Raw genomic sequence first — 57671 nt, 5'->3', positions numbered from 1 at the left:
TCCGCGCGGTCGCCGCTCTTCCATACCCGGTAGCTCCGCATCACCTCAGCGAACTCATCCCACGGCGCTGCCGGCCTGTCCCCGGAAACGATCTGGCTCATCAGCAGGTCGAAACCATCCCAGGGCACGGTCAGCGGGTCCATGGCCCGGCTCGGCTCCGGCACAGTCGCCAGCGCCTTCGCGTCGGGGATGTTCTCCTCGTACAGGTGCAGGGAGTCCACATGGTGGTGGTACGCGCCCAGTTCGGCGCCGAGCCAGTGCGCCATCAGCTCATGCAGGATCGTCGCGGTGAACAGGTCGTAGCAGAACCCCAGCCACAGGTCCTGGCTGCGCATCGTGGTGTGCATCTCCAGGCGGCCGTCGCGCAGGTAGAACCGGTAGCCGAGGGTGCAGGGGACGTCGCTGTGGTGCGGGATGTCCCGGTCGGGGTCGTAGAGCTGGATCAGTGCGCGCCGGGAGTCGGGGTCGGCCAGCAGCGTCCGGCGGACGTGGTCGAGTTGGTCGTGCCCCGGCCGCCAGGCCCGTAACCGTGGCCCGTACGCGCCGCGGAGAACACCGCCGTCGGCGTAGCGGGCCATGCGCTGGTTGTAGGTGTAGATCCACGGCTCGTCCGAGCCCGAAAGAATCCACACCGCCTCCGCGGCGGCGAACGCCGCGTTCAGGACGCGCACGGGCGGCAGGCTCACCATGCGGCGCCGCGGATCGGTCAGCGTCAGGTGCGCGCCGATGACCTCGGTGGTGGCCATCCCGCGCGGCTTGACCGTCCGCCCCTCAGCCAGCACAGCGGCACAGGCAGCGGTGAACAGATCGTTCGTGGACCCAGCACTGACGTGGATCATGCGACACCCCCGGCCAGAACCGAGCCGGTGGCCTGGGTCCACTCCCACTGCCGGGCGATCCCCTCCCGCAGCCCCACAAGAGGCCGGTACCCGAGAACCGCGTCGGCCAGGCCCGGATCGGCCTCCGTTGCCTGCGGGTCGCCGGACCTGGATGCCACCTCCACATAGGGGACGAGGCTGCCGGTGACCTCCTTCACCATGTCCAGCAGGTCACGCATCGACACCGTGAGCGGCCCGGCCACGTTCACCGCCCTGCCGGTCTGCTCCGTGTGCGCGGCCTGCATGATCGCGGGGACGACGTCACCGACGTAGGTGAAGTTACGGCGCTGCCAACCGTCCCCGTACAGGCGCATCGGCTGGCCGGTGCGGACCGCATCCAGCATCCGGGATATCGCCATGTCGTCGCGCTGCCGGGGCCCGTACACGGTGAAGAACCGCAGGGCCACCGTCTTGGTGGCGGCATCCGGGCGGGCGGCGTAGGCCAGTGCAAGCTGTTCCGTCGCCATCTTCGACACCCCGTAAGGGGACAGCGGCAGCACGGCGTCGTCCTCGCGGGACGCCCTGCTGGTGGTGCCGCCGTACACGCTGGACGAGGAGGCGACCACAAGCCGGGGAATCCGGGCCTGCTCGCACGCTTCGATCAGGCGGTGGGTCGCGGCGATGTTGTCATGGATGTACGACAGGAAGGCTTTGCCCCACGATCCACGGACTCCGGTGGCGGCGGCGAGGTGGAAGACCACGTCCACTCCGTCGAGAAGATCGGTCAGGCGGGCGTCGTCCACGTCGGCGTGCCGGAACGCGAACGCGGGCGAGGCGAGCGCCGGGGCCAGGTTCCGGGCGGCAACGGCATCCCGCTCCGGAGACCTCCGGTCCAGTCCGGTTACCGGCCAACCGCGTGCGAGGAGTTCGTCCACCAAGTGCGAGCCGATGAATCCTGCGGCTCCGGTCACCAGCGCCTTACGAGCATCTTTGCGGTTCAAGCGTCCTCCAGGGACTGCTCAGCTTCCTCCCGGCGCCTTGCGCGGAAGGTGGTGCACGCCTGCTGTTCGTGGGGGTGCTTCAGCCGGTCCGGCCGGATGCCTCGACGGATCGTGTACGGCCAGGACCGGGAAACCGGCGGCTGTTGCGGGATCCGCAACATCGGATCCGCTACGGCTGCGGAGCGTGGGCGGCGTACCGCATCAGGTAGAAGACGGACTTGCCGAGGAGCTGGAGCATCGCGGCCGGGTCGCCTCCCTGCTCCTCCAGCAGGCCACGGGCGTACGCAACGGTGCGGGAGGCGACATCCCGCGCCCGGCCGTCCGCCAGACTCTCTGCGTATCGCTGGGCCGGGTCGGCACACACCTCGATGTACGAGCGCAGCCGCTTACGCACCTCATCGGCCGCCGGGTCCGTCGGCCTGCCAGTGGCGAGAGCGAGAGCAAGGCCCACGTCCCGCCCCATGTCGATCCAGGTAGGCACCGGAGCCCTGCTCACGACGGTCACCGCCCGGTGTCCTTGGGCGAGACGGGGAGATCCAGGTACTCCTCGATCTCCGCACCGGACCAGCCCTCGGGGCTGCCGTGCTGCTCACGGAACGCGCCGCCCGGAGTGGGGTCCTCGCCCGGCAGCAGGCTAGTCCGCGCGAGGAAGGCGTTCCAGCCGCGGCCGGCGCGCTCGACGAGGGTGGTGGACGGCTGACCGGCCAGGCCGCTCCGGCCGGTACGGGTGGGAAGCGGTGCTCTCTGCTGCTGGCGGTTGGCCATCGCGGGTCTCCGGGGGCTGAGTGGTGGTTGCCGCTGCCCGCCTCCGTCAGGGGACGCGGGGACGGGCAGCGGCCGTCTACGCCGCCCAGCCGGAAGGGGAACGGGATTTCGGGGGTTCCGGCCATTCGGTGTGATCAGTGAACTCCCAACCGGACACGGGGAGTACGGTGTTGGGCACTCACAGCGGTTTACACGGTTTATGGGTCATGAGGGGACGCATGGCATCCGAACGCACGCCCAACGACGCGTTGGCGCAGGTCATCGCCCTGACGGGCATGACGAACCACGCATTAGCCCAGGCCGTGCAGCGTGTCGGTGCCGAGAACGGCGACGAACTCCAGACGAACAAGTCAACCGTCACGCACTGGGTTCGCTACGGTGTCAAGCCATCCGGCAGCGCCGGGAGGTACCTCGCCGAAGCACTGTCGCGACGCCTGGGACGCACCGTCACCCTGGGGGAGATCGGCCTCATCGAGCCCACCCATGATCTGCTGGACTGGCGCACGGATACTCTGAGCGCCCTGGCCGATCTCGGGAGGACCGACACCGTGGACATGGACCGCAGACGGGCCCTGGGGACTGCGGCCTACTCGCTCGCCGGCCTGGCCCTGCCAGGCAGCTCCTGGTGGGACCGCATGGCCGAACAGGGCAACCGACGGCGCGCCGGCCGCGCCGTCGTAGGCCGCGGCGACCTCGACGCCGTCCGCGACATGGCAGCCCTGTTCTCCACGATGGACCAGCGCCACGGTGGAGGCCACGCCCGCACCGCCGTCGTGCAGTACCTCGTTGGCGAAGTCTCCACCTACCTCAACGGCACCTTCACCGACGACCAAGTACGGCGGGGGATGTACTCCACCGCCAGCGAACTCGCCTACCTGTCGGGGTGGATGGCCTTCGACAACGGAGACCACCCGGCCGCACAAAAGCAGTTCACCGTGGCAGTGAAGCTCGCCGCCGAGGCCGACGACGCCGCGATGGCCGCTCACGTCATCCGCGCCATGGCCCACCAGGCAAACGACCTCGGGCATTCCCGGCCCGCCCTGGCCCTCGCCGCCGCCTCGGTCGACGGCAAGCGGTACACCGAGGCCAGCCCCCGCGAACGCGCCCTCCTCGGGGTCGTCCACGCCCGCGCCCTCGCCGCGACCGGGCAGCCGAAGGCCGCCACCCACGCCCTCCTCCACGCCGAAAACGACCTCGCCGCTGCCCGCGAAGGGGACGAAGAACCGAGCCGCGTGTTCTTCTTCCAGGAAGCCTCCCTCGCCCACGAGACCGCCCTCGCCCTGCGCGACATAGGCGACCTCCCAGGTGCCGAGCAGCATCTCCAGCGCAGCGTCCGCACCCGCAAGGCGACGTCCTTCAAACGGACCCACGCGGTGACCCTCGGCCATCTCGGCGGCATCCAGGCCCGCCAGCACCGCATCGAAGAAGCCTGCGCAACGTGGGCCGCCGCCCTCGACGCCATGGACGGAGTCCGCTCTGGCCGCACCCGTCAGGCCGCCACCGACATGCGCACCGCCCTGTCCCCGCTCCGGCAGCGCGGCATCCCCCAGATTGCCGACATCGACCGCCGGGCCGCCGCGTACCTCGCCGCAACCGCCTGACCCTGACCCTGACCCTGACCCTGACCCTGACCCTGACCCGCAGGAAGGAACCCCTGTGCCAGACCGCGAAACGTTCGAAGTGGAAGTCCTCGGTCACGTTATCGGAGGCCGGATAGAGCCCACCGATGACTACTGGGGCGGCACCCAGGCCATCATCCGCCTCGACGGCAGCCGCTTCACCCCGGACGCGACTCAGGGCCTGGAGGAGTTCTCCCACTTGGAGGTGGTCTTCCGCTTCCACCTCAGCGATCCCAACGACATGCCCCTCCAGCCGCGCCGCCCCCGCAACAACCCGGACTGGCCCGCCGTCGGCTTCGTCGGCCACCGCAACATGCGGCGACCGAACTGGCTCGGCATCTCCCGCTGCCGTCTGGTCAAGGTCGACGGCCTGGACCTTCACGTCGAAGACCTCGACGCCGTGGACGGAACCCCCGTCTTGGAAGTGAAGCCCTGGTTCGAGGAGATGGGCCCGCGCGGCAAGGTCCGTCAAGCGCAGTGGACCACCGACATGCTCGGCGACTACTACGCCCCCACCAAGGACTGACCACCGGCTTCGGGGCCGCCCCCAGAGCGCGGAGACAGTACAACGACAGCAGCTCAGAGGGCAGCACGCAGTGAGCTGAAGGGGTGCGGCTGTTGTCCAACACCCCCAACACGTGCATGGATGCTTGAGCGCCGAGTACCGCGCGCCTGGCCGATTTCAGCGTCGACTGGGCGGCGTGGGAACGCACCGGGAGAACCTTCGCGGTCGTGCGCACCCTGGTCTCCGCGGTCAACGACGCCTACGACACGACCACCGGTCGGCCAAGGCCGGGGCGCTGCGGGCGCGGGCGGCGGCGATGCAACGCCTGGAACGACAGCCGGCCGACCGCGGTGTCCCAGACGACGAACTCGCCGCCGAGGACCCGGCCGCCGGGGCGCTGCCCGGCGGCCGCCACCAGGTCCGACCACCGCGGTCCTGGGCTGGCGCCCCTCGCCGGCCTCCTGTCGCTGACCAGGCATGAGCGACGAGAGCGTGATCACGATCGAGATCCGGGGCCACGAGAAGGCTGCGCTCGAAGTGGCCCACCGGATCTCCAGCCTGTTCCTGTCCAGCGGTCCGTGCCGGCTGCGGCGTACGCCCGGCGAGGATGAAGTGGAGGTTCTCGTCCACGCGGACGTCGGCAGGGGTGTCGGTGAGGTGGCTACCTCGACCCTAAGGAGGCGGCGGGCGCAGGTTCGTTTCTGCGGTGAATCGGGCCGTCCGCCAGCGCCTACGACAACGTCGTCGTGACGGACGCGGCCCGGCTCGACGTCGACCATTTCTTATCCGTACCTGCGACGGAAAATTAGGATCAAAAATGCTGGTCATCGCGTCAACGGCATACCGCTGACAGCTTTCCAGCGTCCCAGCTGCTAGGACTGTCAGTGAGGTGGGTGATGCTTTCCCTGTGACGACCCAGGACAAGAACCCGATCGACAGTCAAGCCGCCGGCGACGGCCTGCCTGATCCGCTTTCCTTGATCGAGGACATTGACTGGGCTGGGCTGGAGCATGCCTACGGACCGGCGGAGGACACGCCGGTTCGCCTGATTCAACTTCTAGCCGAAGAGCCGGAGGTCCAGGCCGAGGCGTTGGGGGTGCTCGACATGTCGGTCCTGCATCAGGAGTCCTTGTACAGCGCGACGGCGCCGGCCGCGCTGTTCATCGCTGCGATCCTGCACGACCCCCGCACGCTGGCCCAGCACGAGAGCTACTTTCCGTGGGATGACCGCTCCCGAACGTTGCGCGCCGCCTTGCTTGAGTGGCTGGGCCGGGTAGCGGACTCGGCCGCCTACGGCGAGAGGATCGGTGCCGACGACGGTAACGACCCAGGAGCCACCGATGCCGTAAGGGCCGTTCGTGGACCGATCTACAACGCCGTCACCGCGCATCTACTCGCGCCGGATCCAGCGGTCCGGGAGGCAGCCCTCGGCGCTACCACGGCACTCCTGCAGGCTCCAGACCTGGCAGGGCAGATCATCACAACCACCCGGGTACTGCGACGCCTGCTCGCCGAGAGCACCGACCGTCGTGAACGCGCGGCCACCGTTCTGACCATTGGGTCCTGGGGCGAGGACACCACAGCACTGCTCACCGATCCAGACCCCGCCATCCGGGCCTGCGCGGCGCTGGCACCCGGCTGTTTCAACAACGGCCAGGCGGTGCAAGTGATCCTCCGCGCCTTGCTCGATCCCGCCAACGTCGACTCCTGGCTCCCGGAGCCCACCGCCGTCGATCCCTGGATCGCAGACCCGCTACCTCAGATCGAAGGCCGTCTACGGCACGCACTGCTGGCTGCGGCCATCGAGCGCACCAACGACTTCGAAGAACTTCTCGCGGTCGCCCTGGCCTGCGTCCCCTTCTGCAGCAACCTCACCATCGGAGACGACTGGGGCCCACTGCTCGCTGCGGCGTTCCCGTCCGGCTACAGCCCGGGTACCGAGCTCACACCGGCCCAGCACCGCTTCCTCAGTGCGCTCGCTGATCGAGACGTGTGCTGGCGCTACACCAACCTCATCGCGTCCTGGTTCCAGGACATCGGCCTTCCCGCAGACCGGAATGCCATCAGAGCGCTTCTGGGATCCGCTCGTTGAAAGACTCTGGGCATGATGTCGGAGGGTGCCTCGATTCATATCAACTGTCACGTAATGGCCCACTCTGTCGGACTCGATCCGGCGGCCGGGCTCAGACTGCGACACGAGTGGGCACGGCGTCGGCACGTCCGTAGGCGAGCACCTGGGCGAGGACTTCGCGGAACAGGCGCACGTCTTCAGCCGGTGCTTCGATGACGGCTTCGATCTCGCCGTCGCTCAATCGCAGGTCCTCCAGTGCCTCAGGACGGAGCGAGACGCGTAGGACGTTGCCTTCCAGCACGGCTTCGCGGACACAGCCATACGCGGTCCCCTGCCCAGCTGTGACCAGGCAGTGCGTGTCCATGCCCAGGGCGACCTCCTGATCATCTGGGTCTTCCTCGCCTGCCATGCACATCAAGATGAAGCCGCTTCCGTCCTCGTTCTCGGCGAGGGCAGCTTCGGTGAAGCAGCCGTCAGGGTCGATCTCGGTTGTGGCAACACGAGCAGCGAATCGGTAGGTCATGAGGGGGTTCTATCAGCGCGTTCGGCCGAGGAGCGAGGCAGGGGCGGGGCGCCAACGATTCGCCTCCAAGCGATGGCGCTTCATGACGCGGACTCCGCGCTCCCTGGGGGAAGATCGTGAACCTCCGGATTGGGAATTGCGTGAGCGTCCACAAATCACTCCGGTTCGTACGCGGCCAGGCGGCGCCGAAGCTGCAGGTTCTCGCCGTGAGCCACCTCCAGGGCCTTCCGTAGCCGCGCGATCTCCTCGCGGTGGGCCTGCTGCTGCTGTGAAAGGCGTGCGCTCAGGGCTCGTACCGCCGCCGAGGTCGACGAGGGCGCTTCGCTGTCCGCCTGACGCATTCCGGAAACCTGGCCACCTTTCGCACGGTGTTGATCAGCAGCCGTCTGGCCTGCGGATAGTCGTCCCTGCCGTGGGCCTTCCACCAGCGGCGGATGGATTCGACGGCGAAGGCGGCGGTGTCGTGGTCGGTGCCGACGCTGACCCAGCCGGTGTTCGCGGCGAGGTCGTAGATGCCGTAGGGCACGGCCTTGCCGAGTTCCTTGTCCGGGAAGTCATGGGTGCTGACCCGCTCGGGGTCGCCTGAGGGTCGCCACTCCCGGCCCCCGTTCTTCAACGGCCCCATGACTTCCTTCTTCTATGGTTACCTGGTGCTCGTTGGTGGCGGCCAGTGCGCGGAACTCGGCCGAGCGCGCGTGGACGACAGCTTCGAGGACGGCTTCCGCACCGGTCTGCTCATCGGCTGTGGCGCGGCCGTGGTCTCGGCGGCCGTGGCCCTGCTCATCCGCGCGGTAGGCACCGCCGCCGACGACCCGGAGGAGGCCTGGGGCCCCGGTGGACCGGGCACCGGCCCGCGATTGAACGGCCTGTTCGTTCCTGCTGTTTCACCCCGGGGGTGAGCCCCCTCATAGGTCATGGCGGCTGCGGGCGTTCAGCCCAGTCCGCAGCGGACGAGCGAGGCATGGACCAGGGCGAGTCCCTCCGCCCTCCAATGGTCCCGGTCGGGCATCTGGTCCGCGCGGCGCCAGCGCCAGGCCGAGAACATGGCCCAGTCCACGGCGCGGCACCGGTGCAGGAGATCCGGGTCGGCCCCCGCGTAGTGCTCCGCCACACCGTCGGGAGCGTGGGCGAGGTCGAACTCGACCGGCCCGCGACAGCAGGTGGCGAGGTCCACGAAGAGCAACCCCCGCTCCGTGGTGAGCAGGTTGCCCTCGTGCGGCTCGCCGTGCAGCAACTGGTCGCCGGATCGGTCCGCGCCGATTGCGACGCTCACCTCGCTCAGGGTACGGGCGAGTAGTTCCCGATCGGCGCCGGACAGGTCGGGAGACCGCTCCCGGTCGGTCACCTCCCGCAGCGCGCGGGCGGCCCGGTCCGTGAAGTGGGGCGCGTCCAGCTCGACCCGGCGCAGGGCGGCGTGCTGCCGCATGAGCACGTCCGCGTACGCGGACGGCGTGATCTCCACAGCCACCGGTGCGTAGTAGGTCCACAGCGAGACGGCGAACCCGTCCCGTACATACACGCGGGGCTCGCACCGGGGGTCCAGCTCGGCCACCGGGGCGTCAACGACCCCGAGCCGGCGGGCCACCTCTACCTCGAACGCCGAGTCGGCCAGTTGCCACGGCGGCGCGACCCGGGCCAGCACGTCACACGGGAGCAGGCGCAGCGCGACCCGGTCCGAGTTGTGCACGACGACCACGTCGTCCACGTTCAGGCTCAGCTCCGTGGCGGTTGCCCGGGCCGCCTCGATCGCGCGACGCAGTTCCGCAGGCTCCATATCTTTCTCCTCATCGTCGGCTACGCACATCCGGGGACGGCGACGGCAACCCACACGTCGTCGGGCACATCATCCGACATCCGACCCCCGGGAAGATCCGCTTCCGGCCAGCCGAGGGCTCCCGCTATAAAGGGCACGGGCCGGGGCCCGCCGTCTGAGGCGCGGACGGCCCCAGACAAGTGGGTCGGCACGGCACGGCCCGCCGCTGGCGCTTCAGTCGGCCGCATACGCCTTCGCCTGGATGCCGTACAACTCCGCGTAGCGTCCGCTGGCTGCGAGCAGTTCCTCGTGGGTGCCGGACTCGGCGACACGTCCGGAGTGCAGCACGAGGATCAGATCCGCGTCGGTGACCGTGGAGAAGCGGTGCGAGACGATGACGGTGACGGTCCCGGTCCGTGCGCTCAGTTCCCGCGCGCGGGCCATGTAGCGCTCAAAGATGGCGTGCTCGCTGGGCGCGTCCAGCGAAGCGGTGGGCTCGTCCAGCACGAACAGCAGCGGCGCCCCCCTCATCGAGGCCCGGGCCAATGCGGTCTTCTGCCACTGCCCCTCGGACAGGTCTACGCCGTCGAAGCGACGTCCGAGCTGGGTGTCCATGCCGTCAGGCAGACGCCGGAGCAGGGCCTCCGCGTCGGCGGCGCGGACCGCGGCGAGGACCGCGTCGCGGTCCGCGAGCTGCCGTACGTCGCCCAGTCCGACGGTCTGCCCGAAGCGAATCTGAAAGCGGCCGAAGTCCTGGAACGCCGCGCTGCTGCGGGCGTGCCAGTCTGCGGTCACAAGATCGGCGAGGTCGGTCCCGTCGACTCGGATCGTGCCGACGTCCGGCTTGTACAGCTTGCATAGCAGCTTGATCAGGGAAGTTTTGCCGGAACCGTACTCTCCGACGACGGCCACCACGCTACCAGCCGGCAGATGGCAGTCCAGGCCGTCCAGCGTGGGGCGGTCGGTGCCCGGGTACGTGAAGCGCACCCCCTCCAGGGTGATGCCCCGGCGCAGCGCGGCGGGGACGGGCAGGGCGCCGGCGTCCGCTTCCCGCTGGCGGGCGGCGTACGCTCGCAGCCACAGGTAGGCGTCGACCACGCCCGCGCTGCCCGTCGTGCGGCTGACGCGAGCCGCCGTCAGCTGGATCGAGTCCCGCAGGGTCACGGCGACCGTGATGGCCAGCACCACCTCGCCGACGCCGCCCTGGCCACGCGCGGCCCGGTCCAGCAGCAGTACCAGTCCGCCGACGAAGCCCGCAGTGAACAACACCCAACCGACGACCTTGTAGCCCGCCGCCCGCAGACGCGCCCGCATCCGTCCCCGTACCGCCTCGTCCCAGGCGCGTGTCTGCGCCTCGGTGACCGCATGGCCCGCGCCGGAGACCCGGATCTCCTTGCCGCCGGACGCCTCGATGGCGAGGTTGAACAGATGGCGCTGCAACCGGAACGCCTCAGCCGTGTCCGTCTCCGCCTTGGCGACTGCGCGCTGGCCGCGCCTGTCCAGCCACATGGGCACAGGAGTGACCCCCAGCAGTAGCAGCAGCCACGGGCTCACCGTGCCCAGCAGCAGCAGGGTGAGACCCAGCCGTATCGCGCCCGCCACCACGTCTACCACTGTCCACATGCCGTAGACGAGGTTCCACCCGCCGGCTTGGACCACGGTGACGCGGTCCAAGACCTCGGTGCGCTCCAGGTAGTCCAGCGCGTCGAGACCGAGGATCACCTCGTTGATCCGGCGGGTCATGTCCAGCACGCCGACCGAGTCGACCATCAGCATCGTCAGTGTGGAGTCCAGGTAGAGCAGGTACGCGGACAGGGCCTGCGTGGCGGCTGCTGCGGCCCCCGCGACCGTCGCACCCGGCACGTCGCCACGCACGATGCCGTCGACTGTCGCCTGCAGGGCGAGCGCTGTAGCCGCCACGTTGACCGACGCCACGAGTTTGATACCCAGCAGGCCCGCTGTCCGCCAGGGGTGGGCCCGCCGACACAGCTCGATGAGTTCCAGCCAGAGGCGGAGGTAGCGCGACCACCCGCCCGGGACGGTCGGTGCCGTCGCGGTCATATAAGTTCGTCCTCCTCGAGGCGGTCGTCGTACCCCCGGTTGAACCGGTCGGCCTGGATCGCGAACATTTCCGCGTACCGGCCGCCGACTGCCATCAGCCGCTCGTGGGTGCCGGACTCCACCACCCGCCCGCCCTCCAGCAGCACGATCCGGTCCGCCCGGCGTACGGTGGACAATCGGTGCGAGATGAGGACGACACTCGCGTCCCCTTGGTGCGCTGCTAGCCGCTCGAACACCTCGAACTCGGTGCGCACGTCCAGGTGCGCGGTCGGCTCGTCCAGCACCAGCAGCCGCGCGCCCGTCCGCACGGCGTACAGGGCCCGCGCCAGAACCACCTGCTGCCACTGACCACCGGACAGGTCCACCCCGCCGGTGCGAGTCCGCGCCAGGGGCGTGTCCCAGCCGTCCGGCAGCCGCTCCACTACCTCCGTCAACCCCGCATCGCGAGCCGCCTCACGGACCGCCGCCCGGTCCACCGGCACCGCCGCGTTGCCCAGTGCCACGTTCTCCGTTGCCGACAGGTGGTAGCGCACGAAGTCCTGGAACACCACGGCGATGCGCCGCCGCCACGCCACGGGACCCAGTGCCGCGATGTCCAGTCCGCCCGCCGTGATCCTGCCGCTGTTCGGCTCGTACAGTCCCGCCAACAACTTGATCAGCGTCGACTTGCCCGCGCCGTTCAGCCCTACTATCGCCACCAGCTCGCCCGGCCGGATCTCCAGGTTCAGGCCGTCCAGCACCCGCCGTGACGTTCCCGGATAGGCGAACCCCACACCCTCGAAACGCACCGGGACGGCGCCCGGCGCCGCGTCTATCTCCCGAGGGGCCGAGGCCTGCACACCCGACCCCAGGAGCGCCCGCAGACGGTCGACCGCGTGCAGGCTCGCGATCCCAGCGATCACGTCCCGTGGTGCGCCCCCGAACGCGCGGTACAACGCCGGGCCGGCCGCCAGCACCGTCATGGCGACCGCGAGTGACCGCTGGCCCCGTGCCGCGGCCAGCGTCACCACGAGGAATGCGACCGTCATCGGCACCAGCAGCACCACCAACTGCCGCCACTGTGAACGGAGCTGGTGTCGAGCCTCGGCGAAGACCGGATCGTAGAGGGTGTGGATGTGTTCCTCGGAACGGTCCAGCGCCCACCCGCCCAGGCCGTAGAGGCGGATGTCCTTCCCCTCACTCGGCGACACGATCGCGTCATACCAGAGGCCAGCGCGCAGCGCGGCGTCGCTGTTGCCGCGCCAGGCGCGGTACCACCGCATCGAGTCCCGGCGGTTGAGCTGCTGGTACAGCAGGGCCGGCAGCACGAGGACTGGGATCAGCCACCACGCGTACGCGGCCAGCACTACGGAGGAGCTGAGCAGTGTGACGGCGCGTCCGAAGTTGGCGAGCTGGGCCACCGCCCCGGCGCCCGGCGTGCGTTCGGTCCAGTTCTCCGGGTCGGCGCGTGCCAGCCGGATCAGCTGCTGCACCTCCGGTCGTTCCAGCGCCTCGATGGTGTGGCTGGTAGCGGAGAGCCGGGCGACCCTGGCCCGGTGCCTGCCGTCGATCCGGGCCTGCACCGCGTATGCCAGCGGATCGCGCACCGCCTCCAGGACATGGCCGAGCAGCAACACCCCCGCGAAGAGGAACAGCGGCGCCGCGGTGATGGCCAGGGACCCAGACCGCACCTCCTGCACTCGGTCCAAGAGGTGGGCCAGGGCGATAGCACTGGCGGCCGGCACCAGGCCGGCCAGCAGGATTTGGCAGCAGAGAGAGGTGAGCAGGACCGGGCCGGCTGCCCGCAGCAAGGCCAGCAGCCGCAGACGGTCACGTACGGCGTTCGTCATCGCCGGGACTACCTCCGCGGGGTCGACGGTGCGGCCCCGTCCAGGTACCCGGCCCCGCCGGAGTTCACGAGCCCAACGAGGTCGCGCACTCGCAGCCCTTCCAGCGTCGGCACGGCCAGGTCCGCTCCCGCCCCTTCCAGCTCGTGCGCCCGCGAGGCCCCGGTGGCGACGCCGACACACCGCACGCCCGCCGCCCGCGCGGCGCCGACGTCGCTGGTGGTGTCACCGATCAGGACGATGCCGGTCCCGCTGAGCATCTGGCCCCGGGCACCAGCGGCGGCGCGGACGGCCTCCACCGCGCCACGGGCGATGTCCGATCGGGCGCCTTCGGTGTCGCCGAAGCCGCCCAGGTCCGCCAGCCCGGACAGTCCGGTGGCGCGCATCTTGCAGGACGCCACCGTGCGCGCGTTGCCGGTGGACAACCCGACGATCACTCCGTGCCGCCGCAGTTCGGCGACTAGGTCCGCGGCTCCCGGGAGCAGTTCGTGCGCGCAGTCGAGGCCCTCGGTCCCAGCCGTGACCAGGTCGCACATGGCCGCCACGACGGCGGCGCGCAGGCCGGGCGACTCCGCGGAGGACATGCCTACTCCACGCAGGACGAGGTCGATGGTCCCGGCGTCGGTGCAGCCCGCCAGATCATGGCCGTTGACGAACAAGTCACCGCCCTCGTAGCGGAACTCGGCGGGCACACCAGAAATCCGTTCGATCGCGGCCGCCATCGATTCCATGTGCACGCGCTGAAGAAAGGTACCCGGCCGCAGCAGTGTGCCGTCGATATCGAAGACGACGGCGGCTCCCCGGTCGCTGCCCGGCCATATCGAGTGGTCCATGCTCCCCGTCCGTCCATGGCTTTGATTCGCCGCGTCACCGTACCCCAAACTTCCGGCACGGCATTACCGAAGGACCGGCGGAGTGCATTGTTCAACTGCTGCCCGGAGGCAGTTGAACGCACCTTGACAAAGATTGCGGAATTTGCTCGCATGCCGTTCATGAAATTAAGACGGGATTTCTGTTTCCAGTCGTATCGGCACTCGTAGCATGGCGCCCGGACCCCCACCCAGAGGAGTTGTTCGGTGTCGCAGAGCCAGCACGGTGACGACCAGGATCAGGGCCCGCGGGCGGGCGGGCGGAACGGCTCCCGCCACAAGGCGGCGCCCGGCGACGGGCGCGCGGTCCGCTGGCTGGCCGGAGACCACCACGTGCACACCCAATACAGCGCGGACGGCGTGTACCGGGTGATCGACCAGGCCAGGCACGCACGGGCCTATGGCCTCGACTGGCTCGTCATCACCGATCACGGCGGGCACCAGCACAGCAGAATCGGCGTCGACGCGGTACACCCCGAGATCGTCTGCGCCCGGGCCGAACTGCCGGACCTGCTGGTCTTCCAGGGGCTCGAATGGAACATACCGAATGCGGAACACGGGACGGTCTTCGTGTCACCAGGACCGAACGAAGTGACCGTGCTCAAGGAGTTCGAGCAGGTCTACGACGGCTCGCGGATGCTGGCCGCCCACACTGCGGAGGAGAACGAGGCGAGGGCGGTCGCAGGGATCGCCTACCTCGGTGACCAAGTGCGGCGACGGCACGTGGACGCGGCGCTCATGCTGGCCAACCATCCCTCCCACCGAGGCCTGGACTCCCCGCACGAACTCCGTGCCTGGCGGGACGCCGACCCGAGTGTGGCCATCGGTATGGAAGGTGCGCCCGGCCACCAGGCGGGCGGCATTCCGAAACCGCACGGATTCGGTGGCGCCCGGGGCTATTACTACCTGAATCCGACTGCTGCGTCGTTTCCGGGATTTCCGCTGGATGCCTACCGGTCTTGGGGCGGATTCGACTGGATGACCTCGACCGTCGGTGGGCTGTGGGACAGCATGCTGGCCGAGGGCCGACCCTGGTGGATCACTGCGAACTCCGACGCCCACGCCGTACACCTGGACCACGCCCGGACGGGCCCCGGCAGCGACTTCGCCGCCAACGGGCGCAACAACGATCCCGTTTACACCCCGCAGCCCGTCATCGACGGCGACTTCTGGCCCGGCTTCTACTCCAGGACCCATGTCGGCGCGACGGAGTTTGGCTACCGCGCCGTTATGGACGGCCTGCGCTCCGGCCGGGTCTGGGTCGACCACGGCGGTCTGGTCGACTCGGTCGACGCACGGGTCCGGGTGGCCAGCGGTCCTCCCGGGTCGGGGGCCTTGCTCGGCGGCACGCTCACGGCCCGGCGCGGCACCCCAGTGGAACTGCTACTTGAGATCGCGCTGCCAACGAAACCGAACTGGGCCCAGTTCGTTCCGAGGCTGGCCCGCGTCGACCTGATTCGGGGAGCGGTCACCGGCCCGGCGGCCGACCGCGACTCCTTCATCGCCCCGCAGACCCGGGTGATCACGTCGTTCGAGGTCCGCCCCGGCGACCGGAAGCTTTCGGTGCGCGTCAGCCTAGGGCGGGTGGACGAGCCGTACTATGTGCGTCTGCGCGGCACCGACGGCAACCGCTCACGGCCCGGCCTGCTGGGCGCCGACATCGATCCGTACGGGCCGGCGATGGACGTGGACGGAGATCAGGACCCCTGGACGGATCTGTGGTTCTACGCCAATCCGATCTGGGTGTTCCCGGAGTGATCTGCGCAGCTTGCGGCGGCAATGAACGGACCTAAAATTCCAGCTCGGAAGAAGGAGTAAGAAGCCTTCCAAGATGTGCGTCGGCCTCGTAGCGACACATTCTCTGACCATCTGAATGCGCAGGCCGCTGAAGCAAGAAGACGTGGGCCGCAATACGTCGGAAATTGTTGACGCATGTCCTTTACGTCTTCTACGAACTCATCCTCTCTCCCTGCTCGGACGGACATTCTTTGAGGGCCACGTGGCTTCGAGATGTGTGGTGCGGCAGCAATCGGACGGTTCCCTCGGCCGGGGGCACCGACCTACTAACGGCATGAGGTGGTCGCAATGATCGTGCTCGGCGCTAAGGCGGGGGAGCACGACGCGTGCTTCGCGCTGGTCAAGGACGGGCAGCCGCTATTCGTCTACGAACAGGAACGGTTCAACCGTGTGAAGCACGGCAGGTCGAGCGATCTGACGGTTTTGTTCGAGGGTCTCGCAGAGCACGGCATCGCCCCCGGTGACGTCGATCTGGTGGCGACCTGCGGGGACCACGGCCTTGTGCCCGAGCGGCTGCGGCAGGCCCGCGAGTATCTGACCGGGGAGGCACTGGAGAAGGCCACGAAGAACGTGACGTGGCGGCACCCGACTTTCCACCGGCTGCTAACCGCTGCCGGGTTCGGCGAGGACCGGGTCGTCAATGTCCGGCACCATGTGAGTCACGTCGCCAGCGTCTTCCATACGAGTCCATTCGACGCCGCCGCCGTGCTCAGCCTCGACTGCAGCGGGGAAGCCGACACGGCCATGCTGGCGCACTGCACACGACGGGATGGCATCGGAATCCTGGAGACCATCGGTCTTCCGCATTCGCTCGGCCGCTTCTACGAAGCCGTGACGAACTGGCTCGGCTGGGGCTTCGGGGAAGAGGGGAAGACCATGGCGCTCGCGGCCTACGGCGATCCCGAGCGGTACGCGCCCGACCTCTCCGGCCTCCTCCAGGTCGGCGAAGACGGCCTGTTCCGGTTCGACGAAGCACTGACGAATGGCACCTTTTCCTACTCCACACCGGAACTGGTGGCCCGGGTCTTCGAGGGGCGGTTCGGGCCGCGCCGGGGGCGCGACGATGAGATTAGGCAGCACCACAAGGACGTGGCGGCAGCCGGGCAGTACGTGTGCGAACGCGTGATGCTTGCCCTCGCCACCACCCTGCGGAAGCGGACCGGGACGAACGCTTTGCTGGTCACCGGCGGCGTCGCCCTGAACTCGGTCGCCAACGGTCTCATCCGCAAGGAGGGTGTCTTCCCGCACATCGCGGTCTATCCCCAGGTGACCGACGCGGGCGCGGCGTTGGGCGCGGCGCTCTATACCTATCACCAGCGCGTGCGGCCGGGCGCACGCCACCACTGGGAGATGAGCCACCCGTTCCTCGGGCGGGAGATCGACCTGGACCGGGTGGGCGAGGCGGCGGCTGCCGCCGGTATCGAGGGAGTCCAGTGCGACGACCCGGCCGCCTTCGCCGCGGAGCGGCTCGCGGCCGGGCAGATCGTGGGATGGATCCAGGGCCGGAGCGAGATGGGCCCGCGGGCCCTCGGCAACCGCTCGATCCTTGGCAATCCCGCCACGCCGGGCATCAAGACCAGGATCAACGCGGAGGTCAAACACCGCGAGAACTGGCGGCCGTTCGCGCCGTCGGTGCTGGAGGAGGACCTGAGCACCTACTTCGAGGCGACCGAGCCGCTGCCGTACATGACCGTCGTCGCGCCGCTGCGCGAGGAGTGGCGGGAGACTCTTGACTCGGTCTGTCACGTCGACGGGACGGCGCGGGTCGGCACGGTCGGCGAGTCGTTCAACCCGCTCTTCTCTCAGCTCATCCGCGCATTTAAGGGGCGTACCGGGATGGGAATGGTGCTAAACACCTCGTTCAACGATAAGGGGGAGCCGATTGTGCAGACGTGCGAACAGGCGCTCCGCTTGTTCGTGTCCTCGGGCATGGACGTCCTGGTCATCGGGGACTGGGTGTTTGAGGACAAGAGCGAGGCGCGGGTGGGCGATCTCGATCCGCTGCGCATCAACTGCCGCGGTCTCCCCGACCAGCCGACACTTCTGGTGGCACTTCCGGAGGCCGACCACGCGCAGCGCACGGTAGACGTCCTTGGCCGCGAGCAGATCCTGACCACGTCGGCGCTCTGCGCCATCGGGCAGGGAGAGACACCACCGCGTTTCGCCGGTGAGGTGCTGCGGGTGGACGGCGAGGACACGCTGTTCGAGATCGCCAGAAAGTGGCCGCAGGCCGTTTTCTTGGTGCCGTGGGGCGCAGACAAGTTTGTCTTCGACCCGGAGGTGTACCACTCCGGGACGGCGGATGTCTCGCGCCGACTCATCGAGGCCGGCACCGACGACCTCTACTGGGTGGACCCGACGGGACAGGTCGTGCGGGCCCGGGACGTCCTCTACGTCCACAAGGCACCGCCGCCCGGCATACCGGCGGCCTACGCTCGGTACTGGCAGCCCGCCGAAGGGTGACCCCGCGGGCACCGGGAGGATCCGGTGCCCTCTCCTCACGCCGTGGCCGCCGCCCGCCTCAGGCAGCGGCCACGAGCGAGTCCGGCAGCGCGCCGGGGGCGGGCCACCGGTCGGCGATGATGCGCCGTACCCGGTGCAGCGCGTGGCCGGGCGGGAGGGAGGCGGCGGGCCCATCGGGCGGGGCGATGGCCAGCGACCGTACCGAGTAGGCCAGTACGTACAGCCGGACGTGCCGGGCGACGCCCTCGGCGCGGAACAGGTCCGGGTACTCCTCCTCCAACATCCGCAGCACTGACGGATACGTGCCGGTGCCGCCAACCGCATCGTCGGCGTATTCACACATCCGCATGAGGTCCAGCGAGGGCAATGCAATCCGGGTCCACTCGAAGTCGAGCAGCGAGACGGTACCGTCCGGCGTCCACAACAGGTTGCTCAGGTTGAGGTCACCGTGGACCAGCCCGCTCCGCCCGGGGTCGTCCACGGCCGGCTCAGGGTCCCCGAGCGTCCTCAGCAGACGTACCGCCGCCACCATGAGCCCCTTGTCGACGTACGGCATCCGGGCCACGTGCTCCGCGAGACGCACCGCCCGGGACACGGGCAGGGGGGCAATGTCCGCGCCCACCAGGTCGTCGGCGGTCGCCGCTGCCAGACCGGGGCGGGCGCGCAGTACGTCCGCCAGGGCAGCCGGGGGCACCCAGCCGTGCAGCTCCTGCAGCATTGAGGCCGTCTGGTGGATCGCCGCACGGCGCTCGGCCGTGGTCAATCCCGGCCAGGCCTCAGCCAGGGACCGTCCGGTTAGCCGACGGGTGAGAGAGTATGACAACGGATGACCATGCACGGTGAGGACGCCGTGGCCCACCACCTCGGGGCGGCGCACGGAGTCCGGCAACTGCTGAAGGACCGCGGTCTCTCGCGCCATCCGGCCGATGTCGCCGCGCCAGCAGATGCGCAGGACGACTGGGCCCAGCCGGGTGTCGTCAAGTGCCCAGGCGTCGTTGGACTGGCTCTCGATTAGGCGCGGTGGGCCGTGCGGCACCAGCATCGCCGCGGCGCAGACGTGCTTCAGGCGCTCCTGCAGCTTGGGCATCGTCATGCCGTAAGGGTAGTGGGGGCCGCCCGGGGCGACCGGGGCGCTCACGGGGTCAGCCGCATCCGCGCCAGGCGGATCAGGTGCTGGTTCTCCGGACCGGTGCCGAAGGTGGAGACTGCGGCGGTGGCGACATCCGGGTTGCGGCTGGCGGTGGTCCAGGTGCACGTCAGTTCGTTGGCGCCGGCCCGCAAAAGGGAGGGCGGCAGCACGATCCGCTCGTGCCGCCATTCGGTCGTCACCTCACCGGCGTAGCAGGGATGGTCGTTGAGCCATATGTCGAACCGACCGCCGCTGATACCGGGCCCCGCGACGAGGACGACGTCCAGGGTGAGGGACAGCTTTCCCGAGGTGAGAAATCCGTAGCGGCTGACCGGGGCGTTCTCCCCCGCGACGACGGTGAACGGCCGGGGCCCGCTGTCCCGTTCCCGCCAGAAAGTGTCCAGCAGATTGACGTCACCGCGTTGCTCGACCCGCAGCTCTCGCCAGAGGGCGTCCAGCTCCTTCGCCAGGCGCTGTCTGCCGTCCTCGGGGAGCGACCGAAGGGCCCGCTCGGCGAATTGGGCGTCGAGCACGGGCAGATGGGAGAAGTTCTTCAGGAACCAGTACATGCGGTCCGAGCGGGCCGCGAGCGAGTCTCCCAGCAGCCAGAAATGCGTCTCCGGCAGGGACATGGTGAAGTACGTGGCCAGATCCTCTACGCACGTCGGATCGGTCCGCACGGCACACCGCAACCAGTGCTCGACGACGTCTGCGGACTGTCCCCAGTGCTGGTTGTGCAACGCGGACAGCACATAGGCAGCGGCCACCTCCCGTGCGGGCGGGGACACCGCCCGCACGAGCCGCTCGGGCCAGCCGGGCGCCGGTGCCATATCGAGTCCAGCGCAGATCTCGGCCACGACGTCGGCCGCGACGTCCCGCAGCGAATCCAGCGTGTGGTGGCAGTAGTCGAGGAAGATCTCCCGGCCCAGCGCGGCGATGCCGTACCGCTCGCGGGCGCGGGCAGGGACATCGACGAGGCGGCAGCCGACCGCCCGGCCGAGCAGCCGCAACTCCTCGGCGACCTCGGCCGGACAACGCCGTTCGTAGTTCGCCGGGTCGATGCCGGTGCTCACGGCCCGGCTCAGCAGTGCGACGCCTTCGGCCTCGCGTCCGAGCCGAACCAGGAAGCGGCCGGCGATCTCCATGGGCCGTGCCGTGGTGCCGCCGTCCAGGACCGTCATCCGCTCGGCCAGGGCCAGGCACCGGGCCGGGTCCCCGGCCGCCTCATCGTCGGCTGGCTCGTCCAGACGGCGGCGCGTCGCCGTCCACTCGGCCAGCCGGTCCTCGGGCAACCAGGTCGGCACCACCCAGGGGGCGTGCCAGTCGAGCTGGTTGGTGGCCGGGGCCACCACGACCAGTGGAATCCCCGCCGTCCGGCACACCTCTTCCACCTCCTGGCAGAAGTTCCGGGCGAACGCGGTCATGGCTTCCCGGCGGGCGGCCAGGTAGTCCGCGTACCCGCGGTCGGTGAAGGTCCGGGCGGCGTCCTGCCGGGTCTCCGGGTCGTCGAGCCACGGGGTGGAACGGGGGAAGTTGTTGCCTACATAGAGGACGATCATCGCACACTGCAGTTCCGTGGCGGCCCGGCACAGCTTCGTCGCGCCCGCGGCCGAGAGCCCGTTGACGGTGAAGTCGATCAGCTCCAGCCGGTCGTCGAGGCCGGCCTCCCGAAACGCTACTCGGCACAGGTCGGGTAGCGTGACGATCGGGTCGAGCAGGAAGCCCCGGGCGACCGATTCACCGACGACGGCGACCCGGAACGGCTTGCGCGGCTCGACCGGGATCTGCTCGTCCCGGGACCAGCAGCCGCTCTGCCTGGGGAACTCGCCCGGTGGCCGGTCGTCTCGGCGGACCAAGCAGGTCCCATCCTCCGATAGCGCCCAGGGGCCGAAGCCCTCGTCCAGGATTCGGCGGACCGTACCCATCTCTCACACCCTTCGCTGGTCTGTCGAGGTCGTCTCGCGCGGCGCACCGGGAGATCCGCGCCTGATGCGAGCACCCGCTCGCATCAGAAGAAGCTGTACAGTTCTCCGCTTTGCTGGAGCCCTGCGCCGGCCACGAAGCGGTGCTCCTCCACCGCGGCCTCCCGCAGTTCCTCGGCGATCGACGCCGCATCGACCAGTACGTCCTCCAGGCACAGCAGGTCCAGGGAGGAGCGCAGGAAGGTGCGCAGCGCGTCGACCGGAGTGCAGACCACGGGCTCGTCGCTCAGATTGAAGGAGGTGTTGAGCAGCACCGGTACACCGGTTAGCGCCCCGAAGCGCTCCAGCAGCCGGTGGTAGCGGGGGGCCACGGCGGCGTTCACGGTCTGCACGCGGGCTGTGCCGTCGACATGGGTCACCGCACCGAGGACGTCCGGCTGCCGCACCGTGAACAGATCGACCATGAACGGTGATGTGCGTCCCATGACGAAGTACTCTTCCGCCCGTTCTTCCGGCACCGCCGGGGCGAAGGGCCGGAACTCCTCACGCCATTTGATCTTGCTGTTCACCCGGTCCCGCATGTCCTCCCGGCGGGGATCGGCCAGGATCGAGCGCGCGCCCAGGGCCCTGGGCCCGAACTCCATCCGCCCGTAGTACCAGCCCACGGTGCGGCCATCGGCGAGGGCCCCGGCCACCGCGTCCACGAGCCCTTCCTCGTCGTTTCGGAAGTCCCGGAAGGGCACTCCGGCGCCGGTCAACAGCTTGGCGATGGCGTCACTGCTGTACCGGGGGCCGAGGTAGGCGTGCCGCATCGGCCCGGTGGCAGCACGGGTCCCGGGCGGTTCGGCGCACAGCGCCGCGCCGAGGGCAGTGCCCGCGTCCCCGGCCGCTGGCTGGACGAACATGCGGGTGAACGGTGACCCCTCGAACGCGACTGCGTTGGCACGGCAATTCAGCGCGACTCCGCCGGCGAGGCAGAGGTTCGTGGTCGTCCGCTGCCGGGAGAGCCAGTCGAGGAGGGCGGACACCGCCGACTCCAGGACCGCCTGGCCTGACGCGGCGATGTCCGCGTGTTGGGGCAGCACGGGCTGGCCCGGACGGCGGGCCGGGACACCGAGCAGTTCGGCAAGGTTGCTCCGGTGGCCCTCGGGCTCGCTGATGAAGTCCAGCACCTCCGTGTCCATTGTGAATCCGCCGCCGTCGAGCTTCAGCAGCGTTTGCAGGCTTGCCTCGTACGTGGGCTTCCCGTAACTCGCCAGGCCCATAACCTTGTACTCGTCCGAGTTCGGGCGGTAGCCCAAATACGAGGTCAGGCAGGAGTAGAACAGGCCCAGAGAATCGGGGAAGCGGATCCCGCCGAGCCGGGTCAGGTCCGGGCCCTGCCCGTGCCAGAACGTGGTTGTGTCCCACTCGCCGACCGCGTCGCAGACGAGCACCGCGGCGTCGTCGAAACCAGAGACGTAGTAGGCGCTGGCCGCGTGCGCCCGGTGGTGGTCCACGAAGTGGATCTCGCGGGTCCATTGCAGACCGTCGCGCAGCCGGGCCTCGGTGTCCTGGGCGGTCACCCTGACCTCGGCGCCCGCGGTGCGCCGGGCGGCCTGCCATTCCTGCCGGGACCGCTTGTGCTGGGGGATCTCGTAGAAGGCCAGCCGGTCTACGTCGGCGATGGTGGCCCCGGCCTCTTCCAGGCAGTAGCGGACGGCGTTGACCGGCAAGGCGGAGTCGTACTTCTGGCGGGTGAACCGCTCCTCCTGGGCCGCTCCGAGAATGCGGCCGTCGGAGAGGAGGCAGGCTGCGGCGTCGTGGTAATAGGCGGAGATTCCGAGCGTCAGCATGGCAAAATGCCCTTCAGTATCGCCCTGCGTGTCAAGCGGCCCGTCGTGGCGTGCACCCGTGGACCGGGCCGGGGCCTCGGCGGCGGCCTGCTCAGAGGACGGAGCGGCGGGTCGTCGGCCCGCGGGCGGCCCGCCCGCCTCGCCTGGTGTCCCGTCGGCCCCAGTGGGCGGTGTCCGCACGGCGGGAGAGTCCCGAACGGCGGCACAACCGGCGACTCGCCGCCCGGCCGCGGGGACCACACTAACCCCGGACGACCGAAGGCAGCACGGCGATCGCCGGCCTCCTGAACACCCGCGGTACGCGCACTCCGGGCCGGGGCCGTTCAACTGCCCGGCGGCGCCAGTTGAACGTGTCTGTCACCCGGCGGTCATCCGCCGGTGGACAGGGCGGCTTCGCGGACCGCGCCGGCCGCCTCCAGGAAGACGTCGTTCTCCTCGTGGGTACCGATGGTCATTCGCACGCCCTCGTCCGGTACCACCTTGACCGCGACACCGAACCGTTCGAGGTCCTTCCCAAAGCTTTGACTGGCGGCGCCGAGCCGCAGCCACACGAAGTTGCCCTCGCTCACCGGCACTTGCCACCCCTGGGAGAGCAGGGTGTCGCGCACCCTGCCGCGCTCCCGCACGGTCGCCTCGACCCGTTCCCCCAGCTCCCCCTGAGCGCCGATCGAGGCCAGCGCCGCCGCCTGGGCGAGCCGGCTCACCGAGTACGTCACGTGCGTCTTGTCCACCGCCTCGACGATCTCCCGTCGCGCCACCAGATAGCCTACCCGCAGGGCCGCCAGCCCGTACGCCTTGGAGAAGGTGCGCAACACGGCGAGGTTGGGATGGTCCCGCAGCAGGGTGAGCCCGTCGGGCACGGCGGGGTCCCGTACGTACTCGAAGTACGCCTCGTCCAGCAGCACCGTCACGGTCCGGGGAAGTCGGCGCAGGAAGCCCTCGAGCTCCGAGCGGCCGATCGCGGGCCCGGTCGGGTTGTTGGGGTTGCAGACGATCACCACCCGGGTTCGCTCGCCGATGCTCGCTAGCATCGCCTCCAGGTCGTTGCGCTCCTCGTGGAGCGGCACCGGCCGGGGTATTGCACCGGCCACGCGGATCAACTGGGGGTAGACGTCGAACGACCGCCACGGGTATACTAATTCGCCGCCCTGGTCGCACATCGCCAGCATCACCTGCTCCAGCAGACCCAGCGAACCTGCGCCGAGCGCGACCTCTGCGCCCGCCACGCCGAGCCAGTCGGCGATCGCGTGCCGCAGTCCGACGGCGCCGTCGTCCGGATACCGGTTCACGTGCCCGATCTCCCGGGCCAGCACCTCCGCGACGGACGGCAGTGGTCCGTAGGGCGCCTCGTTGGCGGCGAGTTGTATCAGGGACGGGTCCGGTGTCCGGACGAACGCGGGGACGAGGTCGTGCAGCGTTGCCCGGGTGTGAAGCCCACTCATGGACAGCCTTTCCGACTTGGTGAAACATGCGGGCCCCTGCCGCTTCATGACCGGCGTCAGGTTCTGCGGGCGTGACAGCAGCTGGACCGTCCCGTCACCGGACGGGTTGCGCGCTGTTCCGGACCGGCGTCCCCGCAGGAAGCGCATGTCGTGGTCGATGATGCAGCACGGATACCGGCGCGGACAACGGTCGCCCCAGGCTGCCGGTGCCACCGCGCGCCACGGCCGGGCGGTGCCCGCAGCTCTCAGCCGGGGCCAGGGCGTTCCGACCGGGTCACAGCGGTGAGTACCAGGTCGCGGCGCACCAGCCAGCGACCGTCGAAGGTGCCGTACGGAGGGAGTCCGGGGCGCGGCCCGGGAAGCAGTCGGGCGCTGAAGGCCAGCCCGGCGGCGTCCAGGACGATGTCGGTGCGGTCGTACCCCGGCCACTGCCCGGCCAGGGGGGTGCACGCCTTGTAGAGGGACTCCTTGACACTGAACAGGAGCCGGTCCCAACGCACTTCCGGCCGCCGGACCAGGAGGTCAGCGACCCAGGCCAGCTCCCGCTCCGTCGCGATACGCCGCAGGACGGTCACGGGCAGTGGCTCGTTCGGTTCGGCGTCGACACCGAGCGAGGCGAACACCCTCCGCCTCGCCACCACGGCGACGCGGTAGCTGGCGCAGTGTGTAATGCTCCCCACCACCCCCGCCGGCCACTGCGGTGCCCGGCGCGGGCCCGCTAGCAGGGGGGAAGGCGCCACCTCCAGCCGGGAGAGCGCACGGCGAGCCAGATGGCGTGCCGTGGCGAACTCCGCACGTCGCTCCGGTCCCGCCCCCGCGACGGCGGACTCCTCCGCCGGGTACAGCCACGCGCTCGCGAGATCGCCGAACGCTTCGGCGTGTTCGACCCCCGGGGGCAGCAGCTCCTCGATCACGGGCGGCCCGACCGGCGGCGCCCGTTCCCCGTCGAAGACCGGCCATGCTGAGTGTGTCCCCGCCGCCACGGATCGTCATGGCTGCCCGGTAAGGCGTCCTGTGCCGGACAGCAGTTTGGCTGCTGTTCTGGGACAATGCCTGACGTCAGTCGGCCACGCGGGGTGATGTGCGCGGGAGGTGCGGGAAATTGTACTTGGCCGAAGGGCGAGGTGCCGACCCCCATGGCTTTGTCGAAGTGAGGCCGTACGCAGATGGCCCGAAGCCACCACGGCACACACGGTGCCGGAAGCCGAGGACGGTGGTGGGCGCCGACCGGGCGGCGGGAGTGGGGCGGGGGAGCCATAGCGAGAGGTGTCCGTCGGCCATGTCGTAGAGGCTGTCGGCGTGCGCATCGGGCCGTGCCGGGACAGGGGACGACGGCCGCTGCCGCGTCCCGGAAGGAGAAGGACGCGGCACTGGCCCGGTGCAGCGAGTCGTCCCAGCTGCCCGTCACTCGGGGCATGCCCTCGGGGACGGCCGACAGGGGGTTCCACGGGCGTGCAAGGTAGGGCTCGACATCGTAGTCGACGACCATCCCGACAGCCCGCCAGTCGATACCGGCGGCATCGAGGCAGGCCGCGACAGCGGCACTCCCAGGCGCGCCGTATTGCGGCCCCGACCAGGAGAGCACCCGCTCGTCGGCCGCCGGAAGCGCACTGCTCTCCTGCCCTCCGCCGTAACCGAGTACCAAAAACCGGGCCATGACTGCTCCCCCTCAGCCGCCGGTGACGGCGTCCGCCGTGTGGGCGGCCAGGGCGAGGATGGTCAGCGATGGATTTGCGGCGCCGGCTGCCGGGAAGACAGCCGGGCCGGTGACGAACAAGCCGCCGACCGAGCGCGACCGGCCGCCGAAGTCCAGCCGCTGTCCCAGCGGCACCGTTCCCGCCTCGTGGTCGACGGTACCCAGCCGACTGACATAATGGTGGGCCGTGCTGGCGGCGAGGGCGGCGCGCGCGGCCGGATCGAAGTCGACGAACTCCCGCTCCTCGGCGACTTCGACGTTCAGTGCCTCCAGCAGCTTGCCGGTGATCTCGTCCCGTCGGCGGATCTGCTCCTCGTCCGCCGAGGAGAAGGAAGCAGTCACCTGCCCGGACCAGGCCGTAGTCCCGCCAGGGGCGGCACCGTCCGGAAGATCGAAGCGGACCTCGTCACGGAACGGACCCTCCTGCTGCGCCATCCACCACAGGTCCAGCACCGGTTCGGCAAGGCCCGCCGCATGCACCTCCATGAAGAGGTTCGCATTCAACTCGTCTTCGTGGTCGGACCAGAGGAACCGGTGGTCGGAGCGGGTCCACCGGTTGGCGAGTGCGCGCGGCAGCGGGATCGCGTAGCCGTGGGTTACATGGTCGTTCAGGCCGGGCCACCGGGTGACGACATCCCCGGTCGCGGCGAGCGCCTGGGCGTACAGGCGGGTGTTCTCCAGAGTGCCTGCCGCCAGAACCACCACATCGGCGCGGACTTCCCACGACCCGCCCGCCGAGTCCGCGAATAGCACGCCGCGCACGTGTCCCTCCTCGACCAGCACACGAATCGCCCGGAGGCCCGAGACCACAGTCGGCAGTTCGAGGCCGGTGTGCCGGGCGAGCCCGCGGCGCGCCCATGCCATGAGCGGTGAGTACGCCCAGACGAGGCGGCCTTCCGGACCGTCGACGGACCACCCGGCCTGCGGGACCGGCCGCAGTGAGAGGTCGGGCCAGACGGCCTTCAGCTCCGCGCGCGGATCGTCGGGCGTCTGGTCCGGACGCGCATCGCCGAAAGAGCGCCGCCAGTTCAGCAGTTCCCGCGTTACCGCCTGGTACGAGCCGGGCCCGTCGCCCAACAGACGGTCCGCCGTGTCGCGCGGCCAGTGCTCCGCGAGCAGGCGCCGGCCAACCGGAAGGAGCACGCCGTGCCAGCAGCGGGAGCGACCGCCGAGGGGACCGGTCAGACCGGGGAGGTCCGCGTAGTGCGGGGAGGCGGAACGCCACCAGGGGGGCGGGCCGGGCAGGGGCGCCGGGTGCGAGGTCCGGGAGCGGTGCTCGAAACCCGTGAACGGCCCGGGGTCGACGACGACGACGCCGCGTGAGCCCCGTTCCCTGAGTTCCAGGGCGGTGCTTAATCCGCTCATGCCGCCCCCGACGACCAGGACACTGCACCTCTTCGGTAGGTCCTCTTTACTGTGCAGTCCTTCGGATATCCGCACGTACGGCTCCAGTTTTCGGTGGCTTGGTGGCTCGGCGGCGGCCTCGGAACACCAAGGATCGGGGCCGTCAGACCGCGTTATCGGCGGATACGGAACGCCCCGGCGCCGTCTGTGCTTCCGTGCTGCCGAACCCGGCCGCGCCGCACGGCACGGGAATACTGTACGAGGGTGTCGGACCGGTCAAGAATCCTCAACGCCGCCCGTATTCCGCTGCGCCTGTCCCGTTCAACTGTGTCCGTTCGCCAGTTGAACGGCGGTTCTCCTCGGGCATCCTGGCGACACACCGGACCAGCCGAGCCTGTGACGGTTTTGGTCTTTCGTGAGGATCCCGACGTCGGAGGGAACGCAATGGGACAGTCGATTCGGCGGATCGACGTTGATGGTCACGGAGTTCCCCAGCGGTCCTCAGCCGACCGGCTGGCGGTCGACGGGGGCATTCCTGTGCGTCCGGCTGGCCGTCGCTGGCCGACCTGGCCGGTACCGGCGCGAAATGCCGGGCTGTTCTTGGAAACGGTGCTGCGTGGGGAACGTTGGGCGATCACCAGCCCGGCGGGTCGTGAGCTGTTCGAGCGCAGGTTCGCCCGTATGTTCGCCGACTATGTCGGGACCCGGCACTGTGTCCCGGTGGACCACGGGTCGAGTGCCCTGGTGGTGGCCCTGGAAGCGCTGGGGCTCGACCACGGGGACCGTGTACTGGTCCCCGGCCTCACCTGGGTCGCCACGGCCAGTGCGGTGTTGCGGGCCGGGCTCGTGCCCGTACTGATGGACGTCGACCCGCTGACCGGATGCCTGGCACCGGAGCACCTGGACTTCCGCGCGCAACCGCGCGCGGTGCTCCCGGTGCACTGGTCTTGCGCGATGGCGGATATCCCCGAGATCTCCGCGGCGGCGGCGGCGCACGGCGCGCGGGTCGTGGAGGACGCGGCGCAGGCGCACGGCGCCGAGTGGCTCGGGCGGCCTGCCGGCTCACTGGCGCTGATCGGCTGTTTCAGCATGCAGCAGTCGAAGGTGCTCGCTGGGGGCGAGGGCGGCGCGGTTGTCACGGACGACGACCGGCTCGTCTCGGTGATGCAGGAGCTGCGCGCCGACTCGCGCCGGTACACCACCTCCGAGGACGCTCCCCAGGGACTGGAGCTGGAGGAGAGCGCCACCATGATGGGCGCCAACCTCTGCCTCAGCGAGTTCGGCGCGGCACTGCTCTGCGCCCAACTGGAGGCCCTGGACGCGCAGCACGAAATCCGGAACCGCAACTACGCGGTCCTTGCCGGACTCATCGAGGGCATCCCCGGCGTCCGGCTGCTGCGCCAACACCCCGAGCAAACGCGGATCTCAGTCTACGAACTGCCGATCGTGTTCGATCCACTGCCCACGGGGATGTCCAACAGTGAGGTAGCCGAGGCGCTCACCGCCGAACTCGGCGTCCGCTTCTACCCGCCACGGGAACCGCTCAGCCGCAGCAGACTGCTCCGGCCGTGGACTAAGCCGACGCTGGGTCCGCTGGCAGAGCGCTTTGTCGCCGAGAATCGCGGCCGCGAGTTCCCGAACGCCGAATACCTGGCCAGCCACTCGGTCCTCACCCACCACTCCACGCTACTCGGTGACGAGCGGGACATGGCGGACATCGCCAACGCGGTTGCAAAGGTGGTGTTCAGGCGCTCATGAGTGCCCCCACGGGTGCCGAGGGCATCACCGTGATCACCGTGACCCGGGGCCGTCCGGACCTGCTGCACCGCAGTCTGGACACCGTGCGTACACAGGACTTCCCGGGGCCGGTGACGCATCTCGTGGTGGTGGATGACGACGAGGCAGCGTACCGGCCGCTGGCCGAGCACATGGCACGAAACGACAGGGCCCCGGACCGCGCGATGGTGTGGCACTTCCAGCCCCGGTCGCCCGGGGACGTCTCGGGGCCCCCGGTGCTGTCCCGGCTCCGGAACGCGGCGGTGGAGCTGGCCGGGACGGCGCTGATCAGCTTCCTCGACGACGACAACCTGCTGGAACCGCACCACCTGTCCAGCCTGTTCCGTTGCATGCGGCGGACCGGCAGCCCGGCCGTGCACTCCCAGTGTCGGCTGATCCACCAGGACGGCACGCCCTATCTGGAGGCGCGGCACCCGTGGGTCCGCGACGCCGAAGCCGCCCGGTCCCGGTACCTGGAGCTGCGCGAGCCGTGTGTGTACGTGCCCTGGTCCAACGTCCTGCGCGACCAGGTCGAGCAGGGTGCCGGGCCCGGCCGGGTGCGGAACGCCGACACCAGTGAATGGCTCTTCGAGCGGGCGCTGCTGCGGACCGTTCCCTTCCCGGAGACGTATGACGTCGACGACTGGCGCAACGTGGTGGGCGAGGACAACAAACTCCTGCGCGCTCTTGTGGCGGCGGACGTGCCCATGGAGAGCACCCACATGCCGACCCTGCTGTACACGCTGGGCGGCTACTCAAATGCCTTCCGCGACGACGCGGTGGAGGGGGAATGGTGACCAATCCGCCAACGCCTGCGAGTCCGGTGTCCGGCACGGAGGTGGCCGACACGCTCGCGTGGCTGTCCTCGAAACTCACACCGATCCGGGTGTTGGACGCGGGCGCGCGCGGGCTCCCTGCGTCATGGGACGCGCTGAGCGGTCTCGTCCGCAGTGTCGTCTGCGACCCGCTGGCCGACGCGACAGTGGACCGCGGCGACACCGTGGTCGACACCGTCGCGGTCTCCGTGCACGGTGGCCCCGAGGAACTCAAGGTGACCAGGGACCCCGACCGCTCCTCCTTGCTGGAGCCCCACCGTGCCGTGGTGGCACGGTACGGCGACGCCGCTGGCTTCGAAGTGTGCGAACGGCGCCCTGTGGCATCGTTGACGCTCCGCCAGCTTCGGACCCGTCACGACTCGTTCGACGTCCTGCGGCTCAGCACCCAGGGCCTCGAATATGCGTTGCTCAGCTCCGACCTGGACGTGGTGCGGGACGCGGTGTGCATCGACGTGGCGGGCGGTCTGGTCGACAACTACGTGGGGCAGTACCCGCTGGCGGTGGTTTCCCCGCTGCTGCGCGGTCTCGGCTACTCCCTGCTCGATCTGAGCACCGGAACGCGCCCGGCCGCAGGGTGGGGAGACACAGTACGGCACCAGCCCCTGGAGTACCGCGGGCTGTGGATGAAGGACGACCTTGTGTGCGGTACCGAGTCGACCCGGCTGGAGCAGGCCGTCAAGCTCCTCGTGCTGAGCAAGTCCCTGGGCCACCACGCCTTTGGGCACGAGTTGGCGACAGCCCTGCGGCAACGGGCACTGCTACCGCCCGGCCCGGCTCGAGTCCTGACCAAGGCGGGCTTCTGGGCGCTGCCGTGGTCATTCTGAGATTGGATGGGATATGAAGCTGCTCAAGGCATCGGCGGGACAGGCCGTCTATCACGACTTCATCGTGGCCCCGCACACCTCCGTCCCGGCCAAGAGACTGTTCAACTGCTTCATCATCGAGGGGCCGGTCGACCCCGCACGGCTGGAACGGGCGGTGCGGCACGCGATCGCCACGCACGAGGCGCTGCGCACGTCCCTCGACGGCGTCGGCGGCGAACTGACCCAGGTGATCCGGGAGCCCGACGAGATTACCGAGGCGGTCATGACGACGGTGGACTGGGACGGCTCGACGGACTCACTCGCCAGCATCGTCCGAGGTATGGACAACCGGTGGACCGTTCCCCGGGAACTGTCGATGCACGTGTTACTGGGGCGCGCACCCGGCCCGCGCTGCCTCGTCGCCTGCATCCTGGATCACGCCTGTGTCGACGGGATGTCCGCAGAGACGGTCACCGACCTGATAAGGGGCGAATACAACCGGCCCGGCGGCCAGCCCCGTCCCGACCAGGTGCCGCAGTTCGCTGACTACTACGCGGCCATGCTCAAGGACGGGTTGGAGGTCTACGACGACTGGCTGCGGGCCCTGGAGTCCTCCGCGCCTGCACTGCCGCAGTGGATGCTCGACCGGAAGCGGCCCAGCCGCCGGGCGTGGACCCGGGAGCGGGAGCTGAGCCTGTCCGACGCCACCAACGAACGGCTGCGGTCCCTGTCCAAGGAGTACGTCTGCACCCCGTACGAGATCGTCACGGCGGCCGTCAGCCTCTACTTCCGCCGGGCGGACGGCGTGCCGGTCCGGGTGGCCGTCACGCACAGCGGCCGTCACCGCCGGCACGGCTTCGAAGTGGTGGGACTGCTGCGCAGCCAAGTGGTGGACGTGGTCGACAGCGGCCGGTGCGAGGACGTCCGGTCATACCTCACCGAGCGGCGCGACGAACTGCGCCGACGCATGACCCACTTCGGCCGGCTGCCCGTCGAGGAGGTCTGCCTTCGGGCGGGGTTGAGCACGGGCTGGCGGTCCGGCTCGCCCGGCCCTTGGGAGGTCGAATTGAACGGCATGTACGAGGCCCCGGCGCCGGAGGCCATGGACGGCCACTCGGTTGTCCAGGCCCCCGATTTCTTGGAAGACGCCTACTGCGAGAACGGCGGCACTACGTTCCTACTGAATCTCTTCCTGCGCCCCGACCGGGTGGATGCGACCCTGCGCTACGTCGACCCGCCGGTCTCCAAGGAGATGGCTAAGCGGGTCGGGCCGGACCTGGAGTCGGTCGTGGAGTTCCTGGCCGGTGATCCCGCCGGTCCGCTCGCGGACGCGCCCGCGTTCTTTGCCCTGGCCGAAGAACTCCGGCCGCCCGCTCCCTGACCGGGCGGAGTGCGCGTTGCCCGGCGCCGGGGCACCGGACGCGGGGAACGGCCCCCGCGGAGCCATCGGCCGCGCAGAAGTGCAGTGAGAAGTGCGATTGGGACAGGAGAACGTCATGCCCACCGGGCCAGAACCGCGGTCCTTCGCGGACATCGCCGCACAGTCGGAGGCCGCAGCGCGCGCGGTGCCGGGGGTCACTGAGCTGTCGGTCACCGTCGCCAGACGCCCCGGCCCCCGGCCGAGGCCGGTCCCCGCCCGTGCGGGCGCGCCGGGCCGAGCCGCGCCCGAGGAGGCCCCCGGTCGCCCGCCCGCGCACCTGGACGGCGGCCCCTGGGAGCCCCCGCCAGCCGCGACCACCACCCTCGTCGACGCGCTGACTCGGGCGGCCGGCGGTGAGCGCGGCACCACGTTCATCCTTGGCGATGGCAGCGAGGACCGGCAGAACTACCGTCGGCTGCTGGCCGACGCCGCCCGGGTGCTGACCGGGCTACGCGCGAGCGGGCTGGCCGTGGGTGACTCGGTGCTGCTGCACTGCGACGACAACCGCAACTTCGTCACCGGGTTCTGGGCCTGTGTGCTGGGTGGCTTCTTGCCTACCCCGATCGGGGTGGCGCCGACCTACCGCTGGGACACCGCCGTGACCCGCAGGCTGCGCGGCGCCTGGGAACTGCTCGACCGGGCACCCGTGCTCACCGACGCCGCTCTGGCCAGCCAGGTGGCCGGGTTACGCACCCTATGGGACACGACGGCTCTGCGAGTCCTCGCGGTGGAGGATCTGCGGGTCGCGGAACCGGGCGAGCCGCGCCGCGTACAACCGGACGATCCCGCCGTCCATCTGCTCACCTCGGGGAGCACCGGAGTCCCGAAGTGCGTCCGCCACACACACCGCACCGTCGTCACCCGCGCGTACGTCAACGTCGCCGCCAACGGCTTCGGCCCCGAAGAAGTGACCCTCAACTTCATGCCCCTGGACCACGTCGCCGGCATGGTGATGCACAACGTACGCGACGTCATCATGGAGTGGGACCACGTCAACGCGCGCACCGACAGTTTCATCGCCGATCCGCTGCGCTGGCTGGACTGGATCGAGCGGTACCGGGTCACCAACAGCTCGGCCCCCAACTTCGTCATCACCCTGATGACCAACTTGGCCGCCGAGATCTACGGGCGGAGCTGGGACCTGTCCAGCCTGCGCGACATCACCAACGGCGGCGAGGCCATCGTCGGCCACACCACCCAGGAGTTCCTGAGGATGCTCGCGCCGCACGGCCTCGCCGGTGATGTGATGCGGCCCGCGTGGGGGATGTCGGAGGTGTGCGGTGGCATGGTGCACTCCACCCTGCGGGCCGACCGCGAGCCGACCGGCGTCCTGACCATAGACGCCCGGACCTTGGGTGGCCCTCTCGTACCGCTCGACGGACCCGCGCTCGGGCACCCCACCTACGCCGAAGTGGGCGTGCCCGCCCCGGGGACGTCGCTGCGGATCGTCGACGACGCCGGCCGTGTCGTCCCCGAGGACCGCATCGGCCACTTGCAGGTGCGGGGGGTGACCCAGATGGTCGGCTACCACAACAACCCCGAGGCCAACCGGGAGTCGTTCACCGCCGATGGCTGGTTCATCACCGGCGATCTCGCCTTCGTCCACCAGGGACGACTGGTCATCACCGGGCGGGAGAAGGAAGTCGTAGTCGTACGCAGCGCCAATTACTCCTGCCACGAGATCGAGTCTGTCGTCGAGCGGGTCGACGGTGTGCTGCCGACGTTCGCGGCCGCCTGCAGCGAGTACGAGCCGGACACCGGAACGGACGAACTGGTCGTGCTCTGCGTGCTGACCGGTGAGACGGCCTGGGAGCGCGGCGAAGCCGTCTCCCGCATCCGTGCCCGGCTGGCGAAGGAGGTCGGCCTGCTGCCCCGTACCGTCGTCCCGGTGTCGCGAGCGGCGTTCCTCAAGTCGTCGGCAGGGAAGATCGAGCGCAAGAGGCTGCTCGCGAACTACCAGGCCGGCGCCTTCGACGACGCGCTGGCCGAGCTGCCCGCCGTCCGCCAGGACCACGGCGACGACGAGCCGGCGTCGTGGCTCCATACCACCACCTGGGCACCGGCGGCCTCCGCCCCGGGGCGGAGGCGCCCTGGCGGGGTCTGGCTGGTGTTCGGCGCGGACGGCCTCGCCGCACGGTTGCGCGCGGCCCGCCCGGACGGGGGCCCGGTCGTCCCGGTCGCCTCCGGTGCCGCCTTCGCCCTGGACGACTCCGGGACGTACCGGATCGATCCCCTCGACCCGGCCCACTGCGCAGCCCTGTTGGCCGCGGTCCGCCGGGAGCACGGCACGGTCGGTGCCGTCGTGCACGCCTGGGGGGCCGACGCCGCTCCCCGCACGGACTCCGGTGGCCACGACGTGTCCGCGAGGTCTCTGCACAGCCTGATCAAGGCGCTCGGTTCCGAGCGGCCCGCGCTGTGCGCTGTCACCGTAGGTGCCCTCGCCACACCGGGCGACCCGGTGGAACCCGCCCGGGCCACCGTCACCGGCCTGGTGCGCACGGCGAACGTCGAGGCCGGCGAGTCGTGGGCTTGCCAGCTCGACCTGAGTCCGGACGACCCCGATCCGGCTGCGTCCGTGCTGGCCGAACTCAGTGACAGGAGCACGGACGACGTGGTGGCCCGGCGGGACGGGCGTCGGCTGGTGCCCCGGCTCGCGCCGCTGCTCGACGTGCCATCGGACCCTGCGCACCGTATCCGCGCCGGCGGCCTGTATCTGCTGACGGGAGGTCTCGGCGGAATAGGCGTACGGCTGGCCCGGTTCCTGATCGCTGAACACGGCGTACGACTGGTCCTGACTGGCCGTTCCGCTCCGACGGGTGACCGGGCCGGGTCTCTCGCCGAACTGGCCGCCCTCGGCGACGTGGTCTACTCCCGGGCGGACGTGACCGACCTGGCGGCGATGCGGGCCGTGGTCACCGGGGCCGAGCAACGATTCGGGCAGCGGCTCGACGGCCTGGTGCACCTGGCGGGTGCCGGCTTCGGGCACTACTGGCAGGACCTGGGCTCGCATCTGCTCACCACGGAGGAGCCAGCGGAGTTCAGGCGGATGTTCCACGCTAAGGTCACCGGGACCTTGGTCATCGCCGAAGTACTGCGGGACCGGCCCGACGCGCTTCTGATCCTGTTCTCCTCCGTCAACGGCCACTTCGGCGGCACGGCCTTCGGCGCGTACTCTTCGGCGAGCGGCTACCTGCCGGCGTTCGCCGCGTACTGGCGGCGCCTGGGCAGGCCCGTCCAGTGCCAGTCCTGGAGCAGGTGGACCACGGAGGGGGACGGGGGCGCTGGGCTGGAGGCCCTGCGGCGGCACGGCTACCGGGTCATCGACCCGAGGCTCGGGGTGCAGCTCTTCCGTACCGCGCTTGCCGACCCAGCCGAGCACGTCCTCATCGGACTGGACGACCGCAACGAGCACGTCGCGCGGGAGCTCCACCCAGCCTTCCTCGGCCCGTTGCAAGTGACCGTGGCCTACCGCGGTCAGGCGCCGAACGACCGAGTCCGCCGGGCAGTCGTCTCCGCCGTGGGCCCAGGCGTGGCCGTACGGGTGAAGCCGTTGGCGGACTCTGGAGACGACGCGGGCCGGGAACCGTTCGGCGAGGCCGAGCAGGCGGTCGCCGAGATCTGGCGGGCGACCCTGCGGTCGGCCACGCTGGACCGGGCCGATCACTTCTTCGACCAGGGCGGGAACTCACTGACCGCGATGCGCCTGGTAGGCCGGCTAAGCGTCGCCTTCGACGTCCAGCTCACGGTGCAGCACCTCTACGACCACCCGACGGTCGAGGAACTGGCAAGGGAGGTCGAACGGCTGCGCGGGCCGGGAACCGGCCATGGCCGTGATACGACGGAGGATAAAACGACCACTTGTTACTGAGCCTCTTTCATCCTGAATAGTCGCGGGTCAGTAGCGGGTGGACGGCTTGGATGATGGTCCCGATGCCGCGGGTGGAGCATCTGGCTCGCCGGAGCAGTCGCCAGGACTTCAGTTGCGCGAAGGCGCGTTCGCCGGGAGCCCTGAGTCGGGCGTGTGCGCGGTTGAACTGCTGGTAGTGCTCGCGCTGTTCGCAGTGGTAGTAGTACGGCGTGCGGAAGGTGGCGCCGGCACCCTGGTAGGCGCGGTCGGCGAGGACGAGGATCTGCCGGGTCAGGCACGCCTGGACGGTGCCGTGCGCGCGGGCTGACGTCAGGTCGTGAGTGCGGCCGGGTGTCGCGCGGGAGAACCAGAGCGGTGTCCCGTCGGGCCGGGCGATGACCTGCACGTTCATGCCGTGCATGCGGTGTTTCTGCGAGTAGTACGGCTGGTCTGCGCGGATCCGGTCGGTGGAGATGAGGGTGCCGTCGACAATGACCTGGCCGCCCTCGCCGAGGCCGGTGAGGGCTTCGTGCAGGCCGGGCGCCCAGGAGGCCAGGACATCGAGTGTCTCGTCGACGTATCGCCAGGCGGTGGCCTGAGATATCCCGAAACCGGCCCGAACTGGGCGAACGTCTCGTTCTTACGCAGGTGGACCAGCGTGAGCGGCACCTGTTTTAAGCAACCGAGCTTGCGCCAACGGGTGTTGCGGACCCGACGGTGCTCATACAGCAGCCAGGAGACATGCTCGACGAGCTCGTGCGGGACGTCGAGCATGGCAGGATACGGAACCAACAGGGCCCCTCAGGTCGCCGGTGTGATGAGTGAGATCACCACGCCAACGACGAGGGGCCCTGCCCCGTCACCACACCCGCTGACCAGCCCATTTCGCCCTGGCGAGACAGGATAAAGAGGCTCACTAACCTCGCCGTTTCGGTTGGGGTTGCTGGGCGGTTGAGTGTGGCTGTTCGAGGCGGTGTCGGTCGGTGGGCATGGCGAGTGCCCGGCGCGGTGGTCGGGTTCTCCGGGGTCCTTCGGGTGTGGGCGGGCAGAATGGGTAGCTGTCAGTTGGCCGGGCGGGGCAGTGCGGCGAGGCGGTGAAAGGCCGTGGCCAGCTCGTTGCTCCAGGGCCAGGTCGCTGAGATCCGCAAGCGCAGACGGCGGCCGCCGCGAGTGAGGCGGGCGGCGACGTGCAGCAGCCGGTAGCGGAGCTTCTTGGGTTCGGCGGTGGCCAGCTCACCTTCCAACAGCAGGACGCGGGTCCAGGCGAGCAGGTCGATCGCGGTCAGGGAAAGTTTCAGCCAGGCCGCGTTGGCTTCGAAGCGGCGGGAGGGGAAGCGGCCGAAGCCGGTGGTCTTGCCGCACCGGATGTGGTCCTCGACGGTGGCGTGTCCGCGGTGGCGGACCTCCAGAAACTGCGCGGAGCCGCCGCCCGCGAACGGGGTGTCGGTGAGGAACACCTGATGCCGCAGGCCCTCGTCCTGGTCGAACAGCGACAGTTGGGCGCCGGGGTGCGGACACTCGCGTCGCACGATGATGCGGGGGCCGGCCGGGTAGCCGTTCAGGTCGACCATGCCGGTCAGCTCCGCGACCTCGGCGGACTCGCGCAGGGTGCCGTCCTGGTCCAGGGCGGGATGCCAGAGGCCGTCGGGCAGGGCCCGGATAGCGCGGCGGACCGGCTCGGTAACCGCGCATCCGACTGAAAACCGCAGGTCCGGGCCGTGCTCGCGCAACGTCCGCAGGTGGGCGAGGAAGGCTTTTGCGCTGCCCGCGCTGTCGGCGCGAACGAGGATGTCGGTGCCATACCGGTGGGCGTCGGGGATCTGCGCGAGGGCATGGCCGAGGACCGCGATGTGATCGGCGGCGGTGTTGGCTCCGGCGTTGCCGGGTCGCAGCCGCCCCGCCAAGGCCTCGCCGGTATTGGCCAGGAAGCACAACAGCGGGTGGTAGCCGAAGCCACCCTTGTAGGTGGGTGCGGCCTGTTCCTTCTCCGAGTGGCAGGTCACCAGCGTGGCATCGATGTCCAAGACCAGGCCGGGCAGTTCGCGTCCGCTGGCCTTCACGGCAGGGATGCCCTCGCCGTGCTCGGCGGCCTGCAGCCAAGCGATCTCCCGCGCTGAAGCACGGGCCGAGCGCAGTCGGTCGAGCACGTTCCCGTCAACCGCGGCCAGCAGGCGCCAGGCCGTGGGCGTGGAGGCCACCGGGCCGAACACCTCGCCCTGGTCCCGTAGCACGGACAGGTCCGCGATCGCCTAGCCGCCGTCGGCGAGCATCACCGCAAGGTCAGTGGCGACGCGGCCCGGATCGTGTCCGGTCCCGCGCGGCCGAAGTGGCCATAGCGCGGCGGAGTACGCGGTGGTCAACCCGGTGGCATCGGCGAGGTCCGAAAGCAACCGTGCCCCAGCGTGCCCGACCACCCCCGTTCCATCGGCGGATATGACGAGCCGGGGACGCGAACCGATAGCCTGCACGCAGAAAGTGCCTTCCTCTCACCCCTCGACAAGGTTCATCGTCCCAGTTCAGAAGGCACTTTCGCGTTCCCGCTCAGATTCCGGGCCCCACACGAAGTGAAACCGCGAGGCTAAGCGCCTACATCCTTATCGGGGCCCATAGGATGCGAACCGGCCATCTCGGCGCGGACAAAACGATCTGGTCGCCTAGCCCTTGCTGACACGTGACGCAGCGCGGAAACTGGTGGGGCACGTGATCGAGAAGTTGCTTCGGTGTCCAAAGCGGATGACAGGGGGCCTACGTGACAGAGCCGCACTATCAGGGGTTAGGTGCCAATAGTGGCCCGGTAAGTTCTCTTGCTAGGCAACAAGAACTGCTCAGAAATTCCGCAGTATGCTCGGTACCGGTCGACTCCCTTGTCATCACGGACTCACCCCGGTTGCAGGGCGAGGATTTCGAGCACATACAATTGATGGCCGAAGCAGGTGAGGATCTCCCTCCGATCTGGGTTCACCAACCTTCGCGCAAGGTCATCGACGGCGTGCACCGGGTGCGCGCGGCGGTTGTTCGTGGCAGCGCTGACATCGATGTCCGCTTCTTTCACGGCAGCGAGGCGGACGTGTTCCTGCTCTCGGTGTTTGCGAACACCAAGCACGGTCTGCCACTGTCCCAGGAGGACCGTGTGGCGGCCGCCCGGCGGGTCTTCACCACACACCCGGAGTGGAGCGACCGCATGGTCGCCTCACTGACCGGGCTCTCGCCCCGGCGGGTGGCCGCGATGCGCGGCGAGCTCCCCCCCGGGGCTTCTCAGCCCACCCGCAGGGTGGGCAGGGATGGCCGATCCCGGCCGGTGGACAGTGCGCAGGGGCGGCAGCGTGCCGCGGAACTGATCCGCGATAATCCAGTGGCGTCGCTGCGACAGATCGCGAGGGCCGCCGGCATTTCGCCCGCGACCGTCGCCGATGTGCGCAATCGCCTGGACCGCGGTCACCTACCCGTGCCCCCGGGCGCCCTGTCCGAAAAGGTGCGCGAGAACGTCCTCGCGGAGGCCTCGGGCAAAGGCCGCTCTCTCGGGAAGGAACGTGCGGCGGACCCTGATCTCAGTTCGATCTTCGATCGGCTCAGAAGGGACCCGTCCCTCCGGTTCAGCGACACGGGCCGTTCGCTGCTGCGGATGTTCGACGCCGTGCGCGTCGCACTGCGCGAGCAGGAGGAGGTGCTGCATAGCCTCCCGCCGCACTGTCGGACGATCATGGCCGAACTCAGTTGCGGATATGCCCAGGTGCTGCAGACATTCGGCGAGGAGCTGAAAGGCACCCCACAGACCAGGGCGGGGCTGCCACGCGCGAGCGCCGGCTGACGGCGTTGGCCGGCCTGGACGGGCGACATTGTTACCGACGGTTCTTCGAGTCCCGATTTCCTGACCTCACGGGAATTTCCTCTCCTTCGGGAAATGCCCTTTCTCTCGATCGCTCTCTGTGAAATGGAAAAGGCTATGTGTGGGATCGCTGGATGGATCGACTGGAACCAGATACTCGCGCACCGCGAGGATGTCATCGCGGCCATGACGGAGACCATGGCCCCACGCGGCCCGGACGCGCAGGGCGTCTGGCTGTCGGACCATGCCGCCTTGGGGCACCGACGGCTCGCCGTCATCGACATCGAGGGCGGACTGCAGCCCATGGTGCGCGCCGGCCGGGGCGGGCAGGTCGTGGTCACCTTCAGCGGGGAGATATACAACTTTCGTGAGCTGAGGGCGGAACTGCGCGCGCACGGGGCGCACTTCTCGACGCGCTCGGACACCGAGGTGCTCCTCGCCGCCTATCTGCACTGGGGCGCGGATTTCGTCCACCGGCTGAACGGCATGTACGCGTTCGCCCTCTGGGACGGGCGCACCAGGGAACTCCTCCTGGTCCGGGACCGCCTCGGCATCAAGCCGCTCTATTACGCCCCCGTGGGGGCCGGGATCGTCTTCGGCTCCGAGCCGAAGGCGCTGCTCGCCCATCCCGGCATGACGGCCGAGGTGGACCGCGAGGGCATCGCCGAACTCCTCGTGCTGCCCCGGGCCAGGACACCGGGCCACGGCGTCTACCGCACGATGCGCGAGGTGCGCCCGGGATGCGTGGTCATCGCCGGTCCGTCCGGTCGCCGGGAGCACCGGTACTGGCAGCTCGAAGCGCGGCCGCACACGGACGACTTCGCCACCACCGCGGCCGAGGTGCGCTCGCTGCTGCACGACGCGGTCCAGCGGCAGGTCGTCGCCGACGTCCCCGTGGGAACGCTGCTCTCCGGCGGGATCGACTCCAGCGCCATCACCGCCTTGGCGGTCCGGGAACTCGACGCGGAACTGGCGAGCTTTTCGGTAAACGTCGGGACCTCCGCGTACCCGGGGAGTGACACTTGGCGGCCCAGCACCGACGAACCCTTCGCCAAACTGGTCGCCGAGCACCTCGGGATCAAACGCTTCGTGGCCGACGTCAGCGCCGACGACCTCGTCGATGGCATCGACAGCGGACTGCACGCCCGGGACCTGCCGGGCTGGGGAGACCTGGACACCTCCATGTACCACCTGTTCCACCGGGTCCAGGAACAGTGCACCGTCGCACTGTCCGGTGAGGCCGCCGACGAGATGTTCGGCGGGTACACCTGGCAGATCGATGGCGGCTACGTCGGACACACGTCCTTCCCGTGGATGTACGGAAAGCGTCAGCCGGCCCTGCTGCTCCGGGACGACGTGCGCGCCGAGATCGAGCCCGCGCGCTACGAGGCAGAGCGTTACCGCGAGGCGTTGGAGGAGGTGCCGTCGCTGCCGGGCGAGGACGGTGCCCGTCGCCGTGAACGAGAGGTCTTCCACCTGGGACTACACCGCTGGCTGAACGCCCTGCTCGACCGCAAGGACCGGATGAGCATGGCGGTCGGCCTGGAGGTGCGGGTGCCCTTCGCCGACCACCGGCTGGCTGAGTACCTGTTCAACGTACCGCTGGCGCTGAAGGCTCACGGCGGGAGCGAGAAGGCCCTCCTCCGCCGGGCCTGCGCCGACCTGCTGCCCCGCGAAGTCGTGGAGCGGCCGAAGAGCGCCTACCCGGCCAGCCGGGACACTGACTATGTGGAGCGGCTGCGGACCCTGGTCCTGGACTTGGTGGCAGAACCGAACGCGCCCGTGTTCGACCTTCTGGACCGGACGAAGGTCCGTACGGCGGTCACGTCGGAACTGGACCGTCTGCCGGGCCCGATCACCGCGGTGACACCGGCCATCGGTCTGTCCTACCTACTCCAGCTCAACCGCTGGCTGGAGCTGTACGGCGTCCGCATCACCGCCTGAAGCACGCGAGATGGCCCCGGGCACGTGCCCGGGGCCATCTCGCGTGCTTCAGGCGGTGCCCAGGTTCTCCCGTACGAAGCCGAAGAGCCGGGGCAGGCCCGCGTCGACGAAGGCCCAGTCATGACCGCCGGGGCGTTCCCGGTACTCGTGGGAGATCCGGTGGGCGGTCAGGGCGTCGCGCATGTTCCGGTTCATCGCGATCATGCGCGCGTAGTCGTCCTCGCCGACGTCGAGACAGAACCGCGGCGACGCCGTGGCGTTCAGGCCGGCGAGGAGCCGGTACGGGTCGTAGGCCCGTCGGACCGCGCTGCCCACCGGGCCCCAGATCCGTTCGTGATCCTTCACCGTCGGCATCATCAGCCGCGGGTCCGCACGGTGTGGGGCGTAGGGGTCGCCCTCGCGCAGCGGCGCCTCGAAGGCGCCGCCGTGGCTGCCCGCCACCGCGAACACGTCCGGGTGGCGCAACGTCTGGAACAGGGCGGTGGCTCCCCCCATCGAGAAGCCGGCCACGGCGCGCCCCGCACGGGACGCCACGGTGTTGTACCGCTTCTCGACCTGACCGACCACCTCATGGACGAAGTAGTCCTCGTAGCGCCGCCCGCCCACGTCGTTGATGAGCCAGTATCGTCCCGATTCCGGTAGGACCAGGATCATCCGGTGGGCGGCGGCGCAGTCGGCCAGACTGGGGCAGATGAGCCAGGTGTTCCGGTTGCCGCCGTAGCTGTGCAGCAGATATAGGACCGGGAACGGCCTGCCGGTCGCCGTGTAGCCGGGCGGCAGCACTACGCTGACGGACTTCTGCCTCCCGAGGGCCTCGCTCCACCAGGTCTCGGTCACAACTCGCATCACGCGTATCCCGCTCTCGTCGTCAGAGGCCGAGCACGGCGTGCCGGTCGAGCTTCCCCGACCGCGTCCGGGGCAGCGCGGCCACCAGGTGGAAATGCTTGGGAACCATGTAGCGGGGAAGGACGTCCAGGCAGTGCCGCCGCAGCTCCGACACCTCGCACCCGGCGGAGAACGGCACCACGTACGCCTCGATGTGCCGCTCCCCGGAGGTGTCGCCCACCGTGACGCACACCACCTCGCGCACCGCCTCGGCGAGGGCAGACTCGACCTCGCCCAGCTCCACGCGGTGGCCACGGATCTTGACCATGTCGTCGTTGCGGCCCAGGAAGGCGTACTCGCCCCCCGCTTCGATCCGGACCGTGTCCCCGGTCCGGTACGCCTCCAAGGATGTGCCGTCCTCCCGTACGGCCGTCAGGAGCTTCCCGGCCGTGAGGGGAGCGTCCCGCCAGTAGCCGAGCATCACGGACGGGCCGGCGACGCAGAGTTCCCCGGTGACACCCGGCTCCTCGCGCAGCAGCTCACCGGACTCGTCGACGACGAACGTCGTCGTATAGGGACAGGGGCGCCCAATGGGAACGGGTTCCGTCCGTCCCGGCGCCACATCGCCGTCACGCACCCGGTGGAATGTGCACACATTCGTCTCTGTGGGGCCGTACAGGTTGTACAGGTCGGCGTGCGGGAGGAGTTCACGCAGCCGACGCAGCGCACCCAGGGGGAACACCTCCCCCGCGAACAGGACGACGCGCAGCGCGGACGCGTCGAGCAGGACGCTGTTACGGGCCGTCAGCATGCGGTTCAGCGCGTTGGGTACCGAGTACCAGACCGTCACCTTCCGCTCGACGACGACCCGGCTGAGCACCCCGCCCAGCCCGAGCTGGCTTTCGGGGAGCAGCACAACGCACGCTCCGGCCAGACAGGTCGCGAACACGTCCAGCACGGACAGGTCGAAGTGCAGCGGCGCATGGCTGGACACGCGGTCGTGCGCGGTGATGCGGAACTCGGCCACCACCCACTCGACGAAGACCATGGCGTTGGCGTGGGACAGCATCACGCCCTTGGGGTCGCCCTTGGAACCCGAGGTGTAGAGGATGTACGCGGGGGCCGACGGGTCCGCGCCAAGTCCGGCCAGCGGCACCGCCGAAGTCCCGGCCACGGCGTCGGACCAGGCGACGACCCGTGGGTCGGCCGGGGCACCCCGCGTACCGCCGACGGCGACGACCGGGCGGTCCGGCGAGTGGGCTGGCGCCCGCTCCAGCAACCAGGGGACGTGCTCGTCCTGGGTGATGACACCGGCCAGGCGGCAGTCGTCGATGATCTTCGCGGCCCGGTCCAGCGGCGCGCCGGGATCGATCGGGACGTAGGCCGCCCCCGTCCGGAGGATGCCGTACAGGCCCACGATCGACTCGGGCGACTTGCGCAGCCAGAGCCCGACGCGGTCGCCAGCGCCGATGCCCCGCCGGAGCAGGGTCCCGGCCAGCGCAGTGCTGCGCGCGTGCAGTTCGGCATAGGTCAGGGTCTCGCCCTGGAACTCGATGGCCGGAGCGTTGGGCCGGCGGACCGCGGCGGCGTCCAGATAGTCGGTGAGCGTGCGCATGCGGCTCCTGTCAGTTCTCTCGGTCCGGCCAGGTGAGCCCCATGCGCGCGGCGACGACCGCGCGTTGCATGTCCGAGGCGCCCGAGGACAGGGTCATGCCGAGGGCATCCCGGAGGTTTCGCTCGGCGCTCCTGTCGTCGGTGTAACCCAGCGCGCCGTAGATCTGAAGAGCGCTGGTGAACATTTCAACCGCGGCCTCGCTCGTGTACAGCTTGCTCAGCTCGGGCTGGATCCCCGGGTCGGACCCGGCGAGTTCCGCCGCGGCGGACCGGGTGATCAGCCGCGCGAGTTCCCACCGCATCCGCATGTCGACCAGCCGGTTGGACACGGACTGGTAGTGGCCGATGTGTTTGCCGAACTGCCGCCGCCGACGGCAGTACCGGACGCACTCCACCAGTTCGCGCCGCATAACGCCGAGCCAGGGAGCGAGGATGAGGGCCCGCTCGAACGCCATCGTCCGGGCGAAGACGGCAGCACCCTGCTTTTCGGCGCCGAGCCGACGGGACGCCGGGACACGGCAGCCGTCCAGGACGACGTCCCCCCAGGAGGCGGTCCGCAGCCCCAGCTTCTCGCTGCCCAGCGTCACCGTGATCCCTGTGTCGCCCCGCTCGACGAGGAACGCGGTGACGCCGGTGAACCCGAGACTCCGGTCGATCGTGGCGTAGACGAGGAAGAGGTCGGCGACCGGTGCGTTGGTGATGTATCGCTTGTGTCCGTCAAGGACGTAGTGGTCGCCGTCGCGCCGGGCGGTCGCGGTCAGCGCCAGCGCGTCCGAACCCGTACCCGGCTCCGTCATCGCGTGCGCACCGATCGTCCAGCCCGAAGCCAGGGCCGGCAGATACGCCGCGCGCTGCTCCTCGTCACCGAACTCCACTATCGGCAGCTCCACCGCGAGCATGTGCGCTCCCAGCGCCATGAGGAGCCCGTTGTCGTGGCAATTAAAGCCCAGCTCCTCCATGATGTGCGCGTACCGCGGCGGATCGTACCCGCTGCCTCCATACGCAGAGGGCACCAGCAGGCCGTGCACTCCTAGCTCCGCGTAGCGCTTCCAGCCCTCGTGGTCGAAGGTCCCCGACCGGTCGCGCCCGGTGATGCCCTCCCGGAGTTCGGCACCCAGTTTCCGCAGGTCTTCGAAGAGCTTGGCATGGCTGTCATTCCACTCGGACGTCATGATTCTCCATTCGCCCCGACGCGGAGGATGAGTACGGTGAGTCGCCTAGTGGAGATGCGGGGGCACGCGCCGTGCGAGAGCCGGTGGCGTGCCGCCGGGAGGTGACGGCGGGGTCACCGCAGCGTAGGCAGCCGGACCCACAAGGGCAAAGCGAGCGCCGACGGCCGGGTGGACCGTTCAACTGCTGTCCGGGGGCCAGTCGAACACCGGCCACCGGGGGAAAAGCGTCCATGGCGTTCGCGCCGTTTGGGGGGAGGCGTTGCCTCACGGACGTCCATGAGACAACGTTGGGTGGTCATGAGGCGATCCCGGAGGACGCCTCACGGGAGGCTCTTGCGCCCTGGCGGTGCCTCGGCGGTCCCTCGTTCTCCTCGGTCCCTGCCCACAGCCGAGGAGCCACTATGTTCCCCGTTCCTCCGCAAGAGAAGGAACATCCTGCCGACCGCGCCGGGCTCCGGCCTTTCACCGGCACGCGACGCCCCGGCGAACGGCCGGACTCTCACCAGGGAAAGGACGGCATGAGCACGATCTACGCCTTCATCAACGGCCAGGTGGCCATCACCGTGCAGTACTGGGTGGAGCGGTACGAGGAGGTGGACGCCGGTGCCAGGATCGATGTGCGCCGGGCGGAATCGTACGAGGGGAGCCACAACCGTGACGGAGCTGAGGGACACCGCGTCCTTCCCGTCGGCGACGGCGGCATCTGGCGCGTCGACCTGTCGCATCGCATCGACTCCGAGGTGTCGGAGCAGCGCTTCCACCACCACCCCGACTTCCAGGACGGCGACGTCGGCCCGCGCGCCTTCGATGAGGAGCTGTCCACGGACCCGCTTGACTGGACGGAGCGGCGCCTGCTGGACCTGCCCGCGCTGCTCACCGAGAAGGGCCACAAGGACCTGGCGAAGACCATCGACACCGAACAACTGGCGAGGTCCATGCCGCTGATCCGCATGGCGATCGAAGCATCGCTCAAACCGTGAGGCCCTGGTCCGTCGCCGCCGCCTGGAATCCGCGGAGCACGGCGAAGCCGAGCGTGGCGACGAGCCGGGGGACGACGTGAATGAAGGGACACGTGAGTGGGTGACAAGGCACCGGTGGCGGAACTGGCGGACCGTCTGATCGACGGCGAGCTCAGCACGGAGCACGATGTGTTGGCGGCACAGCGCACGGACGAGGCGTACCTGACGCCGTCCGGGTGGCCCCTGTGTTCGGTGTACGCGCGCAGCACCGCGGACGTCGTCGAAACGGTGCGCTGGGCGGCCCGGCACCGCGTGCCCGTCGTGCCGCGGGGGGCGGGCACCGGCCTGGCCGGCGGGGCGCTGGCCGGGGACGGGGCCGTGGTGCTCTCGCTGGAACGCATGACGGCCGTGCGGGAGTTGTCCGTCGACGACCGGCTGGCCGTCGTCGAACCGGGCGTGATCACCGCAGACCTCGCCCGGGCCGCGGACGAGCGAGGGCTGATGTACCCCGTCGACCCCGGCAGTGCGTCGCGCTCGACGCTGGGCGGGAACCTGGCCACGAACGCGGGCGGGTTTCGCTGCTACAAGTACGGCGTCACCCGCGAGTCCGTACTCGGGCTCGAAGTTGTCCTGGCCGATGGAAGAGTTGTCACGACGGGTCACAGGACGGCCAAAGGAGTGAGCGGCTACGACCTCACGGGCCTCTTCGTGGGATCGGAGGGCACCCTCGGGGTCATCACCGGCGCGACGCTCCGGCTGCGGTCGAAGGCCGCTGACCCGCGTGCGACGGTGGCCGCCTGCTTCCCGGACGCTGCCGCGGCGTCACGGGCGTGCCTGGAGTTGGCCCGTGCCGGCCTGCTGCCGAGCTTCCTTGAATTGATTGACGAGGTCACACTGCGGGCGGTGCGTGCATGGCAGCCGCTCGATCTGCCCGGCGAAGGGAAGGCTCTGCTGCTCGCCGAGTTCGACGGTGCGGACGCGAGCGGCGCGGCGGCGCGGATGGGTCGGCTATGCGGGACGCTGAACGCGGTAGTGACGGTCACGACCGACGAGGAGGAGTCCGAGCGGCTGCTCGACGTCCGCAGACAGGCCCTGGGGGCGCTGGAACAGATGGGCAGGACAATGGTCGAAGACTTCGTCGTACCGCGTTCTCGGCTGGGCGAAATGCTGGCGGAGATACGCCGCATCGCCGCCCGGCACGACGTCCTCATTGGGACGGTGGCCCACGCGGGCGATGCCAATCTCCACCCCACCCTGGTGTTCGACCGCGGTGAACGGGCGATACCCCCGCGCGTCTGGGCCGCCGCGGACGACATGTTCCGCACCGCTCTGCGCCTGGGCGGCACGCTTACCGGAGAACACGGCATCGGGACGCTGAAGAGGCGCTGGCTGCGCGACGAACTAGGTGACGACGCGGCGGACGTCCACCGGACGATCAAGAACGCCCTGGACCCGCTCGGAATCATGAATCCGGGCAAGGTCCTGTGAGGGCGCAGGCATCCACACGGCGCAAGACCGGGAACGAGGAAGGTCCGATGGGACAGACAAGCAGTGACGAATGGCCGACGAGGGTGAAGCGCGTCATCATCGACGTCCTCGACCTGGGTATCGGCCCGGATGAACTTGCCGACGATCTCTCGCTGTACTCGTCGACCCTGAAGATGGACTCGATGACGCTCCTGCACCTGCTCGTGACCTTCGAGGGCGAGTTCGGCTTCGAAATCGACGACGAGGACGTCATGAATGCCAACCTCGACACCGTCGGCAGCCTGGTCGGCCTGGTGGTGGACGTGGCGGGGGGAAGCCGGAGCGCAATGGCGGCCGGCGGACGCACGAACGACGGTCTGGGAGGCTGAGGCATGCCGGCGACCGGTGATGCATTCCCCCTCGACAAGGACGACGTGCCCCACCATTGGTACAACGTCCTGGCCGACCTGCCCTTCGAGGTCCCCGCGCCCGGGCCACCCCTGGCCCGGGGCACCGGCGCGCAGGAAGCGCGTACCCTCCGGCCCCAGCTTCCGCTCTCCTTGTACCGGCAGGGCACCGGCAGCGGGCGGTACGTGGAGATCCCCGGGCCGGTCCGCACCGAGTACCAGCGCTGGCGGCCCACGCCCTTGTACCGGGCCACCCGGCTGGAGAAGGCGCTCGACACCCCCGCGCACATTTACTACAAGTTCGAGGGGACCAGCCCGTCGGGTAGCCACAAGATCAACACTGCACTGCCGCAAGCGTACTACTACAGCCGAGCCGGTGTCGCAGAGATGGTGACAGGAACCGGAGCGGGACAGTGGGGCACCGCCCTGGCCATGGCCTGCCACCCGTACGGCATGGAGTGCACAGTCTTCATGGTGCGGTGCAGTTACGAACAGAAGCCCTATCGCGGCACCCTCATGCGGCTCAACGGGGCCCGGGTCATCAAGAGCCCGAGCACGCTTACCGAAGTGGGCCAGGCGGCGCTGCGTGAGAACCCCAATGCGCCGGGCAGCCTGGGCATCGCCAACGCCGAGGCCATCGAGTACGCCGCCACCCGGCCCACCGCGCGCTTCTCCATCGGCAGCGGTGAGAACCACGTCCTGCTCCACCAGACGGTCATCGGCGAGGAGGCTGTGCTGCAGATGCGGCGGGCGGGCGAGTTCCCGGACGTCGTGATCGCCGCGATGGGCGCGGGAAGCAACTTCGCCGGTATCACCTTCCCGTTCTACCGGGAGGCACAGACCCATAACGCCGATCTCCGCTTCGTCGCGGTCGAGCCCGAGGCCTGCCCCAAGATGACCAGGGGCACGTACGCGCTGGACTACACCGACTACTCGGGCGTGACGCCGCGGATGAAGATGTACACCCTGGGGCATAAGTTCGCCGCCTATCACATCCATGCGGGCGGGCTGCGCTACCACGGCGCCGCCCCAATCGTCAGCGCGATGTACGACAACAAGCTGGTCGAGGCGGCGGCCTACGCACAGACCCGGGTCTTCGAGGCCGGCCGCACCTTCGCCAAGGCCGAGGGGATCGTCCCGGCACCAGAGTCCGCGCACGCGGTCGCACACGCCATACAGGAGGCCCTCCAGGCCCGGCGGCAGCGGCGCGGGCGCGTCATCCTCTTCGGTATGAGCGGCCACGGCCTGCTGGACCTCGGGGCCTACGAGCATTTTCTCTCCGGCGAGATGGTCGACTCCGAGCCCAGCGACGAGGAGATCCAGGCATCTCTCAGGAGCCTGCCATAGGAGTCGGGGGACGACTGTGAACGTGTCACAAGCCAATCCGCGACCGCCGTTGCGGGAGATGCTGGGCCTGCTGTCCCGGGCCCGCGAGCTGCTCGATGGGGAGGGCATGCAGGCCGACCGGCTCGGGCGCGTCGCCGCACATCTGCTCGACTGTGTCGTCGACGTCTCGAAGCTGCTGGCCGAGGACCCGGACCTCGACGCCGCCCGCGTGGCCCTCGACTCCGCCCGCTCCGCAGTGGTGGCCGCCACCTGCGCGGTGCGCGAGACCCATGACCGCGGGAAGGTCCGGATACCCCGGGACATCCCCGCCGGTCCGCTCAGCACTCGATGATGTTCACCGCGAGTCCGTGCTGTGCCGTCTCCTTGTACTTGACGGACGTGTCGGGGCCGGCACCGGATCAGCGTTACGCGGTTGTGGAGGGAGAATGCGGTCGCGGTACAGGCCATCCGCAGTATCACGTCGAGAAGGGGGTTGCGGCCTCCCAGGGACGTCCAAAGATTTCTGACCGTAGCGTGAAGCGACTAGTCAGTTGGCCGAACTCTTTGGCGCACTTGGCTCAGGCACACGAGCCACCGCGGTGAATGCGCAGAGCAGCGCCATGAGCCCGAATGCGATTCGCAGGGACATGCCTTGCGCGATGGCCCCCATGACCATCGGTCCAATCAAGAAGCCAATCTGGCTGAGGCCGACCACTCTTGCGACGGCGCGCCCTGTGTTTACGCCCTCCGACTTTCCGGCCAACGAAATTAGCTGGGGCATTACGCAAGCCTGGCCCAGACCGAATAGGGTAAAACCGGCGATGCCGAGCCACGGTGCAGAGGCGACAACCGTAAGCGCGAGGCCCGCTGTGGAGACGACGGCTGAGTAGCGCAGAAGCTGATGGCTGCCCCACCGCACTGTGGCCGAGTCACCCATAAGACGCCCTACGGCCATGGCCACAGCGTAGGCGGCGAAGGCCAATGGAACTTGTTGGGGACTGCCGCCGATCTGGTCGCGCAGGTAGATCCCGCACCAGTCGCTCACCGATCCCTCACACATCATAGCCGCGACCGCGAGGAGGCCGAGCAGCGCCAGACGGTTCCTGGCCTCTCGGTTTTGCTGAGGGCTGGCACGAGCATCCGCATCTTCCGCCGTCTCGATGCGTTCCGCCAAGTCGGGCGGCATGTCTCGCCACATCGCGGCAAGAACGATCAACTGAGCGATGGTCACTACCGCGAAGAGCGTCAACGGCTCAATGCCAACTTGTATTGAACCCGCTCCTACCAGAGCACCTGCGAGGCTGCCGATGCTAAAGGCAGAGTGGAACGAGGACATGACGGGGCGTCCCAGCGCCCGTTCGACGCCGACAGCGGAGGTGTTCATCGCGACGGCCATACATCCGTGCGCCAGGCCTTGGAGGAACAGCGCAGCTGCCAGAAAGAAGGCACTGTCGGCCAGTGCAGGCCCGAGCAAGGTGGCCGCGACGGCCAGGCTGGCGCCTCTCAAGAACAGACTTGTCGGGAGGCGAGTCAGCAGGCGCCCCGACAGTTGCATGGCGACTAGTGCCCCCACCGCCCCCGCGAGCAGTGCGAACCCGAACTCGACGGGCCGAGCCTGAACGTGATGCTGGACGTCGGGTATGCGGGAACTCCAGACCGCTACGGAGATGCCGGTGAATAGAAAGCAAGCCGTCAGGCTGAGGCGACCGGTGGAGTCCGCGCGCTGACGGCTACTCAGAGGCCGTATCAATGGGGTCCCCTGGGGGACTGGGCAGCCTCTGCAGGCGGCTGCCCTGGCGTCTTCGAGGCTGTGCCTAGAGCAGATCTCGGCCATGTGGTCTGGGAGCCCAGCGCTGAGCTTCGCCGAGTGAGCAAATTCAAGGAACTACGGTGTTCGTCGATGACCGACATGTCGAGGAAGCTTCGGAGCATGCCGGGTGCAAGGCTGTCCAGTGCCTGGCCTGCGATAGGTGCCCATTCCTTCGGCTGGGGGCTGACCCGAGCCCTGGAACAGTGTCCCAGGTCCTTGGCCACCAGGGCGGTCAGGACGCCAACCAACGCGATCTCCTCCAGAAAGCGCGGCTCAATGTCAGTGCTCATGCAGCTCAGCAGGCGCGACACCTGCCGGTCGCGCAATACTGGAGCGAGCAAAACCTCAGCCGTCATGCCGTGCTGCGTCAGCCATGGGCGCGATTTGACGAAGTCCCACGGCTTCCCAGTTTCGCTCTCCACGAGACAGCAGGCTTCTCCTGTGTCCCATCGTAGGTAGGGCACCACAGAGGTGTTAAGGACTTCTGAGTTCCACTCGTGATCTGCCGACAGAGGATTCGAAAAGCATGCGGACAGCCGCAGGCCAAGATCCGTGTTGCCGGCGATGCTTGGAATGTCGCGGTGCTCGACGATATTAGGAACCGCGATAACTGACTGAATGCCGCGCGATTTGAAGAACCGGAGCACTGTGATGTCCTCTGGTTCCCCTGGAATAGCACCGCCGTTGGACAGGTATTCCACCAAGGACGCGGCCACGTCCGAGGGTAATACCATGCCTTGTGTCGGCGCGAACCGTCCGATAACGGGAGCCCATGAGGCCCCAGTCAGGGCGGCGAGTCTCACCATTGCAGAGTTGCGCGCACTCCAGTCCGCAAACAAGCTAATCGCCGCATGCGGCATCGAACGCACCGCGTGGTTCAGGTGAAGAGCGAAGTCCTCGCATAGGAGCACATCGTCCTGGAGCAACAAGTGATGCGACGCGCTACGGTCTGCAGCCTGCCAGCCTTCGCGGAAGGTCCTCACGACCCAGGGTGGCTGGTCGGGCTCAGGATCCATGACGATACGCAGATCGAGTTCAGGATGGTTTTCGCGCAGTGTGGCGGCGACATCTGCTCGCGCTGGATGCGTCATGACTGCAGCCGAGATGGTGATTGAGTCAGCGTGCAAGGCGCACCTCGCATTGGTTGTACAGGGGATCTTGATAAGTGGTCAGAGAGGGCTCGGGCTTGGCGCCTTGATCGGAGGGAGTCCTGCCTGCAAGCGGCGTGCGTTGATGACAGCCTCCATCGTCTGGAACGCGTGCACCTTCGCTTCGTGGTAGCCCTTTGTGCGGATCGTCTGGCCTTCCCACCTCCTGTAGAGCAGCGTCGAGATCGGTAGGCTCAGTCCGGCGCCTACCGCAGACGCCAGCAGGCAATAGCCGACGTCCTCGTTCACGCCCAGGCCGGGCCAGCCGAAGTGGGCCAGTGCTGCGTTCCGCCGAACCATCATGTTGTTGGGGTGAAACGGAAAAGGCGATGTCCACTCCTCCTCCAGCTCAAACTGCCTCCAGCGACGTATGTCGTTAATCCAGCGGGGCGTGTGTGAACGGTCGTCGAGCCAAAGACGATTAGTCGCGACCCACACGATGTCCTTATCGAACGCCTGCGTAGCAAGAGATTCGAAGCCGTTAGCATCGAGCATGTCGTCTGCGTCGACCGGGAAGACCCACTCGCCTCGGCTCATCGCCAGGCCGTGGTTGCGGGCCGCTGAGACGCCCTGTGCAATCGGTAGCTGGTGGACCCGGTCTGCCTTCACCTGGGAAACGAGCCCTTGATCCGCACCAGGCCCGTCGACCACGACGATCCATTCCACGGCGGTACCCGTCCGGTTTAGCCGTCGGCGTACCTCCTCGATGCTGCGAGACGTGTCGGGGAGGTGATCCAGGCGTTGGGGGTGGGCCGCGGTGATGAGCGAGATCTGCAGTGGCTCCGGACTATGGTTTTCTGAGTGCGTCTTTGGCGGAGTCCGGGTCATCCCCACTCTGCTCTCGCTGTATGCGGCGGAGACTCTCCCTGCCACGACAAGCAACGGCCGACACCATCGCTCATGGACACCTCGACGTACCCTCCGTTCTCGAGCCAGCGTGGCTGAACGAACTCGGGGGTGAGGTTCGGACAAACGGCGAGTAGTGCGATCCGGAAGAGCGTCCCGTGGCCGACGAGGACGAACGCATTGTCGCTCGGGTCGAACTGGCTCAAGCGGCCTAGCAGAGTTGTGATCCGAGCCGCCGCTGCCCGGGCTGTTTCGCCGCTTGGTGAGAACGGGTGGTCCAGATTGCCCTGAAGCCACCGCTCCCAGGTCCGTCGAATCTGGGAGTCAATCTCCTGATGCAGTCGTCCCTCGGCACTTCCGGCCCGGCACTCCGCTAGTTCCTCGACTATCCGTACATCGCACCCGGCGATCGAGGCGACGATATCGGCGGTCTCGACGGCCCGCCCAAGCGGACTCGAATAGACCGCCCTCACCCCGACAGCCGAAACAAGCCGCTCGCCGGCCAGCCGTGCCTGCTCACGTCCAACAGGGTTCAGGGAGGGGCCGGGGGGTTCCGTGGAGATCCGGAGCACGGTGTTGTCGTCGGTTTGCCCGTGCCTCAAGAAAATGAACCGGGTATTCAATGCCCCGCCCTCGTAAAGAGCGCTCACACGGACGAAGCCTGACGTGCGGGCCGGAACTCGATGGCGGCCTTCGGGTTTCGGTAGAAGAGTTGCTGCACCTGATGGTCGTTGAGACCGATCGATAACATGTTGGCGCGCTGCGTCGTGTATCCGGACGAGCCGGCGGCTACTGCGCCGTCGTCGCGGAGTCGGAGTCCCGAGTGCGCGTCCTGGGTGAGAGGCTCTCCAGCCATCGTGTCGACCTCGATGTGGTCGGTCAACGCGATGAGCCGGTCGGCGCCGAGGTAGTCGATTGTGCGTCGGCAGATCGCGAGGTCGACGTGGCGGCCGTCAAAGTTTAGGCAGGGCATGAGCCGACCGTCGAGGGCAGCGTTGAGCATGGCCGCCGGCACGGGGCCCAGCAAGTCGGGCAGCGTCTCCCGCGTCCAGCGAGGAGCCATCACCTGGGCCAGTTCGTCAACACGACGCCCCATCGCTGCCTTGGAGCGCCAGGCATGGACGAAGTTTCTCGGCATGTCGTTGTAGAGGTGATCGGTGAGCACAAGGAAGGGTGACGACTCGTAGTGGAGATGGAGGTGATCGAGTACGTGCTCGAGCCTGAGGGCGCTGCGGTGGGGATTGTCCCGGTGATAGTGGCCGACGCCGATTCTCACTCCATTGTCATAGAAACGACAGAGCAGTTCGGAAAAAGTCAGTCCGTCGCCGACCGGATCGTCAAGGTCCATCGCATCCGGTGCCATGACCACATACTTCAGGCCGAAGGAGCCGAGTTCCGCCAGCTGAGCCCATTCGTCGGCGGTCGGATACCACTTTCCACGCCGAGGAATACCTCCATCTGGGCCGAGCAACGGCCCTTCAATGCCGAACCCTGCGATGTTCGGAACATCCCCTGCCTGCGAGAGCTCGGAGAAGGCCTGCATAGTGTCGCGCAGTCGTGAGAGGTTTTCACGGCGCAGATAGACGGTGGGCAGGATTTCAAGATCGCGCTGCCCTGCAAGGCTCTGGATGCTCTTAACGTCATCCGGGGACATGGAGGAAAAATCGAAACCGCCAATGCCATGGAAATGGTAGAGAAATGCAGTCACTGTCGCCTCCAACGTGTCACTTCTGTATGCGTTCACTGACGAGCTGTCCCGCAGGTTCTGGGATGTGAGAATGCTGCAGAACGAGGTGGCGTGGGTTGGAAGTGGTCTGCGCGACTAGCTATTCACCTTGATCACCCCGCCAACAGGATCGAACACTTGACGTCACCCGCTTGTCAAGGTGCAACAGGCGCGTGGTTGACCAGAGTTACTCTTACGAGAGTCGTTTGAATCCGTGGATATCCCGGAGTCGGGAGATGGTGCAGTGAACGTTCTGTGCGGTGTTCGGTCGGTGTCTCCGACCCGGCAGGCTTGCGCTGACCTGCAGATCTCTGCAGGCAACAACTATCCCTGTCACGGTGCGAACTCGGGATGGTGGTCGCGGAGGTCGTCACAGGGCCGGCCCCGGCGGCTGCAACTTTGGCTGGAAAGCGACTCACTGAGCCTCTGACTACTGACGGCGTTGAACGCTCGTTGGACATAGCTACGCAACGATGGCTCCTGGTCAGCGGGTTCTCGACCGAGATCACCTATGCCCGCCGGGCGCTTCACATGCTTGTCTGCCCGTCCTCGATCGATCTGTCGCGCAGATCCCACCAGTTCCTGTCCGGACAACCGGCAGCCCACCAGGCGAAGACCGGGACGCGGTGGCGGCGCCTGCCAGCCGTGCGTCAGGCTCTTGTCGCAACGTATGTCGAATTTAGCAGGACTGGCGTATGACGAGGCGGGGTTGAAAGATTACCTTGGGTTCCAGGACTGTCTCTTGGTTGAGCAGGGCGACCATGAGGCGTGCGATTGCGTGGCCCATCTCCTCTAGCGGCTGATGGACCGAGGTGAGCGGCGGATCGGCTTCAATGGCGAGGGGAGAGTCGTCGAAGCCGATGACCGCGACATCGTCGGGGACGCGGCGCCCGGACTCGCGCAGGACCTGCAATGCGCCGATCGCCATGCTGTCATTGGCCGCGAATACCGCGTCCAGCTCAGGGTCGTCGGCAAGCAGGGCTTGCATCGCGGCGATGCCAGAACCACGGGTGAAGTCGCCGTGCTTTGTCCCTCCGGGAGTCGCTCCCGCCTCGGTGAGGGCCCTGCGGAACCCTGTGTAGCGGTCGACGCCAGCCTGGATGTCTAGGGGCCCGGTGATAGTGGCTAGTCGTCGCCGTCCTCGCGCGAGAAGGTGGAGGGCGGCACTTCGGGCACCGTTGCTGTTGTCGAGATCGACCCCGTAGCTTGGGGTGTAACCGGTTGGCGCGCCCACCATGGCGACGGGCATGCCGCACGCTTCGAGTTGCCGCGGCAGCGGGTCATCACTACGCAGCGAGCAGAGCAGGACGCCATCGACATGACGTGCCGTCAGGTAGTTGGTGAGTTGTTCATGGTCCCGCCGGGACTGAGCGAGGGCTAGTATCAGCTGAATTCCGGAGGCAGCAAGGCCTGCGGTAGCGCCACGTACGATGGGAGCGAAGAACGGCTCCTCCCAGAAACCCCGTTCCTCCTCCACGACCACGACGAACGCGACTGTGTCGGTGCGCTGGCGTACCAGTGCGCGAGCCGCCTGGTTCGGTGTATATCCGAGTTCCTCGATGGCGCGGAGTACTGCCTCGCGCGACGCTGGGCTGACGTGTCTGGATCCATTTATGACGCGTGAGGCCGTCCCTCGCCCGACGCCGGCGTGTGCTGCAACGACTTCGAGTGTCGGCCGGCGGCTAGTCACGAAGAAGTTCCCCCTTCGGGCTGTGCCCGGGGTCCGCCGCGTACCTTGGTCGGAATGCCAACGGCGCCTCACGTCACCGCCCGCCGCAAGTGCGTCCGAGCCGGTCGACGTCGCACTTAGTTCTCGACTACCGCACAGGCGCGAGTTGCCCAGATCATCTGATTGGTATCGACACTAGGAGCGGTCCAAGTGTCTCGTCAAGAACAACATCTGGAGTCCGGCGAGTCCTCACGTGAGTTGCGGATCACGCGACACGTGTCGACGCCCGTACCGTATCCGTCGATCGACCGGTCTCGACGGCGCTTCTGAACCGGACATCCAGCCAACCCTTGGGCACCGACGGATGGTCGGAGGCCGTCTCGTCCAGTCGCCCGCTTTTGACCGCACAGTCGTGCTCACTTCGGCCAACGGTCGACCGCGATCATGGAGAAGGGTGCCTCACCGAGACGCAGGTTGTGAAGGTGCGTCTGCTGTCTGACGACGATCCCGGGGGAGCCGTCCACGAAGGACCACCCCGGGCTAGCCGCAATGCCGTGTAGATAGCAGGGGCGTTTCAAAGTCCCCGCGAGCGCTTGACTCCGCAGGTCGCGGCTGTGGAAGGGGTCGGGACTGGCCCGTCACGAACGCAACGAAGCTCCGGTTGAACGGGGTGACCTCCAAGTCGCCTCGAACCACCGGAGCTTCGATGTGCCTTAAGACGCCATTTCGTTTGGTGTGATCTTGCGGCAGTCTGGTGTGGTGACGACTGGGCTTGTGCAGCGGATGGTGCCGGACGGCTTGTGGGAGTTGT

Annotated in this window: 43 protein-coding genes and 4 pseudogenes (1 of these 47 running past the window's edge); 19 read left to right on the top strand and 28 right to left on the bottom strand. The window is 68.7% G+C overall.

The window, feature by feature from the left end; all coding sequences use genetic code 11:
• The 4 genes from ACFYW3_RS36790 to ACFYW3_RS36775 all read right to left on the bottom strand — a co-directional run.
• Window positions 1–839, bottom strand: partial view of a thymidylate synthase gene (locus ACFYW3_RS36790; protein WP_389388705.1) — the 5' portion only. 88 nt of this gene lie to the left of the window's left edge; 839 of the gene's 927 nt are visible here — the first part of the coding sequence; it begins with the start codon at window positions 837–839; the stop codon falls past the left edge of the window.
• Window positions 836–1819 carry an NAD-dependent epimerase/dehydratase family protein gene (locus ACFYW3_RS36785; RefSeq protein ID WP_389388704.1) on the bottom strand — a complete coding sequence of 328 codons (984 nt, stop codon included), beginning with the start codon at window positions 1817–1819 and terminating at the stop codon, window positions 836–838. The genes ACFYW3_RS36790 and ACFYW3_RS36785 overlap by 4 nt, the downstream gene beginning before the upstream one ends.
• A 169-nt stretch (window positions 1820–1988) precedes the next feature.
• Window positions 1989–2324 (bottom strand): DUF6415 family natural product biosynthesis protein, encoded by a 336-nt coding sequence (locus ACFYW3_RS36780; protein WP_389388703.1) that lies wholly within the window; start codon window positions 2322–2324, stop codon window positions 1989–1991.
• Complete coding sequence (locus ACFYW3_RS36775) at window positions 2321–2584, bottom strand: hypothetical protein (RefSeq protein ID WP_389388702.1); 264 nt, start codon at window positions 2582–2584, stop codon at window positions 2321–2323. The genes ACFYW3_RS36780 and ACFYW3_RS36775 overlap by 4 nt, the downstream gene beginning before the upstream one ends.
• A 218-nt stretch (window positions 2585–2802) precedes the next feature.
• Between ACFYW3_RS36775 and ACFYW3_RS36770 the strand changes: the two genes are divergently transcribed.
• From ACFYW3_RS36770 to ACFYW3_RS36755, 4 genes are all read left to right on the top strand, one after another.
• Window positions 2803–4185, top strand: coding sequence for a Tat pathway signal protein (locus ACFYW3_RS36770; RefSeq protein ID WP_389388701.1), 1383 nt, complete (start codon window positions 2803–2805; stop codon window positions 4183–4185).
• 55 nt (window positions 4186–4240) lie between these two features.
• The gene (locus ACFYW3_RS36765) at window positions 4241–4729 is read left to right on the top strand and encodes a TrmO family methyltransferase (RefSeq protein WP_389388700.1); all 489 of its coding nucleotides are present in this window, start codon (window positions 4241–4243) and stop codon (window positions 4727–4729) included.
• Window positions 4730–5185: 456 nt separating this feature from the next.
• Window positions 5186–5458, top strand: coding sequence for a hypothetical protein (locus ACFYW3_RS36760; protein ID WP_389388699.1), 273 nt, complete (start codon window positions 5186–5188; stop codon window positions 5456–5458).
• Window positions 5459–5615: 157 nt separating this feature from the next.
• Window positions 5616–6800 carry a HEAT repeat domain-containing protein gene (locus ACFYW3_RS36755; RefSeq protein WP_389388698.1) on the top strand — a complete coding sequence of 395 codons (1185 nt, stop codon included), beginning with the start codon at window positions 5616–5618 and terminating at the stop codon, window positions 6798–6800.
• Window positions 6801–6891: 91 nt separating this feature from the next.
• On the opposite strand, the gene ACFYW3_RS36750 is transcribed toward ACFYW3_RS36755, so the two are convergent.
• Together ACFYW3_RS36750 and ACFYW3_RS36745 are read right to left on the bottom strand one after the other, a co-directional pair.
• The gene (locus ACFYW3_RS36750; protein WP_389388697.1) at window positions 6892–7302 is read right to left on the bottom strand and encodes a hypothetical protein; all 411 of its coding nucleotides are present in this window, start codon (window positions 7300–7302) and stop codon (window positions 6892–6894) included.
• A 373-nt stretch (window positions 7303–7675) separates the two neighbouring features.
• A pseudogene (locus ACFYW3_RS36745) lies at window positions 7676–7939 on the bottom strand (ISAzo13 family transposase); the annotation flags it as partial.
• Here ACFYW3_RS36745 and ACFYW3_RS36740 point away from each other — a divergent pair.
• Entirely contained in the window at window positions 7926–8201 is a 276-nt protein-coding gene (locus tag ACFYW3_RS36740) for a hypothetical protein (protein WP_389388696.1), read from the top strand. The pseudogene ACFYW3_RS36745 and the gene ACFYW3_RS36740 sit on opposite strands and share 14 nt — an antisense overlap.
• Before the next feature lie 32 nt (window positions 8202–8233).
• On the opposite strand, the gene ACFYW3_RS36735 is transcribed toward ACFYW3_RS36740, so the two are convergent.
• From ACFYW3_RS36735 to ACFYW3_RS36720, 4 genes are all read right to left on the bottom strand, one after another.
• A complete protein-coding gene (locus ACFYW3_RS36735; protein ID WP_389388695.1) occupies window positions 8234–9076 on the bottom strand; it encodes a phosphotransferase family protein in 843 nt (280 codons plus the stop codon).
• 213 nt (window positions 9077–9289) lie between these two features.
• Entirely contained in the window at window positions 9290–11116 is a 1827-nt protein-coding gene (locus tag ACFYW3_RS36730) for an ATP-binding cassette domain-containing protein (protein ID WP_389388694.1), read from the bottom strand.
• Window positions 11113–12945 (bottom strand): ABC transporter ATP-binding protein, encoded by a 1833-nt coding sequence (locus ACFYW3_RS36725; RefSeq protein WP_389388693.1) that lies wholly within the window; start codon window positions 12943–12945, stop codon window positions 11113–11115. Before ACFYW3_RS36725 ends, ACFYW3_RS36730 begins: the two co-directional genes overlap by 4 nt.
• A gap of 8 nt (window positions 12946–12953) precedes the next feature.
• Window positions 12954–13775, bottom strand: coding sequence for an HAD family hydrolase (locus ACFYW3_RS36720; RefSeq protein WP_389388692.1), 822 nt, complete (start codon window positions 13773–13775; stop codon window positions 12954–12956).
• Between the two features lie 243 nt (window positions 13776–14018).
• Between ACFYW3_RS36720 and ACFYW3_RS36715 the strand changes: the two genes are divergently transcribed.
• Window positions 14019–15569: a PHP domain-containing protein gene (locus ACFYW3_RS36715; RefSeq protein WP_389388691.1), complete on the top strand. Its 1551-nt coding sequence runs from the start codon at window positions 14019–14021 to the stop codon at window positions 15567–15569.
• A gap of 327 nt (window positions 15570–15896) precedes the next feature.
• Window positions 15897–18071, top strand: coding sequence for a carbamoyltransferase (locus ACFYW3_RS36710; RefSeq protein WP_389388690.1), 2175 nt, complete (start codon window positions 15897–15899; stop codon window positions 18069–18071).
• A gap of 58 nt (window positions 18072–18129) precedes the next feature.
• Here the strand turns inward: ACFYW3_RS36710 and ACFYW3_RS36705 are convergent, their stop codons facing one another.
• From ACFYW3_RS36705 to ACFYW3_RS36680, 6 genes are all read right to left on the bottom strand, one after another.
• Window positions 18130–19164 carry a phosphotransferase family protein gene (locus ACFYW3_RS36705; RefSeq protein WP_389388689.1) on the bottom strand — a complete coding sequence of 345 codons (1035 nt, stop codon included), beginning with the start codon at window positions 19162–19164 and terminating at the stop codon, window positions 18130–18132.
• A gap of 41 nt (window positions 19165–19205) precedes the next feature.
• Window positions 19206–21056 (bottom strand): hypothetical protein, encoded by a 1851-nt coding sequence (locus tag ACFYW3_RS36700; protein WP_389388688.1) that lies wholly within the window; start codon window positions 21054–21056, stop codon window positions 19206–19208.
• Between the two features lie 152 nt (window positions 21057–21208).
• Complete coding sequence (locus ACFYW3_RS36695) at window positions 21209–22957, bottom strand: carbamoyltransferase N-terminal domain-containing protein (RefSeq protein WP_389388687.1); 1749 nt, start codon at window positions 22955–22957, stop codon at window positions 21209–21211.
• Between the two features lie 368 nt (window positions 22958–23325).
• Window positions 23326–24399, bottom strand: a complete 1074-nt coding sequence (locus tag ACFYW3_RS36690) for a histidinol-phosphate transaminase (RefSeq protein ID WP_389388686.1) — start codon at window positions 24397–24399, stop codon at window positions 23326–23328.
• 245 nt (window positions 24400–24644) lie between these two features.
• Entirely contained in the window at window positions 24645–25313 is a 669-nt protein-coding gene (locus ACFYW3_RS36685) for a 4'-phosphopantetheinyl transferase (RefSeq protein ID WP_389388685.1), read from the bottom strand.
• Window positions 25314–26068: 755 nt separating this feature from the next.
• Window positions 26069–27535, bottom strand: a complete 1467-nt coding sequence (locus ACFYW3_RS36680; RefSeq protein ID WP_389388684.1) for an FAD-dependent oxidoreductase — start codon at window positions 27533–27535, stop codon at window positions 26069–26071.
• A 348-nt stretch (window positions 27536–27883) separates the two neighbouring features.
• Here ACFYW3_RS36680 and ACFYW3_RS36675 point away from each other — a divergent pair, with 348 nt between their 5' ends.
• The 5 genes from ACFYW3_RS36675 to ACFYW3_RS36655 all read left to right on the top strand — a co-directional run bounded on the left by ACFYW3_RS36675 (window position 27884) and on the right by ACFYW3_RS36655 (window position 36142).
• Window positions 27884–29197: a DegT/DnrJ/EryC1/StrS family aminotransferase gene (locus ACFYW3_RS36675; protein WP_389388683.1), complete on the top strand. Its 1314-nt coding sequence runs from the start codon at window positions 27884–27886 to the stop codon at window positions 29195–29197.
• A complete protein-coding gene (locus tag ACFYW3_RS36670) occupies window positions 29194–30012 on the top strand; it encodes a glycosyltransferase family 2 protein (RefSeq protein WP_389388682.1) in 819 nt (272 codons plus the stop codon). Before ACFYW3_RS36675 ends, ACFYW3_RS36670 begins: the two co-directional genes overlap by 4 nt.
• 26 nt (window positions 30013–30038) lie before the next feature.
• Window positions 30039–30875 (top strand): hypothetical protein, encoded by an 837-nt coding sequence (locus ACFYW3_RS36665; RefSeq protein WP_389388681.1) that lies wholly within the window; start codon window positions 30039–30041, stop codon window positions 30873–30875.
• Between the two features lie 13 nt (window positions 30876–30888).
• Window positions 30889–32235 (top strand): condensation domain-containing protein, encoded by a 1347-nt coding sequence (locus tag ACFYW3_RS36660; RefSeq protein ID WP_389388680.1) that lies wholly within the window; start codon window positions 30889–30891, stop codon window positions 32233–32235.
• A gap of 115 nt (window positions 32236–32350) precedes the next feature.
• Entirely contained in the window at window positions 32351–36142 is a 3792-nt protein-coding gene (locus ACFYW3_RS36655) for an SDR family NAD(P)-dependent oxidoreductase (RefSeq protein ID WP_389388679.1), read from the top strand.
• Window positions 36143–36149: 7 nt separating this feature from the next.
• On the opposite strand, the pseudogene ACFYW3_RS36650 reads toward ACFYW3_RS36655, so the two are convergent.
• Both ACFYW3_RS36650 and ACFYW3_RS36645 read right to left on the bottom strand, forming a co-directional pair.
• A pseudogene (locus ACFYW3_RS36650) lies at window positions 36150–36895 on the bottom strand (transposase family protein).
• 287 nt (window positions 36896–37182) lie between these two features.
• Window positions 37183–38589: pseudogene (locus ACFYW3_RS36645) on the bottom strand (IS1380 family transposase).
• Between the two features lie 419 nt (window positions 38590–39008).
• Between ACFYW3_RS36645 and ACFYW3_RS36640 the strand changes: the two are divergent.
• Window positions 39009–39929, top strand: a complete 921-nt coding sequence (locus ACFYW3_RS36640) for a transcriptional regulator (RefSeq protein ID WP_389388678.1) — start codon at window positions 39009–39011, stop codon at window positions 39927–39929.
• A gap of 135 nt (window positions 39930–40064) precedes the next feature.
• On the top strand, window positions 40065–41891 hold the full coding sequence (asnB, locus tag ACFYW3_RS36635; RefSeq protein ID WP_389388677.1) for an asparagine synthase (glutamine-hydrolyzing): 1827 nt from the start codon (window positions 40065–40067) through the stop codon (window positions 41889–41891).
• Between the two features lie 48 nt (window positions 41892–41939).
• On the opposite strand, the gene ACFYW3_RS36630 is transcribed toward asnB, so the two are convergent.
• From ACFYW3_RS36630 to ACFYW3_RS36620, 3 genes are read right to left on the bottom strand one after another with little or no spacing between them, the layout of a single operon-like run.
• Window positions 41940–42737 (bottom strand): alpha/beta hydrolase, encoded by a 798-nt coding sequence (locus tag ACFYW3_RS36630; protein WP_389388676.1) that lies wholly within the window; start codon window positions 42735–42737, stop codon window positions 41940–41942.
• Window positions 42738–42759: 22 nt separating this feature from the next.
• Window positions 42760–44331 carry an amino acid adenylation domain-containing protein gene (locus tag ACFYW3_RS36625; protein ID WP_389388675.1) on the bottom strand — a complete coding sequence of 524 codons (1572 nt, stop codon included), beginning with the start codon at window positions 44329–44331 and terminating at the stop codon, window positions 42760–42762.
• Window positions 44332–44341: 10 nt separating this feature from the next.
• On the bottom strand, window positions 44342–45502 hold the full coding sequence (locus ACFYW3_RS36620; RefSeq protein ID WP_389388674.1) for an acyl-CoA dehydrogenase family protein: 1161 nt from the start codon (window positions 45500–45502) through the stop codon (window positions 44342–44344).
• Between the two features lie 518 nt (window positions 45503–46020).
• Here ACFYW3_RS36620 and ACFYW3_RS36615 point away from each other — a divergent pair.
• The 5 genes from ACFYW3_RS36615 to ACFYW3_RS36595 all read left to right on the top strand — a co-directional run bounded on the left by ACFYW3_RS36615 (window position 46021) and on the right by ACFYW3_RS36595 (window position 50013).
• The gene (locus ACFYW3_RS36615; RefSeq protein ID WP_389388673.1) at window positions 46021–46482 is read left to right on the top strand and encodes a hypothetical protein; all 462 of its coding nucleotides are present in this window, start codon (window positions 46021–46023) and stop codon (window positions 46480–46482) included.
• Between the two features lie 96 nt (window positions 46483–46578).
• Complete coding sequence (locus ACFYW3_RS36610; protein WP_389388672.1) at window positions 46579–47949, top strand: FAD-binding oxidoreductase; 1371 nt, start codon at window positions 46579–46581, stop codon at window positions 47947–47949.
• Window positions 47950–47996: 47 nt separating this feature from the next.
• Entirely contained in the window at window positions 47997–48317 is a 321-nt protein-coding gene (locus tag ACFYW3_RS36605) for an acyl carrier protein (protein WP_389388671.1), read from the top strand.
• 3 nt (window positions 48318–48320) lie between these two features.
• The gene (locus ACFYW3_RS36600) at window positions 48321–49682 is read left to right on the top strand and encodes a TrpB-like pyridoxal phosphate-dependent enzyme (protein WP_389388670.1); all 1362 of its coding nucleotides are present in this window, start codon (window positions 48321–48323) and stop codon (window positions 49680–49682) included.
• A gap of 16 nt (window positions 49683–49698) precedes the next feature.
• Window positions 49699–50013 carry a hypothetical protein gene (locus ACFYW3_RS36595; protein WP_389388669.1) on the top strand — a complete coding sequence of 105 codons (315 nt, stop codon included), beginning with the start codon at window positions 49699–49701 and terminating at the stop codon, window positions 50011–50013.
• Between the two features lie 195 nt (window positions 50014–50208).
• Here the strand turns inward: ACFYW3_RS36595 and ACFYW3_RS36590 are convergent, their stop codons facing one another.
• The 7 genes and pseudogenes from ACFYW3_RS36590 to ACFYW3_RS36560 form a co-directional block, all read right to left on the bottom strand.
• On the bottom strand, window positions 50209–51495 hold the full coding sequence (locus ACFYW3_RS36590; protein WP_389388668.1) for an MFS transporter: 1287 nt from the start codon (window positions 51493–51495) through the stop codon (window positions 50209–50211).
• Entirely contained in the window at window positions 51408–52562 is a 1155-nt protein-coding gene (locus ACFYW3_RS36585; protein WP_389388667.1) for a hypothetical protein, read from the bottom strand. The genes ACFYW3_RS36590 and ACFYW3_RS36585 overlap by 88 nt, the downstream gene beginning before the upstream one ends.
• Window positions 52563–52640: 78 nt before the next feature.
• Window positions 52641–53447, bottom strand: coding sequence for a glycosyltransferase family 2 protein (locus ACFYW3_RS36580; RefSeq protein WP_389388666.1), 807 nt, complete (start codon window positions 53445–53447; stop codon window positions 52641–52643).
• Complete coding sequence (locus ACFYW3_RS36575) at window positions 53444–54115, bottom strand: histidine phosphatase family protein (protein ID WP_389388665.1); 672 nt, start codon at window positions 54113–54115, stop codon at window positions 53444–53446. Before ACFYW3_RS36575 ends, ACFYW3_RS36580 begins: the two co-directional genes overlap by 4 nt.
• Window positions 54112–55173, bottom strand: a complete 1062-nt coding sequence (locus ACFYW3_RS36570; RefSeq protein ID WP_389388664.1) for a hypothetical protein — start codon at window positions 55171–55173, stop codon at window positions 54112–54114. Before ACFYW3_RS36570 ends, ACFYW3_RS36575 begins: the two co-directional genes overlap by 4 nt.
• A 697-nt stretch (window positions 55174–55870) precedes the next feature.
• Window positions 55871–56674 (bottom strand): LacI family DNA-binding transcriptional regulator, encoded by an 804-nt coding sequence (locus tag ACFYW3_RS36565; protein WP_389388724.1) that lies wholly within the window; start codon window positions 56672–56674, stop codon window positions 55871–55873.
• Between the two features lie 63 nt (window positions 56675–56737).
• Window positions 56738–56881, bottom strand: a pseudogene (locus ACFYW3_RS36560) (LacI family DNA-binding transcriptional regulator); the annotation flags it as partial.
• Between the last annotated feature and the right edge of the window lie 790 nt (window positions 56882–57671).

It is taken from the genome of Streptomyces sp. NPDC002602, assembly GCF_042889445.1.
GTDB lineage: Bacteria > Actinomycetota > Actinomycetes > Streptomycetales > Streptomycetaceae > Streptomyces.
Note: the sequence above shows the minus strand (reverse complement) of the source record. Positions and strands in the feature narration are given on the sequence as shown.

Excerpts from the sequence above, each read along its gene's own strand:
- ACFYW3_RS36625 (WP_389388675.1), bottom strand. The coding sequence starts at position 44,331 with ATGCGCACGCTCACCGACTATCTGGACGCCGCCGCGGTCCGCCGGCCC.
- ACFYW3_RS36590 (WP_389388668.1), bottom strand. The coding sequence starts at position 51,495 with ATGGCCGAGATCTGCTCTAGGCACAGCCTCGAAGACGCCAGGGCAGCC.
- ACFYW3_RS36605 (WP_389388671.1), top strand. The coding sequence starts at position 47,997 with ATGGGACAGACAAGCAGTGACGAATGGCCGACGAGGGTGAAGCGCGTC.
- ACFYW3_RS36660 (WP_389388680.1), top strand. The coding sequence starts at position 30,889 with ATGAAGCTGCTCAAGGCATCGGCGGGACAGGCCGTCTATCACGACTTC.
- ACFYW3_RS36585 (WP_389388667.1), bottom strand. The coding sequence starts at position 52,562 with ATGACGCATCCAGCGCGAGCAGATGTCGCCGCCACACTGCGCGAAAAC.
- ACFYW3_RS36735 (WP_389388695.1), bottom strand. The coding sequence starts at position 9,076 with ATGGAGCCTGCGGAACTGCGTCGCGCGATCGAGGCGGCCCGGGCAACC.
- ACFYW3_RS36620 (WP_389388674.1), bottom strand. The coding sequence starts at position 45,502 with ATGACGTCCGAGTGGAATGACAGCCATGCCAAGCTCTTCGAAGACCTG.
- ACFYW3_RS36580 (WP_389388666.1), bottom strand. The coding sequence starts at position 53,447 with ATGACCCGGACTCCGCCAAAGACGCACTCAGAAAACCATAGTCCGGAG.
- ACFYW3_RS36750 (WP_389388697.1), bottom strand. The coding sequence starts at position 7,302 with ATGACCTACCGATTCGCTGCTCGTGTTGCCACAACCGAGATCGACCCT.
- ACFYW3_RS36675 (WP_389388683.1), top strand. The coding sequence starts at position 27,884 with ATGGGACAGTCGATTCGGCGGATCGACGTTGATGGTCACGGAGTTCCC.
- ACFYW3_RS36615 (WP_389388673.1), top strand. The coding sequence starts at position 46,021 with ATGAGCACGATCTACGCCTTCATCAACGGCCAGGTGGCCATCACCGTG.
- ACFYW3_RS36670 (WP_389388682.1), top strand. The coding sequence starts at position 29,194 with ATGAGTGCCCCCACGGGTGCCGAGGGCATCACCGTGATCACCGTGACC.
- ACFYW3_RS36600 (WP_389388670.1), top strand. The coding sequence starts at position 48,321 with ATGCCGGCGACCGGTGATGCATTCCCCCTCGACAAGGACGACGTGCCC.
- ACFYW3_RS36630 (WP_389388676.1), bottom strand. The coding sequence starts at position 42,737 with ATGCGAGTTGTGACCGAGACCTGGTGGAGCGAGGCCCTCGGGAGGCAG.
- ACFYW3_RS36725 (WP_389388693.1), bottom strand. The coding sequence starts at position 12,945 with ATGACGAACGCCGTACGTGACCGTCTGCGGCTGCTGGCCTTGCTGCGG.
- ACFYW3_RS36770 (WP_389388701.1), top strand. The coding sequence starts at position 2,803 with ATGGCATCCGAACGCACGCCCAACGACGCGTTGGCGCAGGTCATCGCC.
- ACFYW3_RS36760 (WP_389388699.1), top strand. The coding sequence starts at position 5,186 with ATGAGCGACGAGAGCGTGATCACGATCGAGATCCGGGGCCACGAGAAG.
- asnB (WP_389388677.1), top strand. The coding sequence starts at position 40,065 with ATGTGTGGGATCGCTGGATGGATCGACTGGAACCAGATACTCGCGCAC.
- ACFYW3_RS36705 (WP_389388689.1), bottom strand. The coding sequence starts at position 19,164 with ATGACGATGCCCAAGCTGCAGGAGCGCCTGAAGCACGTCTGCGCCGCG.
- ACFYW3_RS36655 (WP_389388679.1), top strand. The coding sequence starts at position 32,351 with ATGCCCACCGGGCCAGAACCGCGGTCCTTCGCGGACATCGCCGCACAG.
- ACFYW3_RS36775 (WP_389388702.1), bottom strand. The coding sequence starts at position 2,584 with ATGGCCAACCGCCAGCAGCAGAGAGCACCGCTTCCCACCCGTACCGGC.
- ACFYW3_RS36730 (WP_389388694.1), bottom strand. The coding sequence starts at position 11,116 with ATGACCGCGACGGCACCGACCGTCCCGGGCGGGTGGTCGCGCTACCTC.
- ACFYW3_RS36695 (WP_389388687.1), bottom strand. The coding sequence starts at position 22,957 with ATGCTGACGCTCGGAATCTCCGCCTATTACCACGACGCCGCAGCCTGC.
- ACFYW3_RS36720 (WP_389388692.1), bottom strand. The coding sequence starts at position 13,775 with ATGGACCACTCGATATGGCCGGGCAGCGACCGGGGAGCCGCCGTCGTC.
- ACFYW3_RS36710 (WP_389388690.1), top strand. The coding sequence starts at position 15,897 with ATGATCGTGCTCGGCGCTAAGGCGGGGGAGCACGACGCGTGCTTCGCG.
- ACFYW3_RS36740 (WP_389388696.1), top strand. The coding sequence starts at position 7,926 with ATGACTTCCTTCTTCTATGGTTACCTGGTGCTCGTTGGTGGCGGCCAG.
- ACFYW3_RS36690 (WP_389388686.1), bottom strand. The coding sequence starts at position 24,399 with ATGAGTGGGCTTCACACCCGGGCAACGCTGCACGACCTCGTCCCCGCG.